At 61.3% G+C, this 56,202-nt stretch carries 54 protein-coding genes (1 of these 54 cut by a window edge); 26 read left to right on the forward strand and 28 right to left on the reverse strand.

All coding sequences use genetic code 11. The features are described 5' to 3' along the window. Positions 1–421, reverse strand: partial view of an alpha-ketoglutarate-dependent dioxygenase AlkB family protein gene (locus ACCQ16_RS17060; protein ID WP_277573449.1) — the 5' portion only. The gene continues 179 nt to the left of window position 1, outside the view; the window shows 421 of its 600 coding nt (coding positions 1–421); its start codon is at positions 419–421; its stop codon lies off the left edge, out of view. A 115-nt stretch (positions 422–536) separates the two neighbouring features. Between ACCQ16_RS17060 and ACCQ16_RS17065 the strand changes: the two genes are divergently transcribed. Next, entirely contained in the window at positions 537–2,186 is a 1,650-nt protein-coding gene (locus ACCQ16_RS17065; protein WP_277573450.1) for an electron transfer flavoprotein-ubiquinone oxidoreductase, read from the forward strand. Beyond that, positions 2,183–4,270 carry a glycoside hydrolase family 99-like domain-containing protein gene (locus ACCQ16_RS17070; protein WP_029820286.1) on the forward strand — a complete coding sequence of 696 codons (2,088 nt, stop codon included), beginning with the start codon at positions 2,183–2,185 and terminating at the stop codon, positions 4,268–4,270. Before ACCQ16_RS17065 ends, ACCQ16_RS17070 begins: the two co-directional genes overlap by 4 nt. A 56-nt stretch (positions 4,271–4,326) precedes the next feature. Here the strand turns inward: ACCQ16_RS17070 and ACCQ16_RS17075 are convergent, their stop codons facing one another. Further along, entirely contained in the window at positions 4,327–4,956 is a 630-nt protein-coding gene (locus ACCQ16_RS17075; RefSeq protein ID WP_218539903.1) for a CoA transferase subunit B, read from the reverse strand. Beyond that, positions 4,956–5,687, reverse strand: a complete 732-nt coding sequence (locus ACCQ16_RS17080) for a CoA transferase subunit A (protein WP_008576961.1) — start codon at positions 5,685–5,687, stop codon at positions 4,956–4,958. Before ACCQ16_RS17080 ends, ACCQ16_RS17075 begins: the two co-directional genes overlap by 1 nt. Positions 5,688–5,821: 134 nt before the next feature. Here ACCQ16_RS17080 and ACCQ16_RS17085 point away from each other — a divergent pair, with 134 nt between their 5' ends. Beyond that, on the forward strand, positions 5,822–7,168 hold the full coding sequence (locus tag ACCQ16_RS17085) for a phosphohexomutase domain-containing protein (RefSeq protein WP_277573451.1): 1,347 nt from the start codon (positions 5,822–5,824) through the stop codon (positions 7,166–7,168). A gap of 47 nt (positions 7,169–7,215) precedes the next feature. Beyond that, a complete protein-coding gene (locus tag ACCQ16_RS17090) occupies positions 7,216–8,619 on the forward strand; it encodes a mannose-1-phosphate guanylyltransferase/mannose-6-phosphate isomerase (protein WP_031424428.1) in 1,404 nt (467 codons plus the stop codon). Positions 8,620–8,908: 289 nt separating this feature from the next. On the opposite strand, the gene ACCQ16_RS17095 is transcribed toward ACCQ16_RS17090, so the two are convergent. The 5 genes from ACCQ16_RS17095 to rfbB form a co-directional block, all read right to left on the reverse strand. Further along, positions 8,909–10,075: a nucleotide sugar dehydrogenase gene (locus tag ACCQ16_RS17095; protein ID WP_008576953.1), complete on the reverse strand. Its 1,167-nt coding sequence runs from the start codon at positions 10,073–10,075 to the stop codon at positions 8,909–8,911. A gap of 340 nt (positions 10,076–10,415) precedes the next feature. Beyond that, positions 10,416–11,315 (reverse strand): dTDP-4-dehydrorhamnose reductase, encoded by a 900-nt coding sequence (rfbD, locus tag ACCQ16_RS17100; RefSeq protein WP_008576951.1) that lies wholly within the window; start codon positions 11,313–11,315, stop codon positions 10,416–10,418. Further along, on the reverse strand, positions 11,312–11,869 hold the full coding sequence (rfbC, locus tag ACCQ16_RS17105; RefSeq protein WP_011052372.1) for a dTDP-4-dehydrorhamnose 3,5-epimerase: 558 nt from the start codon (positions 11,867–11,869) through the stop codon (positions 11,312–11,314). The genes rfbD and rfbC overlap by 4 nt, the downstream gene beginning before the upstream one ends. Beyond that, positions 11,866–12,753: a glucose-1-phosphate thymidylyltransferase RfbA gene (gene rfbA, locus ACCQ16_RS17110; RefSeq protein WP_055026741.1), complete on the reverse strand. Its 888-nt coding sequence runs from the start codon at positions 12,751–12,753 to the stop codon at positions 11,866–11,868. The genes rfbC and rfbA overlap by 4 nt, the downstream gene beginning before the upstream one ends. Before the next feature lie 54 nt (positions 12,754–12,807). After that, positions 12,808–13,863, reverse strand: coding sequence for a dTDP-glucose 4,6-dehydratase (gene rfbB, locus ACCQ16_RS17115; RefSeq protein WP_031424434.1), 1,056 nt, complete (start codon positions 13,861–13,863; stop codon positions 12,808–12,810). 227 nt (positions 13,864–14,090) lie between these two features. Between rfbB and ACCQ16_RS17120 the strand changes: the two genes are divergently transcribed. From ACCQ16_RS17120 to ACCQ16_RS17175, 12 genes are all read left to right on the forward strand, one after another. Beyond that, the gene (locus ACCQ16_RS17120; protein WP_218533137.1) at positions 14,091–14,837 is read left to right on the forward strand and encodes an electron transfer flavoprotein subunit beta/FixA family protein; all 747 of its coding nucleotides are present in this window, start codon (positions 14,091–14,093) and stop codon (positions 14,835–14,837) included. Beyond that, positions 14,837–15,781, forward strand: a complete 945-nt coding sequence (locus ACCQ16_RS17125; RefSeq protein ID WP_029820294.1) for an electron transfer flavoprotein subunit alpha/FixB family protein — start codon at positions 14,837–14,839, stop codon at positions 15,779–15,781. The genes ACCQ16_RS17120 and ACCQ16_RS17125 overlap by 1 nt, the downstream gene beginning before the upstream one ends. Positions 15,782–15,796: 15 nt before the next feature. Next, entirely contained in the window at positions 15,797–16,783 is a 987-nt protein-coding gene (locus ACCQ16_RS17130) for a lysylphosphatidylglycerol synthase transmembrane domain-containing protein (protein ID WP_008576936.1), read from the forward strand. A 102-nt stretch (positions 16,784–16,885) separates the two neighbouring features. Further along, positions 16,886–18,274 carry a UbiA family prenyltransferase gene (locus ACCQ16_RS17135; protein WP_127166869.1) on the forward strand — a complete coding sequence of 463 codons (1,389 nt, stop codon included), beginning with the start codon at positions 16,886–16,888 and terminating at the stop codon, positions 18,272–18,274. Beyond that, a complete protein-coding gene (locus ACCQ16_RS17140; protein WP_031424938.1) occupies positions 18,274–19,575 on the forward strand; it encodes an FAD-binding oxidoreductase in 1,302 nt (433 codons plus the stop codon). Before ACCQ16_RS17135 ends, ACCQ16_RS17140 begins: the two co-directional genes overlap by 1 nt. Positions 19,576–19,577: 2 nt before the next feature. Continuing rightward, positions 19,578–20,306: an SDR family oxidoreductase gene (locus ACCQ16_RS17145; protein ID WP_277573452.1), complete on the forward strand. Its 729-nt coding sequence runs from the start codon at positions 19,578–19,580 to the stop codon at positions 20,304–20,306. A 28-nt stretch (positions 20,307–20,334) separates the two neighbouring features. Next, positions 20,335–21,006 carry a class I SAM-dependent methyltransferase gene (locus tag ACCQ16_RS17150; protein ID WP_218503234.1) on the forward strand — a complete coding sequence of 224 codons (672 nt, stop codon included), beginning with the start codon at positions 20,335–20,337 and terminating at the stop codon, positions 21,004–21,006. Between the two features lie 31 nt (positions 21,007–21,037). Then, on the forward strand, positions 21,038–21,982 hold the full coding sequence (locus ACCQ16_RS17155; RefSeq protein ID WP_277573453.1) for an NAD-dependent epimerase/dehydratase family protein: 945 nt from the start codon (positions 21,038–21,040) through the stop codon (positions 21,980–21,982). Positions 21,983–22,022: 40 nt separating this feature from the next. Further along, the gene (locus tag ACCQ16_RS17160) at positions 22,023–23,321 is read left to right on the forward strand and encodes an NAD(P)/FAD-dependent oxidoreductase (RefSeq protein WP_218503232.1); all 1,299 of its coding nucleotides are present in this window, start codon (positions 22,023–22,025) and stop codon (positions 23,319–23,321) included. Next, positions 23,318–23,710 carry a GtrA family protein gene (locus tag ACCQ16_RS17165; protein WP_218503231.1) on the forward strand — a complete coding sequence of 131 codons (393 nt, stop codon included), beginning with the start codon at positions 23,318–23,320 and terminating at the stop codon, positions 23,708–23,710. Before ACCQ16_RS17160 ends, ACCQ16_RS17165 begins: the two co-directional genes overlap by 4 nt. A gap of 48 nt (positions 23,711–23,758) precedes the next feature. Next, positions 23,759–24,124 (forward strand): hypothetical protein, encoded by a 366-nt coding sequence (locus ACCQ16_RS17170; RefSeq protein ID WP_372380036.1) that lies wholly within the window; start codon positions 23,759–23,761, stop codon positions 24,122–24,124. Positions 24,125–24,172: 48 nt separating this feature from the next. Next, a protein-coding gene (locus ACCQ16_RS17175; RefSeq protein WP_094030629.1) for an IS3 family transposase occupies positions 24,173–25,275 on the forward strand; the annotation gives its coding sequence in 2 pieces (ribosomal slippage) (positions 24,173–24,431 and positions 24,431–25,275; 1,104 coding nt in all). A gap of 110 nt (positions 25,276–25,385) precedes the next feature. On the opposite strand, the gene ACCQ16_RS17180 is transcribed toward ACCQ16_RS17175, so the two are convergent. From ACCQ16_RS17180 to ACCQ16_RS17190, 3 genes are all read right to left on the reverse strand, one after another. Next, on the reverse strand, positions 25,386–25,907 hold the full coding sequence (locus ACCQ16_RS17180) for a hypothetical protein (protein ID WP_277573455.1): 522 nt from the start codon (positions 25,905–25,907) through the stop codon (positions 25,386–25,388). 20 nt (positions 25,908–25,927) lie between these two features. Beyond that, positions 25,928–27,532, reverse strand: a complete 1,605-nt coding sequence (locus ACCQ16_RS17185; protein WP_277573456.1) for a glycosyltransferase family protein — start codon at positions 27,530–27,532, stop codon at positions 25,928–25,930. A 211-nt stretch (positions 27,533–27,743) separates the two neighbouring features. Further along, a protein-coding gene (locus tag ACCQ16_RS17190) for an IS3 family transposase (protein ID WP_094030629.1) occupies positions 27,744–28,846 on the reverse strand; the annotation gives its coding sequence in 2 pieces (ribosomal slippage) (positions 27,744–28,588 and positions 28,588–28,846; 1,104 coding nt in all). A gap of 24 nt (positions 28,847–28,870) precedes the next feature. Here ACCQ16_RS17190 and ACCQ16_RS17195 point away from each other — a divergent pair. Both ACCQ16_RS17195 and ACCQ16_RS17200 read left to right on the forward strand, forming a co-directional pair. Next, positions 28,871–30,247: a hypothetical protein gene (locus tag ACCQ16_RS17195; RefSeq protein ID WP_372380038.1), complete on the forward strand. Its 1,377-nt coding sequence runs from the start codon at positions 28,871–28,873 to the stop codon at positions 30,245–30,247. Then, complete coding sequence (locus tag ACCQ16_RS17200; RefSeq protein ID WP_132718166.1) at positions 30,244–30,855, forward strand: hypothetical protein; 612 nt, start codon at positions 30,244–30,246, stop codon at positions 30,853–30,855. The genes ACCQ16_RS17195 and ACCQ16_RS17200 overlap by 4 nt, the downstream gene beginning before the upstream one ends. Positions 30,856–30,902: 47 nt before the next feature. On the opposite strand, the gene ACCQ16_RS17205 is transcribed toward ACCQ16_RS17200, so the two are convergent. From ACCQ16_RS17205 to ACCQ16_RS17255, 11 genes are all read right to left on the reverse strand, one after another. Further along, positions 30,903–31,880 carry a CgeB family protein gene (locus ACCQ16_RS17205; RefSeq protein WP_218502229.1) on the reverse strand — a complete coding sequence of 326 codons (978 nt, stop codon included), beginning with the start codon at positions 31,878–31,880 and terminating at the stop codon, positions 30,903–30,905. Beyond that, complete coding sequence (locus tag ACCQ16_RS17210) at positions 31,877–34,384, reverse strand: glycosyltransferase family protein (RefSeq protein ID WP_506175231.1); 2,508 nt, start codon at positions 34,382–34,384, stop codon at positions 31,877–31,879. Before ACCQ16_RS17210 ends, ACCQ16_RS17205 begins: the two co-directional genes overlap by 4 nt. A gap of 46 nt (positions 34,385–34,430) precedes the next feature. Then, entirely contained in the window at positions 34,431–35,567 is a 1,137-nt protein-coding gene (locus tag ACCQ16_RS17215; protein WP_277573192.1) for a class I SAM-dependent methyltransferase, read from the reverse strand. Then, on the reverse strand, positions 35,506–36,063 hold the full coding sequence (locus tag ACCQ16_RS17220; RefSeq protein WP_218502232.1) for a CatB-related O-acetyltransferase: 558 nt from the start codon (positions 36,061–36,063) through the stop codon (positions 35,506–35,508). Before ACCQ16_RS17220 ends, ACCQ16_RS17215 begins: the two co-directional genes overlap by 62 nt. Beyond that, positions 36,060–37,406, reverse strand: coding sequence for an ABC transporter ATP-binding protein (locus ACCQ16_RS17225; RefSeq protein ID WP_218502233.1), 1,347 nt, complete (start codon positions 37,404–37,406; stop codon positions 36,060–36,062). Before ACCQ16_RS17225 ends, ACCQ16_RS17220 begins: the two co-directional genes overlap by 4 nt. A gap of 42 nt (positions 37,407–37,448) precedes the next feature. Beyond that, complete coding sequence (locus ACCQ16_RS17230; protein WP_218502234.1) at positions 37,449–38,267, reverse strand: ABC transporter permease; 819 nt, start codon at positions 38,265–38,267, stop codon at positions 37,449–37,451. After that, a complete protein-coding gene (locus tag ACCQ16_RS17235) occupies positions 38,260–39,474 on the reverse strand; it encodes a cystathionine gamma-synthase (protein WP_277573193.1) in 1,215 nt (404 codons plus the stop codon). Before ACCQ16_RS17235 ends, ACCQ16_RS17230 begins: the two co-directional genes overlap by 8 nt. Before the next feature lie 99 nt (positions 39,475–39,573). Further along, complete coding sequence (locus tag ACCQ16_RS17240) at positions 39,574–40,944, reverse strand: pyridoxal-phosphate dependent enzyme (protein ID WP_029820309.1); 1,371 nt, start codon at positions 40,942–40,944, stop codon at positions 39,574–39,576. A 236-nt stretch (positions 40,945–41,180) separates the two neighbouring features. After that, positions 41,181–41,399 (reverse strand): HP1242/YdcH family protein, encoded by a 219-nt coding sequence (locus ACCQ16_RS17245; RefSeq protein ID WP_003484103.1) that lies wholly within the window; start codon positions 41,397–41,399, stop codon positions 41,181–41,183. 351 nt (positions 41,400–41,750) lie between these two features. Beyond that, positions 41,751–42,641 carry an OmpA family protein gene (locus ACCQ16_RS17250; protein ID WP_277573194.1) on the reverse strand — a complete coding sequence of 297 codons (891 nt, stop codon included), beginning with the start codon at positions 42,639–42,641 and terminating at the stop codon, positions 41,751–41,753. Further along, entirely contained in the window at positions 42,638–43,021 is a 384-nt protein-coding gene (locus tag ACCQ16_RS17255; protein ID WP_005914753.1) for a DUF4398 domain-containing protein, read from the reverse strand. Before ACCQ16_RS17255 ends, ACCQ16_RS17250 begins: the two co-directional genes overlap by 4 nt. Before the next feature lie 98 nt (positions 43,022–43,119). Between ACCQ16_RS17255 and ACCQ16_RS17260 the strand changes: the two genes are divergently transcribed. Then, a complete protein-coding gene (locus ACCQ16_RS17260) occupies positions 43,120–44,253 on the forward strand; it encodes a PilT/PilU family type 4a pilus ATPase (RefSeq protein ID WP_008576907.1) in 1,134 nt (377 codons plus the stop codon). 332 nt (positions 44,254–44,585) lie between these two features. On the opposite strand, the gene maiA is transcribed toward ACCQ16_RS17260, so the two are convergent. After that, the gene (gene maiA / locus ACCQ16_RS17265; protein ID WP_277573195.1) at positions 44,586–45,248 is read right to left on the reverse strand and encodes a maleylacetoacetate isomerase; all 663 of its coding nucleotides are present in this window, start codon (positions 45,246–45,248) and stop codon (positions 44,586–44,588) included. A 31-nt stretch (positions 45,249–45,279) separates the two neighbouring features. Further along, entirely contained in the window at positions 45,280–46,338 is a 1,059-nt protein-coding gene (locus ACCQ16_RS17270) for a fumarylacetoacetate hydrolase family protein (RefSeq protein WP_029820312.1), read from the reverse strand. A gap of 308 nt (positions 46,339–46,646) precedes the next feature. Between ACCQ16_RS17270 and ACCQ16_RS17275 the strand changes: the two genes are divergently transcribed. From ACCQ16_RS17275 to ACCQ16_RS17285, 3 genes are all read left to right on the forward strand, one after another. Further along, the gene (locus tag ACCQ16_RS17275) at positions 46,647–48,035 is read left to right on the forward strand and encodes a DEAD/DEAH box helicase (RefSeq protein WP_008576904.1); all 1,389 of its coding nucleotides are present in this window, start codon (positions 46,647–46,649) and stop codon (positions 48,033–48,035) included. Between the two features lie 135 nt (positions 48,036–48,170). After that, positions 48,171–48,524 carry a 6-carboxytetrahydropterin synthase QueD gene (queD, locus tag ACCQ16_RS17280; protein WP_008576903.1) on the forward strand — a complete coding sequence of 118 codons (354 nt, stop codon included), beginning with the start codon at positions 48,171–48,173 and terminating at the stop codon, positions 48,522–48,524. A gap of 191 nt (positions 48,525–48,715) precedes the next feature. Next, complete coding sequence (locus ACCQ16_RS17285; RefSeq protein WP_008576902.1) at positions 48,716–49,051, forward strand: phasin family protein; 336 nt, start codon at positions 48,716–48,718, stop codon at positions 49,049–49,051. 112 nt (positions 49,052–49,163) lie between these two features. Here the strand turns inward: ACCQ16_RS17285 and bioD are convergent, their stop codons facing one another. Then, on the reverse strand, positions 49,164–49,838 hold the full coding sequence (gene bioD / locus ACCQ16_RS17290) for a dethiobiotin synthase (protein WP_127166848.1): 675 nt from the start codon (positions 49,836–49,838) through the stop codon (positions 49,164–49,166). 230 nt (positions 49,839–50,068) lie between these two features. Between bioD and msrC the strand changes: the two genes are divergently transcribed. Then, positions 50,069–50,551, forward strand: a complete 483-nt coding sequence (gene msrC, locus ACCQ16_RS17295; protein ID WP_005920832.1) for a free L-methionine (R)-S-oxide reductase MsrC — start codon at positions 50,069–50,071, stop codon at positions 50,549–50,551. Continuing rightward, positions 50,548–50,946, forward strand: a complete 399-nt coding sequence (locus tag ACCQ16_RS17300) for a TfoX/Sxy family protein (RefSeq protein ID WP_031424957.1) — start codon at positions 50,548–50,550, stop codon at positions 50,944–50,946. The genes msrC and ACCQ16_RS17300 overlap by 4 nt, the downstream gene beginning before the upstream one ends. Before the next feature lie 294 nt (positions 50,947–51,240). Here the strand turns inward: ACCQ16_RS17300 and gph are convergent, their stop codons facing one another. Both gph and dinB read right to left on the reverse strand, forming a co-directional pair. Next, positions 51,241–51,891, reverse strand: a complete 651-nt coding sequence (gph, locus tag ACCQ16_RS17305; RefSeq protein ID WP_277573196.1) for a phosphoglycolate phosphatase — start codon at positions 51,889–51,891, stop codon at positions 51,241–51,243. 142 nt (positions 51,892–52,033) lie between these two features. Further along, a complete protein-coding gene (gene dinB / locus ACCQ16_RS17310) occupies positions 52,034–53,113 on the reverse strand; it encodes a DNA polymerase IV (RefSeq protein WP_008571016.1) in 1,080 nt (359 codons plus the stop codon). A 347-nt stretch (positions 53,114–53,460) separates the two neighbouring features. Here dinB and fabA point away from each other — a divergent pair, with 347 nt between their 5' ends. Both fabA and fabB read left to right on the forward strand, forming a co-directional pair. Then, positions 53,461–53,976, forward strand: coding sequence for a 3-hydroxyacyl-[acyl-carrier-protein] dehydratase FabA (fabA, locus tag ACCQ16_RS17315; protein WP_033478375.1), 516 nt, complete (start codon positions 53,461–53,463; stop codon positions 53,974–53,976). Further along, on the forward strand, positions 53,976–55,184 hold the full coding sequence (gene fabB, locus ACCQ16_RS17320) for a beta-ketoacyl-ACP synthase I (protein WP_031424959.1): 1,209 nt from the start codon (positions 53,976–53,978) through the stop codon (positions 55,182–55,184). Before fabA ends, fabB begins: the two co-directional genes overlap by 1 nt. A gap of 276 nt (positions 55,185–55,460) precedes the next feature. Here the strand turns inward: fabB and ACCQ16_RS17325 are convergent, their stop codons facing one another. Continuing rightward, on the reverse strand, positions 55,461–56,168 hold the full coding sequence (locus tag ACCQ16_RS17325) for an SH3 domain-containing protein (RefSeq protein ID WP_277573197.1): 708 nt from the start codon (positions 56,166–56,168) through the stop codon (positions 55,461–55,463). Between the last annotated feature and the right edge of the window lie 34 nt (positions 56,169–56,202).

A 56,202-nucleotide genomic window follows, 5' to 3' on the forward strand; every position in this document is an offset into this window, starting at 1 on the left:
TGAACGCAAAGCGCCGCGTCGCACCCAGGCTCACCGAGGCAATCAATGGCTGCGCGCCCAGCTCAGGCTCGTCGTCGCTGTGCCAGCCCATCGCATCGCTGCCACTTCGGTAGCGATTGACCAGCACGCTGTTGAACCGGTGACCGGTTTCGTCCTCCAGCCGCATGCGCACGGGCTGCAGCACCTCCAGCCAGGGCTGTGGCGAGAACCGTGTGCCCGAGTAGCGATAGCTCGCCTCCGGATCGCCGATCCAGCTGCTCAGGCGCGGCGAATCCACCATGCGTCCGAACATCCGGATGCGGTGCACCTCCCAGTGCGTCTGCGCCAGCAGCGCCTGCATCAGCGCATCGGCCTGCGCGGGCGGCAGCCAACCACGCCACCAGTTGATCTCCGCCCCCGGCAATGCCACCCGAATCTTCATTCCGGAAACGCTAGCACGCAGCCCCGCATGGCGCGGATGAATCGACCCGATTTGCCGCCGTCACATGCAATCCCGGAAAATGCGCAACAGCCATCGAGCCAACGGGAGCGGAGCAATGTCGGAAGCGGGAGTGGGCGCACACGCGTCAGAGGCGGTCGAGCGCGACGTCATGGAATACGACGTCGTCACCGTCGGTGCCGGTCCGGCCGGGCTGTCGTTCGCGATCCGGCTCAAGCAGCTCGATCCGAACATCAGCGTCTGCGTGATCGAAAAATCCAGCACCATCGGCGCGCATATCCTGTCCGGTGCGGTGATCGAGCCCGGCCCGCTGGATGCATTGCTGCCAGGCTGGCGCGACAATCCGCCGCCGATCTGCGTGGCGGCCACCGACGACGAATTCTGGTTCCTCGGCAAGGACAGCGCACGCAAGTTCCCGGTGGTGCCGCCGGGCATGCGCAACCATGGCAACTTCATCGTCAGCCTGGGCGCGATGTGCGCCTGGCTGGCGCCGCAGGCCGAAGCGCTGGGCGTGGAAATCTATCCAGGGTTCGCCGCCGCCGAAACGCTGCACGACGACAGCGGCCAGGTGGTGGGCGTGCGCATTGGCGACATGGGTATTGCAAAAGACGGCACGCACAAGCCCGGCTACACCGCCGGCATCGACATCCGCGCCAAGGTCACCGTGCTGGCCGAAGGCGCGCGTGGCCACCTGACCAAGCGGCTGCTCAAGCGCTTCGACCTCACCGCCGACAGCGACCCGCAAGGCTATTCGATCGGCATCAAGGAGCTGTGGCAGGTGCCCGAAGGCCGCGTCACGCCCGGCAAGATCGTGCACACCATTGGCTGGCCAGCCGACAACCGCACCTACGGCGGCAGCTTCGTCTATCACCTGGACAACAACCAGATCGCGCTCGGTTATGTGAGCGGGCTGGACTACAGCGACCCGGCCTACCAACCGTGGGAAGCCTTCCAGCAATGGAAGAACCACCCCATGATCAAGCCGCTGCTGGAAGGTGGCAGCATTGTGTCTGCCGGCGCCCGCGCACTGGTCAGCGGCGGTTGGCAATCGCTGCCGAGAGTGGACATGCCCGGCGCCTTGCTCATCGGCGACACCGCCGGCCTGCTCAACGTACCCAAGATCAAGGGCACCCACCAGGCGATCCGCAGCGGCATGCTGGCCGCCGAACACCTGGTGCAATCGCAGCTGGCGCCGCAGGGCTTCGATGCCAAATTGCGCGCCTCCGAGGTCATGGCCGAGCTGAAGCAAGTCCGCAACATCAAGCCCGGTTTCAAGAAGGGGCTGTGGTTCGGCCTGCTCAACGCGGCCTGGGAAACCGCGCTCAAGGGCGCTTCGCCGTGGACGCTGAAGAACAAACCCGACTGGTCGGCGCTGCACAAGCTCGGCGAGTACGAACAGCCCAAGCGCGACTACGTCACCCGCGACCTCGCCCCGCGCGATCGCCTGCAAGCCGTGTATTTCGCCGCCACCGAGCACGATGAAGACCAGCCGGTACATCTGAAGGTGCTGGACACCGATGTATGCGCCACCCGCTGCGTCACCGAATACGACAACCCCTGCACCCGTTTCTGCCCGGCCAACGTCTACGAAATGGTCGCAGACACCGCCAGCCCCTCCGGCAAGCGTCTGCAGATCAACGCGGCCAACTGCGTGCACTGCAAGACCTGCGACATCAAGGACCCGTACGAAATCATCACCTGGGTCACGCCGGAGGGTGGTTCTGGTCCGAACTACCAGAATCTGTGAGTGCGCCCGGTCGCTCGCTGCAGTCGCGCCTGCGCACATCGGTGTTCGGTCTGTTGCGCGCAGGATTTCGTGCGATACCGCTGAGCGACGCAACGCGCGACCGCTGGCGCGGTTGGTTTCTGGATCGACATGCGGACTGGGTCCCGGAACCGGCACGCGGCCGGGTGCGCCATGGCAGCTCGCGACGGCCAACAGTCCGCAGCGACGAAGCAGCGATTGGATATGTCCCATACAGTGCGACCACGCTGCCCGAAACGCTTCCCGCCCAGCTGATCGCGTTTTATCTGCCGCAATTTCATCCGATCCCCGAAAACGATGCATGGTGGGGCAAGGGATTCACCGAATGGCGCAATGTCAGCCGTGCGCTTCCCCAGTTCGAAGGCCATCAGCACCCCAGACTCCCGGCGGATCTGGGCTTCTACGACCTTCGCAATCCCCTTGTCATGCGCGAGCAGGCGCGCCTTGCGCAAGAGTATGGCCTTGGCGCCTTCTGTTTTTATTTCTATTGGTTTGCCGGCAAGACCTTGCTGGAAATGCCGATCACCCAATGGCATCAGGATGACACGATCACCCTGCCGTTCTGTCTTTGCTGGGCCAATGAAAAATGGGCACGCCGCTGGGATGGCCGCGGCGACGATATCCTGATCGATCAGGCGCATGATGTGGATGACGACCTGGCCTTTATCGCGCATGTCGCAACTTACATGCGAAATCCCAAGTACCTGCGCGTCGAAGGGCGGCCGGTGCTGTTGGTGTATCGACCACATTTGATGCCTGAACCCGCACAGACAGCCGATCGCTGGCGGAGCTGGTGCCGCGACCACGGAATCGGCGAGATTCACCTTGCGTATGTGCAGGGTTTCGAACGGCCCGACCCGCGCGATATCGGATTCGATGCTGCTGTCGAATTCCCGCCAAATATGAGCACACCGCCTTCGGTGGCTGCCCGACAGCGCTTGATCAATCCAGAATTCAATGGCGACGTACTCGACTGGCGAGAACTTGCCCGCGACATGGAACAGCGCCCCCTGCGCGAGTACACCTTGTACCCGGGCGTAAACCCTGGCTGGGACAATGAGCCGCGGCGCTCGGGAAAGGGCCGCATTTATCTGCATGCATCACCTCGCCGCTATCGCGATTGGCTGATGCGTACCGTACGGGATCGTCTAAGGAATACGCCGCCCGCGCATCGCTTGGTGTTCATCAACGCCTGGAACGAGTGGGCCGAGGGCGCTGTGCTCGAACCCGATACCCGCCTTGGGTACGCATGGCTGCACGCGACACGGCAAGCGCTGTTGCACACGGCAGGAGCCGCCACCGGCTCTGATCAGCGCGATGTCTGCGTGGTGTTGCACGCCTGGTACCTCGACGTACTGGACGAAGCGCTAGAGGCAATTGCTCACTGCGGACTGTCGCTGCGGCTCGTCATCACTACCGATATCACGATGGTCGAGCAGGTTCGCCAGCGCCTGCAGCAGCGCGGCGTCCAGGCGCAGGTGGAAGGCTTCGAAAATCGTGGGCGCGATATTCTTCCTTTCCTGCGGGTTGCCAATCGATTGCTCGACGAAGGCGAGCAGGTGGTTTTGAAGCTGCACACGAAAAAATCGACCCACCGCGAGGATGGGGACACGTGGCGGCGCGAAATGTTCTCCGCATTGCTCGCGCCGCAGCACGTCGATGCAATCATGCGCGGATTCGCCGACGACCCCCTGCTCGGCCTCGCGGCGCCCGCGCAGCACTTGTTACCCGTCACCGACTTTATCGGCGGCAATGCCGATGCACTCGATTACCTCGCTGTCCGCACAGGCACGGACGCAATAAACGAACACAGCATGTTCGCGTCCGGCAGTATGTTCTGGGTCAAGCTGGAAGCGCTACGTCCGTTATTGGATGCGCACTTGCATCCCAGTGAATTTGAAGACGAGCAAGGTCAGATCGATGGGACATTGGCCCATGCGATCGAGCGCTTCCTGGCTGTTGCGGTAGGCCACTGCGGACATCATGTCGCAACAGTCGAACAGCTGTTGGGAATCGCTCAACCTACCGCAACCGGACCTTACCGCTACGCACGCAAGGCGCCTTGAGGCGCCTTGCGTGTCGCTAGTTGCTCATGCGCTCGCCGTTGCGTAGATCGCCTCGGTCAGGTCGCAAATTCAACGCCCGTCTTGTGGCGCAACTCGTCCAACTCCACTCCGTCTGCCGCCTCCACCAGCACCAATCCATCTGCAGTGACATCGAACACCGCCAGATCGGTAATGATGCGGGCCACCACCCCGACGCCGGTCAGTGGCAGGTCGCATTCGCGCAAGATCTTGTGGCCTCCGTCCTTGGCGACGTGCTCCATCAACACCACCACGCGCTTGACGCCGGCCACCAGATCCATTGCACCGCCCATGCCCTTGACCATCTTGCCGGGCACCATCCAGTTGGCCAGATCGCCACGGTCGGTGACCTGCATTGCGCCGAGAATCGCCAGGTCGATGTGGCCGCCACGGATCATCGCGAATGAATCGTGGCTGCCGAAATAGCTGGCACCGGCGCGGGCGGTCACGGTCTGCTTGCCTGCATTGATCAGGTCTGCATCCACTTCGTCTTCGCTTGGAAACGGGCCGATGCCAAGCAGGCCGTTCTCCGACTGCAGCCACACATCCACACCGTCGGGGATGTGGTTGGCGACCAGCGTCGGCAGGCCGATGCCCAGGTTGACGTAGGCACCATCGGTCAGTTCGCGTGCCGCGCGTGCGGCCATCTGGTCTCTGGTCCAGGCCATCACTGCTGTCCTTCGCGCACGGTGCGCTGTTCGATGCGTTTTTCCGGCGTGGCGTTGAGCACCAGGCGGTCCACGTAAATGCCGGGCAGATGCACCTGATCCGGATCGATATCGCCCAGCTCCACGATGTCCTCGACCTCGGCGATGCACACGCGTCCAGCCATGGCGCAGGCGGGATTGAAATTGCGCGCGGTCTTACGGAATACCAGGTTGCCGGCGGTATCGGCGCGCCATGCCTTGACCAGCGCCACGTCGGCCTGCAACGCGGTTTCAAGCACGTAATGCTTGCCGTCGAATTCGCGCGTTTCCTTGCCCTGGGCCACGATCGTGCCGTAGCCGGTGGCAGTGTAAAACGCAGGAATGCCCGCGCCACCGGCGCGCAAACGCTCGGCCAGGGTGCCTTGCGGATTGAACTCCAGCTCGAGCTCGCCCGCCAGGTATTGGCGTTCGAATTCCTTGTTTTCGCCCACGTAGGACGAAATCATCTTGCGGATCTGCCGGGTGGCCAATAATTGACCAAGCCCGAATCCGTCGACGCCGGCGTTGTTCGAGATCACGGTCAACCCGCCGATCCCACTGTCGCGCACGGCTGCAATCAATGCCTCCGGGATTCCACACAACCCAAAGCCGCCCACCGCCAGGGTCTGACCATTGGCCAGTACCCCGTCCAGTGCTGCCTTGGCATCGGCATAGCGTTTGCCGCTTGCCGCACCACGTCCGTCACTGCGCATCACCGCCCTCACCTCGCTGATGTGAAGCGCCCATTCTATCCGCTGACTGTTCCCTGTCCCCGGTCGCAATTCCGCCACACCCAAGACACGGCGCAGCCGCTAAACTCGGGCGTCCCCCACTTCAGGATTTGCCCATGACGCTACCCGCCTTCAAGGCCTACGACATTCGCGGCCGTGTGCCGGATGAACTCAACGAGGACTTGGCCCGCCGCATCGGCGTGGCGCTGGCGGCGCAGCTGGATCAAGGGCCGGTGGTCCTGGGCCACGACGTGCGCCTGGCCAGCCCGGCGCTGCAGGAAGCGCTTTCGGCGGGCCTGCGCGCCAGTGGCCGTGAAGTGATCGACATCGGCCTGTGCGGCACCGAGGAAGTCTATTTCCAGACCGATTACCTCAAGGCTGCCGGCGGCGTGATGGTGACCGCCAGTCACAACCCGATGGACTACAACGGGATGAAGCTGGTCCGCGAGCAAGCGCGACCGATCAGCTCGGACACCGGTCTGTTCGCCATCCGCGACACGGTCGCGGCCGATACCGCAGCGCCGGGCGAGCCCACCGCCAGTGAGCAGAGCCGCACCGACAAGACCGAGTACCTGGAGCACCTGCTCAGCTACGTGGACCGCAGTACGCTCAAGCCGCTCAAGCTGGTGGTCAATGCCGGCAATGGCGGCGCCGGTCTGATCGTCGACCTGCTTGCGCCGCATCTGCCGTTCGAGTTCGTGCGCGTGTTCCATGAGCCCGATGGCAACTTCCCCAACGGCATTCCGAACCCGCTGCTGCCGGAAAACCGTGACGCCACCGCCAAGGCGGTCAAGGACAACGGCGCCGATTTCGGTATCGCGTGGGACGGCGACTTCGACCGTTGTTTCTTCTTCGATCACACCGGCCGCTTCATCGAAGGCTATTACCTGGTCGGCCTGCTGGCACAGGCCATCCTTGCCAAGCAGCCGGGCGGCAAGGTCGTGCACGACCCGCGCCTGACCTGGAACACGGTCGAGCAGGTCGAAGAAGCCGGCGGCATTCCGGTGCTGTGCAAGAGCGGCCACGCCTTCATCAAGGAAAAGATGCGCAGCGAAAATGCCGTCTACGGCGGCGAGATGAGCGCGCACCACTATTTCCGCGAGTTCGCCTACGCAGACTCCGGCATGATTCCGTGGCTGCTGATCGCCGAACTGGTGTCGCAGTCGGGCCGTTCGCTGGCCGATCTGGTCGAAGCGCGCATGCAGAAATTCCCCTGCAGCGGCGAGATCAACTTCAAGGTGGCCGATGCCAAGGCCTCCGTTGCCCGCGTGATGGAGCATTACGCGTCGTTGTCGCCGGAGCTGGATTACACCGACGGCATCAGCGCCGACTTTGGCCAATGGCGTTTCAACCTGCGGAGCTCCAATACCGAGCCGCTGCTGCGCCTGAACGTGGAAACGCGCGGCGATGCCGCACTGCTGGAAACGCGTACGCAGGAAATTTCTAACCTGTTGCGCGGCTGATTGACCCCTCTCCCACCCATAGACGCACTTTGGAGTTTCCCCCGCCCATGAGCGACGTCCTACCCATTATCTTGTCCGGCGGCTCCGGCACGCGCCTGTGGCCGCTGTCGCGCGAGTCCTATCCCAAGCAGTTCCTGCCGCTGGTCGGCGACAAGAGCATGCTGCAGTCGACCTGGCTGCGCGCGGCTCCCGTCGCAGGTCACGCCCCCATCGTGGTCGCCAATGAAGAACACCGCTTCATGGCCGCCGAGCAGTTGCAGCAGTTGGGCGTGAAGCCTTCGGCCATCCTGCTGGAGCCCAAGGGACGCAACACGGCGCCGGCAATTGCCGTTGCAGCGCTGGAAGCGACCCGCGACGGTGCCGACCCGCTATTGCTGGTGCTGCCTTCCGACCACGTCATTCAGAACGAAGCTGCGTTCCAGGCGGCAGTGACCTTGGCGGCGACTGCTGCCGAGCAAGGCAAGCTGGTGACCTTCGGCATCAAGCCGACTGCGCCCGAAACCGGCTATGGCTATATCAAGGCCGGCGCCGGTACCGGTGCAAGCGCAGTCGAGCGCTTCGTCGAGAAGCCCGACCTCGCCACCGCACAAAGCTACCTGGCAAGCGGCGAGTACTACTGGAACAGCGGCATGTTCCTGTTCCGTGCGTCGCGTTACCTCGAAGAGCTGCGCAAGTTCCATCCCGCCATTGCCGATGCGTGCCAGAAGGCGTGGGAAAACGGCAAGCGCGACGCCGATTTCACCCGTCTGGACAAGGACGCCTTCGCCGCCAGCCCGTCGGATTCAATCGATTATGCCGTGATGGAAAAGACCGCCGATGCGGTCGTGGTGCCCTTGGACGCGGGCTGGAACGACGTCGGTTCGTGGTCTTCGCTGCGGGATGTTTCCAGCCAGGATGCGCAAGGCAACGCGCACCATGGCGACGTGATCCAGCTCGATTGCCAGAACACGTATGCGTACGGCTCGCGCCTGATCGCCATGGTTGGGCTTGAGGATGTGGTGGTCGTTGAAACGCCGGACGCCGTGCTGGTCGGCCACCGCGACCGCATCCAGGAGGTCAAGGACATCGTCAGCCAGATCAAGACCGCTGGCCGTTCCGAGGCCACCTGGCATCGCAAGGTCTATCGTCCATGGGGCGCTTACGATTCCATCGACATGGGCCAACGCCACCAGGTCAAGCGCATCACCGTGAAACCCGGTGCGGTGCTGAGCCTGCAGATGCATCATCACCGCGCCGAACACTGGATCGTGGTGAGCGGCACGGCCGAAGTGACGCGTGGCGAAGAAGTGCTGCTGCTGACCGAAAACCAGAGCACCTACATCCCGCTGGGCGTCACCCATCGCTTGCGCAATCCGGGCAAGCTGCCGCTGGAATTGATCGAGGTGCAGTCCGGCAGCTATCTGGGCGAAGACGATATCGTGCGCTTCGAAGACACCTACGGCCGCGCTTGATCGCGCGTCTCACCGTAGACGGCAATATCGACGGCGGCCTTCGGCCGCCGTCCTGCGTTATCCGTGGCCACGTTTATCGCGATACGACGCGCCCGCGGATCAGAGGCCACACGCCTCATTGGCTGTGTCGCACACCTGTGAATGCGGGCAACGCAGCTGCATCGCCCACGGCTCGCCACCGCGGGTACCTGCCTGCGAGGCGGTAAATAGCACCGCATCGCCGTGAATCCCATGGGCGGCCTGGCGGGTGGCATCGCCACCGCCAGGACTTAATAAGCGCCTGTCTGGCTCAGTTGTCGCCGAACAGGTCGCGCGTATACACCTTGTCCTGCACATCCTGCAGCGCGTCGGCCATGCGGTTGCTGATGATGACATCGGCCTCGCGCTTGAAGGCCTCCAGGTCGTTGACCACGCGCGAGCGGAAGAACTCAGGATCGCTCAGCGTCGGCTCGTACACGATGACGTCCACGCCCTTGGCCTTGAGGCGCTTCATCACCCCCTGGATGCTGGACGACCGGAAATTGTCCGACCCGGCCTTCATGATCAGCCGATAGATGCCGACCACCTTGGGATTGCGCCGTAGCACGTCGGCGGCAATGAAGTCCTTGCGGGTCGTGTTGGAATCGACGATCGCCCGGATGATGTTCTGCGGCACGCTCTGGTAGTTGGCCAGCAACTGCTTGGTGTCCTTGGGCAGGCAGTAACCGCCATAGCCGAAGGAAGGATTGTTGTAGTGGCTGCCGATACGCGGATCCAGGCAGATGCCCTCGATGATCTGGCGGCTATCCAACCCATGGGTAAGCGCGTAGGTGTCCAGTTCGTTGAAGTAGGACACGCGCATCGCCAGGTAGGTATTGGCGAACAGCTTGATCGCCTCGGCCTCGGTCGGCTCGGTGAACAACACCGGCACGTCGGGCTTGAGCGCGCCTTCCTGCAACAGCCGCGCGAAGGTTTCCGCACGCGCCGAACGCTCGCCGACGATGATCCGGGACGGGTACAGGTTGTCGTACAACGCCCGGCCTTCGCGCAGGAATTCGGGCGAGAAGATGATGTTGTCGGTGCCGAACTGCGCGCGCAGCTTGGCGACGTAGCCGACCGGAATGGTCGACTTGATCACCATGGTCGCCTGCGGATTGATCTCCAGCACCTTGGCGATCACGACCTCGATCGACCCAGTGTTGAAATAGTTGGTGTCCGGATCGTAGTCGGTGGGCGTAGCGATGATCACGAACTCTGCGCCGGCAAACGCCTCCTTGGCGTCCAGGGTAGCCTTGAAGTTCAAGCCCCCCTGGGCCAGCGCGGCCTCGAGTTCCTTGTCGACGATCGGCGAGCGGCCTTCGTTGAGCAGCTTCACCTTGGACTCGACGATGTCCAGCGCCACCACCTCATGGTGCTTGGCGAGCAATACGCCATTGGACAGACCGACATAGCCGGTACCCGCGACAGCGATCTTCATTGGAATTCCTTGCGACATTGGATGGGGGAGGATGTAGCGCGCTGCATGCAGGTCACGGCGTAATGACGGGACGGCCGAGCCCGCAATGGGGCTGGCGCGCCCGCTGGGGGATACGCGAGAACCTGCACAGTGCCGGCTGATGCGATACAGCGCACACCTGCATGCATCCAACGTATGCATCGTGCGTGGCATCCGCTTCAGCGGCACATCCACGTCGGCCGCGACCTGCGTGGAGCAGATCGCCGGTCCGGCGCGGATCAACCCTGATGGTAGCCGAAGCGAAGTGCAAGCTATGAGTCGGTGCTGAAGCCGCACCGATCGGTGGCACCACCGACGACGCTCATCGTTGGGCGAGCGTGTCCAGCACCTGGCTCAGTCCATCCTGCCAGTCCGGCAGGCGGACGCCGAAGGTGTCCTGCAGGCTGTGGATATCCAGTCGCGAATAGGCCGGGCGCGTGGCCGGCGTGGGATAGTCGGCGGTGCTGATCGCCTCCACGCGCGGCGCATGGGCGAGCAGGCCGCGCGCGCGCGCCTGCGCGAAGATGGCTTCGGCGAAGCCGTGCCAGGTGGTCTGCCCGGCGGCGGTCAGATGCCACAAGCCGGAGGGTTCGCCCGGCTGGCGCAGCGCGTGCGCCGTGATGTCGGCGATTAACGCCGCTGGCGTTGGCGTGCCGATCTGGTCGGCGACCACGCGCAGCACGTCGCGCTCGGCGCCCACGCGCAGCATCGTGCGCAGGAAATTGTGTCCATGCGCCGCGTAGACCCAGGCAGTGCGGAAGATCAGATGACGGCCGCCGGCCGCCTGCACTGCCTGCTCGCCGGCCAGTTTGCTTTGCCCGTACACGCCGAGCGGCGCGGTGGCATCGTCCGGCCGATAGGGGCGCGTGCCCTGTCCATCGAAGACATAGTCGGTCGAGTAATGGACCAGGGGCACACTGGCGCGCGCGCACCATTGCGCGATGACCGACGGCGCCTCGGCATTGGCACGGAAGGCGGCATCACGCTCCTGCTCGGCACGATCGACGGCCGTATAGGCGGCTGCGTTGACGACGCAACTTGGCTGCAAGCGGTCCAGCAATTCGCTCAGGCGTTGCGGTGCGTCGAAGTCTGCCACCTCGCACGCTGCCCCATCCGGCAACCGACCACTGCGGGTGCTACTTAGGATCGGGCCATTGGCCGCCAATGCCCGCAGCAATTCCGTGCCGACCTGTCCATTGGCTCCCAGTACCAGCGTGGTCACGGCGTATACACCGGCAGGCGTTCGGCCGGCACATCGCCCAGAAACGGCGCGGCGGAGTCCTTTGCAGACAACAATGGGTTGCTGATCGGCCAGTCGATGCCAATTGCCGCATCATCCCAGCGCACGCCGGCATCGGCCTCCTTCACGTAGACGTCGGTGCATAGGTAGCTGAACACTGCTCGCTCCGACAGCACTGCAAAGCCGTGCGCGAATCCCTCTGGAATCCAGAATTGCTTTTTGTTTTCCGCGCTCAACACCACGGCTGCCCACTGCCCGAAGTTGGGCGATCCATGGCGGACATCGACAGCCACATCGTAGACCTCACCCTCAAGCACGCTGACCAGCTTGCCCTGGGGACGCGGCCACTGGTAGTGCAAACCGCGCAGCACGCCCTTGGCCGAGGTGGACACGTTGCTTTGCACGAATTTCGTCGGCAGACCATGCTGGCCGAAGCGCTCCGCATTCCATGTTTCAAAAAAATATCCGCGTTCATCGCCGAACACTGCCGGCTCGATGACCACACACCCTGGTAAACGGGTTTCGACGATTTTCACGGTACTACTCCTCGCACAGCCAATTCGTGCAGATACTTGCCATAGTCGTTTTTCAGCAATGGGGCGGCCAGCCGCTCCAGCTGTTCCGCATCGATCCAGCCCTGACCGAATGCAATTTCTTCAGGGCAGCACACCTGCAGACCCTGACGCATCTGGATGGTCTCGATGAAATTGGCCGCTTCATGCAGCGACTGGTGCGTTCCGGTATCCAGCCATGCATACCCGCGTCCCAGCGGCTCAAGATGCAGGTCACCAGCATCGAGATAGCAGCGATTGAGATCGGTAATCTCCAGCTCGCCACGCGGGGAAGGTTTCAAGGCAGCCGCATAATCGCTGGCTTTTCCATCATAGAAGTACAGACCGGTGACCGCATAGTTGGAGCGGGGCTTTTCAGGCTTTTCGGCAATATCGATGACCTTTCCCTGATGATCGAATTCGGCCACGCCATAGCGCTCGGGATCGTTGACCCAATAACCGAACACCGTCGCACCCTGCTCGCGCGCGTCTGCGCGGCATAGCGTTTCGGTCAAACCGTGGCCATGGAAGATATTATCGCCCAACACCAGGCAACTCGGCTTGCCATCGACAAAATCGCGGCCGATCAGATACGCCTGCGCCAGCCCGTCCGGACTGGGCTGCACGGCGTACTGAATATTGATTCCCCATTGCGCGCCATCGCCGAGCAGAGACTGAAACAGCGCCTGCTCATGCGGTGTGTTGATGATCAAAATATCGCGAATACCTGCCAGCATCAGGACGCTCAGCGGGTAATAAATCATCGGCTTGTCATAGACTGGCAGCAGCTGCTTGCTGACGCCCTTGGTGATCGGATACAGGCGCGTGCCCGACCCACCCGCCAAAATAATGCCTCTACGTTGTGTCATGAGATAGTTCCTTGTGAGGCCCGCACACGACTGCGCGGGCTCTTGCGGGGGGCGTTACGCCGAGGCGCCGATCCGTTCCAACCGGTAACTGCCATCCAGCACGCCCTGCACCCAGGCCTGGTTGGTCAAATACCAATGCACCGTCTGCGCGATGCCCTGCTCGAAGGTGTAGGCGGGCTCCCAGCCCAGTTCGTTCTTCAGCTTGGAAGCGTCGATCGCGTAGCGGCGATCATGGCCCGGGCGATCCGTCACATAGGTGATCTGGCTCGCACGCGGCTTGCCATCGTCACGCGGACGGTGCTGATCCAACAGTGCGCAGATCGCCTGTACGACCTCGATGTTTTGCCGCTCTGAATTGCCACCGACGTTGTAGGTCTCGCCGACCTTGCCCTTCGCCAGCACGGTACGAATCGCTTCGCAGTGGTCGCTGACGAACAACCAGTCGCGCACCTGCTTGCCGTCGCCGTAGACCGGCAGTGGTTCGCCAGCCAGCGCTTTGGCGATTACCAGCGGAATGAGCTTCTCGGGGAAGTGGTACGGACCGTAATTGTTCGAACAATTGGTGGTCAGCACCGGCAGACCGTAGGTGTGGTGGAACGCGCGCACCAGGTGATCGGAAGCAGCCTTCGATGCGGAGTACGGCGAGTTGGGCGCGTAAGGCGTGGTTTCGGTGAACTTGCCGGTCTCACCCAACGTGCCGTAGACCTCATCGGTGGACACATGCAAAAACCGGAACGCATCCTGACGCTCCTTCGGAAGCGCCTTCCAGTGGTCACGGACCGCTTCAAGCAGGGCCAGGGTCCCAACCACATTGGTCTGGATGAACGCGCCCGGACCTTCGATCGAGCGATCCACATGGCTCTCGGCCGCGAAATTCAGCACCGCATCGGGCTGGTGTTCGTGCAGCAGACTGGCGACCAACGCGCCGTCGCCAATGTCGCCCTTGACGAAAACATGGTGCGGGTTGCCCTCCAGGGGAGCCAATGTGTTCAGATTTCCCGCATAGGTCAGCGCGTCAAGATTGACCACGCGCACCCCGCGAGCCACTGCTTCAAGAACAAAGTTCCCACCGATGAAGCCGGCGCCGCCGGTTACTAGCCAAGTTGCCACTGCCTATCTCCTTATCGCGCGCGAACCGCGCTGCGTATTCAAACGACACAGGATATACGGTTAGCGCAATACCGGGCCTAAGCACTGACCAATTTGGGAGACAACGTGCCGCACCGCACCATCCATACGCCATCGCATGGTTCGCTTCACCCGGTTAGAATGCCCCCACTCCCGTGCCTGCCGCCGCGGCCGGGCCTTCCCGCAATAGCTGAAGGATCTCGTACACGATGAAAATCCTCGTCGCCTACAAGCGCGTGGTGGACTACAACGTCCGCATTCAGGTCAAGCCGGATGGCTCCGGCGTGGTGACCGAGGGCGTCAAGCTCTCGCCCAACCCGTTCGACGAAATCGCCCTGGAAGAAGCATTGCGCCTGCGCGATGCCGGCATCGCCACGGAAGTCGTGGTCGCCACCCTGGCGCCGGCCGATGCGGCTGCGCACCTGCGCAACGGCCTGGCCATGGGCGCCAATCGCGCAATCCATGTGGTGACCGATGCGGCTGTTCAGCCGCTGACCGCCGCGCGCGCGCTGCTCAAATTGGTCGAGAAGGAACAGCCGGATCTGGTCATCCTCGGCAAGCAGGCGATCGACGACGATGCCAATCAGACCGGCCAGATGCTCGCCACACTCTGGGGCCGCCCGCAGGCCACCTTTGCCGGCAAGCTCGTGGTTGCCGATGGCAAGGCGACGGTCACGCGCGAGGTCGATGCCGGCCTGGAGACGCTGGAAGTGGACCTGCCGGCGGTGGTCACCACCGATCTGCGCCTGAACGAGCCGCGCTTCATCAAGCTGCCGGACATCATGAAGGCCAAGAGCAAGCCGCTGGAAACGCTGGCGTTTGCCGACCTGGGCGTCGACGCGCATGACAGCCTGACCACCACGCACTACGCCGCGCCGTCCAAGCGCAGCCGCGGTGTGATGGTCAAGGACGCCGCCGAGCTGGTGGCCGCACTCAAGCAGAAGGGGTTGCTGTAATGGCCAAGGTTCTCGTTGTTGCCGAACATCTCAACGGTCAGCTCAATGCGGCCACCGCCAAGACCCTCAGCGCTGCGCTGGCGATCTCGGCCGACTCAATTGATGTGGTTGTGCTGGCTGCCGACCCGGCCGCGGTTGCAGCGCAAGCCGCGCAGTTAGCCGGTGTTGCCCGAGTGCTGACGGTGGCGAACGCCGCAAACGAACACGCCATCGCGCAGGTGCTGGGGCCGCAGATCGCCCAGCTTGCCGGCCAGGGCTACACGCATGTCTTTGGACCCTCCACCACCTTCGGCAAGGACCTGATGCCGGTCGTGGCTGCGCTGCTGGGCGTCAACCAGATCTCCGATCTGATGTCGGTCGAAGACGCTTACACCTTCAAGCGTCCGATCTATGCAGGCAACGCCATCATCACCGTCAAGGCCCCGGCCGAGCATATCGTGGTCGCGACTGTGCGCAGTGCCTCCTGGCCGGAAGCGGCCGGCGGTGGAAGCGCGACGGTCGAGGCGGCCACGGTGGAGGCCGCGTTGCCGACCCATACCCGTTTTGTCGGTCTGGCAGCAGGCAGCTCCGACCGCCCCGACCTGCAGAGCGCAAAGCGCGTGGTCTCTGGTGGCCGCGGCGTCGGCTCGGCCGAGAACTTCCAGCATATCTACAGCCTGGCCGACAAACTCGGCGCCGCCGTGGGCGCCTCGCGCGCGGCAGTGGATGCCGGCTACGTACCCAACGAGCTACAGGTCGGCCAGACCGGCAAGATCATCGCTCCGGAACTGTATGTGGCCATCGGCATCAGCGGCGCCATCCAGCACCTGACCGGCATCAAGGACGCCGGCACGATTGTGGCGATCAACAAGGACCCGGAATCGCCGATCTTCGAGATTGCCGATATCGGGCTGGTGGGAGATTTGTTTACGCTGCTGCCGGAGTTGGAGGCTGCGTTGGGCTGAGGCCCTTCTGCTGCAATGGATGCGCCTTCGTCTTCCCGCATCAACGGTGCCGCAACATCGCGGCACCGTCTGGATTATCTGGTCGGCTTCGTCGTGCTGCTATGCGGCGGCTATATCGCCGCATTGGTCTGGGTAGACCACGGGAACGGGACGTTCTCGCGGCTGAGTGACGTCTGGCACCTGATGTTGCTCGCAATCGTGCCCGTATCGCTGACGTACCTGTTTCGGTACTGGCGCTGGCAATGGCTGCTCCGTCGCAAAGGGCATCGCGTCCCAATGGGGCTTGGCCTGGCTGGCTATCTGGCGGGCTTCGCCCTGACCGCTACGCCAGGCAAGGCAGGCGAATTGATGCGGATTCGCTACTTCGCGCGGATGGGCATTCCCGCCGAGCGCACATTGGGTGTCTTCGTCTTCGAGCGCGCATCCGACCTTTTGGTCATCCTGTCGCTGTCCCTGCTGGCCGCATCCGTATTCCCCACCTTGGGCGCGCTAGCTGCAGTCGTGCTGGGATTTGTCTGCGCGCTGTTCGGCGCAGCCGCCTGGCCCGCGTTGTTGGACAACCTGAAAGGCGTGACCGCGCGACTTCCCGGCCGCTGGCTGCGGCAACTGGCGCATTTTTTCCTTGCGGCAGCCCTGGAATTGCGTAGCTGCCTGGATCTGCCTGCGTTCGGGCAAAGCATGCTTGCCGGGTTCATCGCCTGGGGACTGACATCGGCGGTGTTCGTGAGCCTTTGCGTCGGCATGGGCCTGCAACTGGAGCCTACTGTCGCGCTCGGTATTTACCCACTTGCGATGCTGATCGGCGCACTGTCGTTTGTTCCCGGTGGCGTCGGCTCGACCGAACTGGCCATCGTCTTGATGCTCAACCGGCTCGGAATTTCTACTGCAGACGCCATTGCGGTCGCTGTCGCGGCACGCCTGGTGACGCTTTGGTACGCCATTCTCGTCGGTGCAATGTCCATGCTTGCTGCAGAATTCGCCGTCCGCAAGAGCGCGCGGTGAACGACAGGTATAATCGGCGCCCCGCAATGGATCGCCAGGCAGTCGATGTCCGCCCCTACCAGCAGCACCACTCGTCCGGTTGTTTCGGGACGCGCCTTGTGCGTGGATCTGGATGGCACGCTTTTGAATTCGGACATTCTCTATGAGTCGGTGCTGGCGTTGCTGGCGCGAAACCCGCTCTACGTGTTCTTGCTGCCGCTGTGGCTGTTGCGTGGCAAGGCCGCGCTGAAGCGCGAACTTGCGTCCCGCGTCGTCCTGCCTGCAGAGACCCTGCCCTACAACCACCAGGTGCTAGAGCTGTTGCGCACCACAGCGCAACGCCCGCGCGTGTTGTGCACCGCCTCCGACGCACTCCTGGTGCAGCCCATTGCAGAGCATCTGGGCCTCTTCGAGCAGGTCATTGCCAGTGATGGAAAGCGCAATCTGTCTGGTCGCAACAAGGCAGAGGTGCTGGTCGACGCGTTTGGTCAGGGCAACTTCGATTACGCGGGCAACGGCAGCGTGGATCTGCACGTCTGGGACAAGGCCGGGGGCGCCTGGGTCGTCAACAACGGCACCGCACTGGCAAGGGCAGCGGCGCAAAGGACGACCGTGCATGCGCATTGGCCTGCCCCGTCGCGGGCCCGTGCGTGGCTGAAAGCGTTGCGCCTGCACCAATGGCTGAAGAATCTGCTCGTGTTCGTTCCGCTGCTGACCGCGCACCGATTCCTGGATCTGGAATCGGTGCTGCAATCCACGATTGCGCTGGTCGCATTCGGCTTATGCGCTTCCGGCGTCTATGTGCTCAATGATCTGCTGGACTTGACGCCTGACCGTCAGCATCCGCGTAAGCGCAAGCGCCCGTTTGCGGCAGGCCGACTCCCGCTTCTGCATGGCCTGCTGGTTGCCCCTGCACTGACAGTGGCAGGCCTCCTGCTGTCGCTGGCATGCAATATTGAATTCACCCTGGTCTTGCTTGCTTACTACGTCATGACCTTGGCGTATTCGCTACGTTTGAAGCGCATTGTGATGATCGACGTGGTGCTGCTCGCAGCGCTCTACACCGTGCGCATCATCGGCGGCGCCGTGGCGATCGGTATCGAATTGTCGTTCTGGCTGTTGGCATTTTCAATGTTCATGTTCCTGTCGCTCGCGCTGCTCAAGCGCTACACGGAACTGCATGCCATGTTGAGCAGCGGCAAGACCAAGGCCAGTGGCCGGGCCTATTCGGTGGAGGATCTCTCGCTGCTGCAATCCATGGGCGCGGCGGCCGGCTACATCGCGGTGATGGTGATGGCGCTGTACATCAACAGTCCCGAGAGTGTGGAGCTGTACCGCAATCCCAAGCTGCTCTGGCTGGTGTGCCCGGTGTTGCTGTATTGGGTGAGCAGGGTCTGGATCATTGCTCATCGTGGAGAGATGCATGACGACCCGATCGTATTCGCTGCCACCGATCGTGTCAGTCAGATCGTTGTGGTGCTGTGCGGGTTATTCGCCCTGAGTGCCATCTGATGGCGCCGGGGCAATCCTGGGGGCGGTATCCCAGAGCGCAGCAGACGCTGCTACCGATCAATGATCGAGCGGCGAATCTGCCCGCATTCGACGGCTTTGCGCTGCCTCGTGGTAACGGACGCAGTTATGGCGATAGTTGCCTGAATCCGGATGGCGCACTGCTGTGCGCACGCGGGCTTGATCGATTCATTGCCTTTGATCCCGGCAATGGCGTCCTTCGCTGCGAGGCGGGGGTCACCCTTGCCGAGATCATCGAGCTGGTATTGCCGCAAGGTTGGTTTCTGCCGGTGACGCCCGGCACGCGCTACGTCACCGTTGCCGGCGCCATTGCCAACGATGTGCATGGCAAGAACCATCATCGCACCGGCAATTTTGGCCACCATGTGCGCGCATTCGAGCTGCTGCGTAGCGACGGCGAGCGCAGATTGTGTACGCCGGATGAGGCCGATCGCTGGTTCGCAGCTACAGTGGGAGGACTTGGGCTGACCGGCCTGATCACCTGGGCGGAAATTCAGCTGCGTCGGGTCGGCGGCCCCATGCTGGAAGCAGAAAACATTCGCTTCGGCTCGCTTGATGAGTTTTTTGCGTTGTCGGCGGCCGCAGCCGAAAGCCACGAGTACAGTGTGGCGTGGATCGATTGTCTGGCAAGCGGCAAGGCGCGTGGTCGCGGGCACTTTACCCGCGCAGATCACTGTACCGGGCTTGCGCAAGAGCGACCGAAACCGCCAGGTGCAGGTCTATCCATGCCTTTCACTCCGCCGATATCGCTGGTGAATACGTTCTCCCTGCGGCCTTTCAACACGCTCTACTACTGGCGCCAGCCCGCGCCGCGCAAACGCTTCGTCAGCCACCTCTTACCGTTCTTTTACCCGCTTGATGGAATCCGTGACTGGAACCGCATGTACGGTCCTTCTGGCTTTCTGCAGTATCAATGTGTCTTGCCGCCCGCAACCGCGCGGGACGGAGTGGACGCGCTGCTTGCAGAGATCGCGCGCAGCGGCAGCGGCTCGTTCCTGGCCGTGTTGAAGGAATTCGGCAACACACCTTCCCTTGGCATGCTGTCTTTCCCAAGGCCAGGCACGACCTTGGCATTGGACTTTCCCAATACCGGTCCTGGCGTCTTCCGCCTGCTTGAGCGACTGGACCGCATTGTCGACGACGCAGGCGGTGCTCTGTACCCTGCCAAGGACGCACGTATGACAGCGCAGTCGTTTCAGCGTGCCTATGGCCGCTGGCGCGAGTTCGGCAGCTATCTCGATCCACGTTTTTCTTCCGGCTTCTGGCGCCGGGTCACGGAGTAGACATGCAACGCGTCCTCATTATCGGGGCCACCTCGGCCATTGCCGAAGCAACCGCCCGACGCTACGCCGCACGCGGTGCGGCCATCCACCTGCTCGGCCGCCAAGTCCCGCGCCTGGAAACGATTGCCGCCGACCTCACGACCCGCGGCGCGCGAACCAGCATCGGCGTGCTGGATGTCAACGACGATGCGCATCATGGCCAGGTTCTGGATGCAGCCTGGGCAGCATTGGGCGGTGTCGATGTCGTATTGGTCGCACATGGCACGTTGCCGGATCAGGCTGCGTGTAACGCATCGGTCGAACTGTCGCTGCGCGAATTCGCCACCAACGGCACCTCCACGATTGCCCTGTGCGCAGCGATTGTGCCGCGACTGACGTCGGGCGCTACGCTAGCAGTCATTTCCTCAGTGGCCGGAGATCGCGGCCGAGCCAGTAATTACCTCTATGGAAGCGCCAAGGCCGCAGTGACCGCCTACCTGAGCGGCCTGGGACAACACCTGCGCCCGCAAGGCATCAACGTGCTCACGATCAAGCCGGGCTTCGTCGACACCCCCATGACCGCTGCCTTCAAAAAGGGCGCACTGTGGGCAAAGCCGGACCAGATTGCCAAGGGGATCCTCAGTGCAGTGGACAAGCGTCGCGCTGTGGCCTACCTGCCTAGTTTCTGGTGGGCAATTATGCTGGTGATCAAGAACATCCCGGAATTCATTTTCCGTCGCATCTCGCTATAAATCACCCATCCACAGAGGAAGTGCTGAGATGCCGGATATCGATCACGATCTCGACGTGCTCTATCAACACCGTTTCCCGAAGGAAGAACTCGCTAACAAAAACCGAATCTGGCAGGTGCTATGCACGCAGTATTTCAGCCGGTTTGTCAAACCCAGTGAGACTGTGGTCGACATTGGAGCGGGATATTGCGAGTTCATCAACAACATTCGAGCCGCGCACAAGATCGCCGTTGACCTCAATCCCGACGTACGCAAGTTCGCCGCTGATGGCATCCGCGTGATCAATGAGTCATGCATTGCGGTCAGCTCGATCCCTAGCGCCAGCGTGGATGCGGTATTCATGAGCAACTTTCTTGAGCACCTGCCAAGCAAAGATCTGGTATTGCAAACGCTGCGGGAAAGCGCACGCATGCTCAAGCCGGGCGGAAGAGTCATCATCTTGCAACCCAACATTCGCTTCCTGTATGGCGAGTATTGGGATTACTTCGACCACCACACGGCGCTAAGCGACCGTAGCCTCGTCGAGGGAGTACTGATGGCCGGATTGGAGCCGCAGGTGGTGATCCCCAAATTCCTGCCCTATACCACCAAGAGCCGACTACCTCAGGCGCCGTGGCTAGTATCGCTGTACCTGCGCATCCCGCTCGCCTGGCATTTCTTGGGCAAGCAAGCGCTGGTCGTTGCCTACAAGCGCGACTGATCCATTCCTCCATTCGTTTCAGAGTCCATCCATGGCACAGAAAAGTGACAAGATCGTGTTGACCGGTGCCGCAGGCCTGGTGGGACAGAACCTCATCGTCGAGATGAAACAGCAGGGTTACACGCAGCTGGTTGCTATCGACAAGCACGAGCATAACCTCGAGATCTTGCGCAAACTGCACCCGGACGTAAAGACGATATTGGCCGACCTCGCCGAACCTGGTGCTTGGAGCGAAGCGTTCGCAGGCGCTCGCCTGGTAGTACAGCTGCATGCACAGATCACCGGCAAGTTCCGCACGTTGTTCGACCGCAATAACCTGCAGGCCACCGAAAACGTACTGAAGGCTTGCGTGGATCATCAGATCCCCTACATGGTGCACATCAGTTCTTCGGTCGTGAACTCAGTTGCAACCGATGACTACACGGAGACCAAGAAGCTGCAGGAGGCGCTAGTGCGCAACAGCGGGATCCCTCACTGCGTGCTGCGCCCGACGTTGATGTTCGGCTGGTTCGACCCCAAGCACCTGGGGTGGTTGTCGCGCTTCATGGCTCGCACTCCGGTATTCCCAATTCCCGGCGACGGCAAGTTCATGCGCCAACCATTGTACGAGCGCGATTTCTGCCGCTGCATTGTGCAGTGCATAGAACGCGAACCTGCGGGCGACATTTACGATATCGTCGGTGCTACGCGTGTGGATTATGTCGATATCATTCGTACCATCAAGCGCGCAAAACAACTGCGTACCGTGATCGTGCATATCCCGATCGGCTTTTTTGCCTTCTTGCTCCGGATGTACAGCCTGTTCAGCAGCAAGCCGCCATTCACCGCCGATCAACTCAAGGCACTTTCGGCCGGCGATGACTTCAAAGGTGTGGATACGCAGGCTATTTTCGGGGTGACCCAGACTCCGTTCGAAGAGGCAATCCGCGAAAGCTACTGCGACCCGCGCTACAGTCACATCGTCCTTAAGCGTTGACGCCCTGCCCTGGCTGTCATCCATCATCTCCAAGGTAAACATGAGCAAGTATTCAATCATCGGTAGTGGCCCTATGGGCCTGATGGCCGCACTCGAACTTCTGGACCGTGGTCATGCGGTCGATATCTATGAACGCGACGACCGCATCGGCGGCATGTCGGCAGCATTTGACTTCGACGGCCTTTCCATCGAGCGCTATTACCATTTCATCTGCAAAACCGACTACCCGCTGTTCAAGTTGCTCGATCGTCTTGGCATGGCCGATAAACTGAAATGGACTGACACCAAGATGGGCTATTTCTACGATGGCCGACTGTATAAATGGGGATCACCGTTCGCCTTGCTTAGCTTCCCTCATTTGGGCCCGATCAGTAAGCTGCGCTATGCATTGCACGTGATGCACACCAAAAGCATCTCCGACTGGTCGGCGCTCGACAAGGAGAACGCACGCGACTGGATTACAGGCTGGATCGGCAAGAAAGCCTATAAGGTCATGTGGGAGAAAGCGTTCGGACTGAAGTTTTTCGAGTACGCCAACGACCTGTCGGCGTCTTGGATCGGCACGCGCATCAAACGCATTGCACTCTCTCGGCGCAATCTGTTCAACGAGAGCCTGGGTTATCTTGAAGGCGGCTCGGCCATTTTGCTGGATACGATGATGGCCGAGATCCAGCGCCGTGGCGGTCGTATCTTGCTCAGCCAGCCGATCGATGAAGTAGTTTCAGAAGCCGGCAAGGTCTCCGGCATTCGCGTTGGCAATCAATTCCATGCATACGATGCGGTGATCTCAACCGCACCGATTCAGTACGTGCCGGCGATGGTTCCGGGACTACCTACGGCATTCGCTGATTCCATATGCCGAATCGAGAACATTCCGGTCGCATGCGTCATTCTCAAGCTTAGCCAACCGATCAGCGAAAATTTCTGGATGAATATCAGCGATGACGGCATTGCTATTCCGGGCGTCATCGAATACAGCAATCTCAACCCGGGCAAGGATCCGACGCAAAAGATCTTGTACGCGCCCTACTACATGCCCAAAACACACCCGAAATGGCAATGGAGCAATCAGCAGCTGATCGATGAAGTCATCAGCTATCTACCTAGAATCAACCCCGCATTCAAATCAGAATGGGTCTTAGCAACGCACTGCCACCGTTATGAATTTGCGCAGACCATCTGTCCCCCAGGGTTTCAGGACATGCTGCCGGCGATGAAGACACCATTGACCGGCTTCTATATGGCCGATACAGCGTATTACTATCCTGAGGACCGCTCGATTTCCGAAAGCCTGGCGGTCGGCACCACGCTGGCCGAAACTGCAGCAGGCCAGCCGTGATCAGCAAACGCTTTTTCATGTTTATCGTATCCGGTGGCGTCGCCGCCGCTGCCAATTTCTGTTCGCGTATCCTCTTCAGCCAGTGGTTGCCATATTCACTTGCGATCGTTTTGGGCTTCATGGTTGGCCTTGTCGTGGCATTCGTGCTGATGCGAAAACTTGCCTTCAAGGACACCAGTAACGCGGCGCATTCGCAAGTGATGTGGTTTCTCGTGGTTAACGCTATTGCGCTCTTGCAAACCTTCTGCGTCAGCCTACTGCTGGCGCGTTGGCTCCTGCCCTTGCTGGGCATCACTCGGGGCGCGGAGACCATTGCGCACGCCATCGGCGTCGCCACTCCAGTGCTCACCAGTTACATCGGTCACAAACGACTATCGTTCCGCAGCTGATAACGCCGCACACCCCAAGCCAGCGTTCCAACCTTTCTGCTCCACTCAATGACAAGCACTCCATACGACATGATTCCCAGCGAGCATTTCAATGGCGCAAACAAAGCGGTCAACACCTGGCACGTTGTCATCGCGTTCATTGTCTCCTCCTTGCTCATTGCGGCATACAGCCACCTGGTCGGGCTCAACATAACGCCGTTTAAGGCTGAGTCGGGCTTGTTCATTGCGCAGGCCTGGGCGCATGGCGACCATTCCGATTTCATCAAGCCCTTATTGACGCATGCTCGCAACGGCCACTTCACACCTGTGTTCTTCATCTTGGAGTTCGTGCAGTCGGGTTGGTTTGGCGCTGATGAGCAGTACTGGTTCATTCGTCAGATGCTTGTGCTTGGACCGACGCCCCCCCGATTTTGAGTAGCACCTCAGTTTGGAGTCCAATTCCCTAACTCGAGGAGATTGGACGTGAAGAAGCGTTTTTCTGAAGAACAGATCATCGGCTTCCTGCGCGAAGCTGATGCCGGTGTGGCGATCAAGGACCTGTGCCGGCGGCATGGCTTCAGCGAGGCTTCCTATTATCTGTGGCGCAGCAAGTTCGGCGGGATGAGCGTGCCCGATGCCAAGCGGCTCAAGGACCTTGAGTCCGAGAACGCGCGGCTGAAGAAGTTGCTGGCCGAGCAGCTGTTCGAGAACGACCTGATCAAGGATGCACTGCGAAAAAAGTGGTGAGCGCACCGGCGCGTCGCATGCTGGTGCGCGAGTGGATCGGGCGTGGTGCCAGCGAGCGTCGTGCGTTGGCAGTGATCGGCATGAGCGCCAGTGCGCTGCGATATTGCCCGCGCGAAGATCGCAACGTCGAACTGCGCGAACGCATCTGTGCGTTGGCGCATCGCCATCGCCGTTATGGTGTGGGGATGATCTATCTCAAATTACGACAGGAAGGACGCATCGTGAACTACAAGCGTGTGGAGCGGTTGTACCGCGAGCAGCAGCTGCAGGTCCGGCGCCGCAAGCGCAAAAAGGTGCTGATAGGAGAGCGTCAGCCGCTGCTGCGGCCATCGCAGGCCAATCAGGTGTGGTCGATGGATTTCGTGTTCGACCGCAGCGCCGAAGGCCGAGTGATCAAGTGTCTGGTGATCGTGGACGATGCAACCCACGAAGCGATCGCCATCGAGGTGGAGCGCGCAATCTCGGGCCATGGCGTGACACGCGTGCTGGATCGGCTGGCGCACAGTCGCGGCTTGCCACAGGTGATCCGCACAGATAACGGCAAGGAGTTTTGCGGCAAAGCGATGGTGGCCTGGGCACATGCGCGTGGCGTGCAGTTACGGCTGATCCAGCCTGGCAAGCCAAACCAGAACGCCTACGTCGAATCGTTCAATGGCCGGCTGCGCGACGAATGCCTCAACGAGCACTGGTTCCCAACCCTGCTGCATGCGCGTACCGAGATCGAACGCTGGCGACGCGAATACAACGAGGAGCGACCCAAGAAGGCCATTGGCGGCATGACGCCATCTGCGTATGCCCAACAGCTGGCCAACACCGATATCATCAACCCCGGACTCTAAACCCGGCCGCTACTCAGAGCGGGGGGACGTCGACGCGACTGCGTGAAATTCCAAAAAAAAGGTGAATGAAGACGGTGACGGGAGGGTCGGCACGCCTGTCGTGCTGAAGGCTAGTGCTGCCGAAGCATTAGGTTCAACGTTTCAGCGGTGCTACCTGCAGTCAACGTTAATCCAGTCTGACGCCCAATACCCGGATAGATCCAAGCCACCATTTCCTTAGTACCGGATAGCCTTTTGAACTCGAAGCTGATTATGCCTCCTTCGAACGTCACCCCAAGATTAGAACGTAATCCAATCTCCAGGTAATCGTTGTCCTTCGAACCCTGCAGCGGAGCTTTACCCTCGACACAGCGGCCATCCTGGCAGAGCCGGAATTCCACTTCGCCATCTGCAGCCCCTCCGCCATTTCCAATCTGCACCGCAATGGCATCAACACGCAATGCCCCGGCAGGAGAGAACGTTCCACGAATCGTCTCACCTGCAGAGAGCCGAATGGATCGATTGGAAGAATCGTCGAGTGGCGAGCGCACTTGCACCTGCACATTGCCGCCAAGCTGGCAGTCGCGGGGAGGATGTTGGTGACAAGCCGCCAACGAGAACAGCAAGAGGCTGACAATAAGGTGTTTACGCATGATTCCTCCGAAAAAACGGCTCAGCCGAACAACAACGCGTGACCGCGGTGCAGTAACAAGGCGATATTGATCACAATCTGCCCCGTGACGCAGGCCAGTATCAATGAAGAAAGATTTCTCTGCTGCATCCAGCGCAAAGAGAGCATCAACAGCGCTACGGATACCGCCTGAAGGCCATGAACTGCCGGAATGCTCAGTACGCTGAATATACCGATCAGCAGTGCCGAAGGCAGTGCCAGCAACAATACAAACTCTTTGGAACGTTGGCGAATGCATTGCACAGACGCAAATGCGGCTTGAGGCAATAGCAATATCCCAACCGCGCCGGCAATACCATGCAGCGACGCCTGCACCAGATCGTCAGCTGATGGCAGGACGCGGAAGCTGATGGGTGCGATCGCGTTGAGTAAGTTGATGAAGCGCGCTTCCGCATGTGATGCCAAGCTGGCACCTACGCTAAGATTTTGCTCGACCAAATCCGATGACAATTGCAAGTACCAGTTCGCCCACAGCCACCATAACGCAAGGCCTCCAACAGCAACTACTGCAAATGGCAACAGTCCACGGCTAGGATTCGTGTCGTTGCGCTCCCGGATCAAGAGATACAAACCAAACGCACCGAGAAATACCACGGCATACGGATGCGACCAGTAAGCCAAGGCCCCCAACGTACCTGCCACCCAGGTACGTTCGCGCACCAGCAGGGTAAAAGCGCTCAGCACTAAGAAAAAAGCGGCGAGCGATTTTGGCCAGGCGAATAGCGTCTGTGCGACAAAATAAGGACTACTGCCGAAGACTAGCAAACCCGCAACCCAGTAACCCCGCCGCAGCCCGAAATACTGGAAGAGCAATGCAGCGCCGACAAAAAGCGATGCATTCAGAACCAAGGATACCGCCAGAAATCGGCGGTAGCTACGATCGTCGCCGAAACGGCCCACGTCAGGCCATTGCCTGCCGACATAACGAAACGTCGGCAATGGTCCATCTATTTTTTGTGGCGCATCCAGTGCCGCTCGCAGCGGCACGGCCACTAGCGACATCAAGATCGGCCGGTTGGCAAGTTCCTGCCCCGGCATCAACGGTCGCTCCTCCGCAAAGGAAATATCGCGCAGTAGATACTCGGTTGCGGCAAAGGGAATGAAATTGTCGGCTGGGAATGCCCCAAGCATCACCTGCACTTTGACATGCAGATGATCGTTCTTGATCACGTAAGCGCCATCGGGGAGTTCTGAAGGCATCTTGATCGGCAGAAATGTCATCAACATCGGGATGACTGCCATCAGTAACCAGCCAAGCGCAGCGAGCCTGGATTGAAACGCCCCTTCACCAGCACCGGATCCGAATAGACGGGAGAAGATTCGTGATCGGCGCCACTGCATAAGGGACACCGCCACAGTGGCAGACAGCAGCAACCACGCATTGAGCTCATAGTCCCAAGACACGGACACAGTGCCAATGCCCAGAATGGCTAGCCCCAGGATTCCGAACCCAATGGAGTAGGCAAGGAGCTCCAGCCCCTTGAGCGAGCGCCCACTTGCCGAGCAAGAGAGCAGCGCACCGCCGAGTAAGATCACTAACACGGCGGTCAGTACAACAAGCCCCAATGCAACCAGCACTGCCATCATCATCTGTACCCCATTCGCAGCGACTCCACAGCACCCGCGGCTGCTCCTCAGGTTAAGGATAAAACAATTTCGAGGATTTCATTGCGAATTTGATTGACTGGTAGATGATGAAGCGAATTCCACGCACCTGACGTACTGTCCTCTATAATTGAGTAGCAACTTGCTTTGTAGGCGGCTACCGACGTCCCCCCGCTCTGAGTAGCGGCCGGGTTTAGAGTCCGGGGTTGATGATATCGGTGTTGGCCAGCTGTTGGGCATACGCAGATGGCGTCATGCCGCCAATGGCCTTCTTGGGTCGCTCCTCGTTGTATTCGCGTCGCCAGCGTTCGATCTCGGTACGCGCATGCAGCAGGGTTGGGAACCAGTGCTCGTTGAGGCATTCGTCGCGCAGCCGGCCATTGAACGATTCGACGTAGGCGTTCTGGTTTGGCTTGCCAGGCTGGATCAGCCGTAACTGCACGCCACGCGCATGTGCCCAGGCCACCATCGCTTTGCCGCAAAACTCCTTGCCGTTATCTGTGCGGATCACCTGTGGCAAGCCGCGACTGTGCGCCAGCCGATCCAGCACGCGTGTCACGCCATGGCCCGAGATTGCGCGCTCCACCTCGATGGCGATCGCTTCGTGGGTTGCATCGTCCACGATCACCAGACACTTGATCACTCGGCCTTCGGCGCTGCGGTCGAACACGAAATCCATCGACCACACCTGATTGGCCTGCGATGGCCGCAGCAGCGGCTGACGCTCTCCTATCAGCACCTTTTTGCGCTTGCGGCGCCGGACCTGCAGCTGCTGCTCGCGGTACAACCGCTCCACACGCTTGTAGTTCACGATGCGTCCTTCCTGTCGTAATTTGAGATAGATCATCCCCACACCATAACGGCGATGGCGATGCGCCAACGCACAGATGCGTTCGCGCAGTTCGACGTTGCGATCTTCGCGCGGGCAATATCGCAGCGCACTGGCGCTCATGCCGATCACTGCCAACGCACGACGCTCGCTGGCACCACGCCCGATCCACTCGCGCACCAGCATGCGACGCGCCGGTGCGCTCACCACTTTTTTCGCAGTGCATCCTTGATCAGGTCGTTCTCGAACAGCTGCTCGGCCAGCAACTTCTTCAGCCGCGCGTTCTCGGACTCAAGGTCCTTGAGCCGCTTGGCATCGGGCACGCTCATCCCGCCGAACTTGCTGCGCCACAGATAATAGGAAGCCTCGCTGAAGCCATGCCGCCGGCACAGGTCCTTGATCGCCACACCGGCATCAGCTTCGCGCAGGAAGCCGATGATCTGTTCTTCAGAAAAACGCTTCTTCACGTCCAATCTCCTCGAGTTAGGGAATTGGACTCCAAACTGAGGTGCTACTCAAAATCGGGGGGGCGTCGCATCTTTTCGCTCACCAACGTTACTCCGGGCGATTCGCCACAATCGGCATTTCAGGCTCAGTATTTGCTGTTTGGTCATCAACTCATAAGTGCTGGGCAGTTTGCTCTCTTTGACAGGCCATTCTTGGGCGGCATCGTTACTGCTGGAACGCTGCCTGCATTCGGCATCCATTTCCAGCCCAAGTTCTATGACTATAGCGAGTTAACAGCATTCGCCTATACAAATCTGTGGATAGCGATCAACTCGATTGCTGCACTGAGCCTCCTAAACGTGGTGGAGCGCTTTAGCAATGGACGCAGCACGTTGATCATCAGCATGCTGCTTCTGGCATCTCCCTTCCTGGTTTTCAACACGATCGGGTTGTGGCCGAAATTGCTGGCACTCTCGCTCGTACACCTGGCCTGCAGCCAAGCATTGCGGCAAAACTGGATCATTGCGATATTACTTAGCGGGGCATCCTTCCTTGCGCATGGATCATTCCTTTGGGCGCACCTTTCATTTGGCGGCGCACTCATCCTCATTCTTTTGGTCCAAAGAGACAAATTTGGGATCACTTGGCCACGCCTAGCTGCCCTCCCGTTCGCCTGCGCGGCCGTGCCGATCGCCTGGTTCGCCGCAGAGCACATTGTCGGAGGAGCTACGCCCCTGCGCATGTATTATCTATACAACGTACAAGTTGCCTATGGGCTGGACCACACCGCTGAGCAGATCGCGCAAGAGTTCTACTCTTCGACAAATGCAGCAAATATTGCGGTCCTGCCATGGATGAACATGATCAAGGGCATTCTGCCGATCGAGACGCTCGACATGATTCTCAACTATCGCCTATCTAATGAGGCGATCAGCTGGCGCACTCTTGGTGAGACACTTTTCTATACGCAGCACATGCGTACATGGTTTGCTTTGGGACTGATTGGAGGCGTCGTCACACTGCGCGGCCTGCTCCATGGCCACTCAGAACGGTGGCTTCCACGCTTGGCGCTAATTGTCTTGTTCCTGCTACCATTAATTCCGGGACTTGGTCTTTACAGGCGCGATGACCTTTTCCTCCTTATTATCATGATGTTTTCAGCCATCCCGGTACTCATCTCATTCAGCATAGGGTTAAGCTCGCTGGGAGAGCGCACGATGACGACCATTGCATTGGGCATGATTGCCGAGTACTTGATGATTTATTTCTGGCGTTATCCTCCTGGACGCTACGCCGGGGAATTTCATGCTTATTACCTTGCCGTGATAGTGCCAAGCTTGTTGATCGTCGCGACCATTATTGCTTGGCCCATGAGATGGCGACCGTCCAAGCCAGGCAAATTTTCGGGCGCTATTCGATGAGTAAGCAGCACTTGTGGCTAACCCCTAACTCTTGCACGGCCGCTGCATTGGGCTTCCTTGCAGCGTGCGCATTAGTAGCGCCAAGATTGGTCTATCATGTTAGCCGCGACGGCGGCTTCATAGAAAATGGCGAAAAAATCGATCTAAGCCGCTGGACCCGTATTTCGGCTTATCGAAATGGCGGCGCTATCCTTGGAATAAATCGACCAGACAAAGAGATAATTGGCATTAATCGCCCGGATAGAGAGCCGCCATCTCATTACGAATCCTGGATTAATACAGGACAATGGTTGCGTTTCGATCATGTACCAGTCACGCGGCGCAGCCGTTTTATCGCCGAAGTACGTGTTCACCCGGAATGGCCTCGTGATCGAGCAACCGAGGTGAAATTCCGCATATTTGCCAGGGTAGAGGGGCAACCGCCTCTTCAGGCTGTCTTCGTTCCCAGTCTGGATAAACAGACCGAATGGACACGCGTCGAACTGAATCTTGCGCCGCTGGCCGGGCATGATGTTGGCATCCAACTGGCGCCGAGCGCCAACCAAGAAGTCTGGACACTGATGCGCGATCCGAAAATCGGAGTCATTGAGGATCGCGTACCGAAGTAGCTGAAGCACACCGAGAGCCGTAATCTCGCTCCATTTAATGCTTCGAATTAATGGCCAGACGCTCGCCACTCGTGGATGGTGTCCAGAATACTCTGCGCACGAGCCCTATAAGTGTGCTCGGCAATCGTACGCTGTTGTGCTGCCTCGGCGATACGCATACACCCGGGCTTGTCGGTCAGCACTTGCTCCATTAGGTGTGCAAACTCAACAGCCGAGTTGTAGAGCAAAATCTCGCTGTTCGGCTGATAATAATCGGTAATCTCCAGGCTCTCGACGAAGAATGCCTGGGTGGTTCCGGCCATGGCAGCCTCGAAGGTCCGCGGCCCGGGCGTGGAAGGCTCGAGCTTGAAGCGATCATTGGCGTAATTGAAATCACGGCCCATGTTGAGCGTCACCCAGGACCGCGCATAGTGGTCGGATAGCTGATCATTGGGCAGTCGACGATTACTGCAGAACGCAAGCTCGTTCGGCCAGCCATCCCCAAGAATCATCGCGTCGTGCGACTGCAGAGTCTTGCGCAGGTCGCCCAAGAGGCGCTTGCGGTTAGCGAAGGCGACGCCGCAGAAAAAAATGTTGATGTCCTTATCAGTGCTGACGGGACGCCAATGTGCTTGCTGGCTTGCGGCCAGAGGCAGGTGCCTTGCAAACGGGTGTGCGTAGTGCTCTGCGCACCAGCGGTCATTGCTGAAGACTATATCTGCAACGTCACGGATCTTGTAGTTGTAATCAAATTCATAGGGGTCGTCGTGCAGCCAGAACACCATAGGCGCGCCAGCCTGGGTGCAATAGCGGCGGAGATGGGCATACTCGGCATCGTCAGGCATGCACGAACCAAAACAGACAACCACGTCTGGCTGTAATTCAATCGCGCGCTCGGCGGCAAACTCAAGCGGGGTAGCTAACGCTTGCGCTACCTGCGGCAACTGCGCGAACCCCTCTGTCACATAGTCGCGCAGAACGACATTGCGATTCTGGTTATCAGGAGACGCCCCGCTGACCAAGATCTTTTGCGCAGAAACACTCATGCTCGCACTCCTCCGAGGCGTCGCGCGATTCCCTGCAGAACTCTCGCGATCGTATGGCCAAGTCCATTTTTCTTATAGAAGCGGTACACCTTTCCTACGAGGCCTAGAGGAAGAACTGGGACCGGGCCACTGCCTCCATCGGCGACGCTAGCTGCACGCGGCGGGATCACCCAATTCGGCTTAACCAGCAAAATTCCCAGATCTCGAATGGTATTGCCGCGCTGATAATTTTGCGTACGCTGCACGAAGGGCTGCAGCGGCAGTAGTTCGGTATACACATCCCGCAGCCACCGCATATGTTCATCATGATGTTGCGTGGTCATTGCCAACACGCGAGTACGTATGGCTTCTAAACCGGAGCGGTCGGTAATCAGTTGGCGGATTAGGAACACCATACTACCGGCTTCGCTGACCGGAATGACGTAGCCATTTTCCCCGTGGACCACCCGCTCTCCCAAGGCACCAATATCAGAAACTATCGGCACCACTCCAGCAGACCACGCTTCGGACAGGCTGATGCAGTAGGTTTCGGGCCAAATCGAGAAATGGATCGATAGGTCATGGCCTGCCAGGATCTGCTTCAGAGTCCCCGGCTTGTAGGCACCATGCAGCTTCAGATTGGGAATCTTCAAAAGTTCCAGAATCGTCTGGTATTCGGCAGGAACCGGCCCCACGATGCTAATTTCCACGTCGTCGTAGCGCAGTTGATTGAGCACATGAATCAGCTCGTTGCCGCCTTTATTGCGAGTGAAGTTGCCGGGTATAGCAATCCGAAGCCTGCCCTGACGCAATTGCGGCAATGGCACAGCGGCGATTTCGTCATTTTTGGGCATGGGCACCGCGTTGACGCGAAGACGCCCGGAATCCGATAGTCCCGGATACATGCGCCGGTAGAGCGCAGCCACTCCAAGCGTATTTACGTGCAGCACGTCCATGTGCTCCAACACGCGACTGAAGAAGGCGCGGCGGCGTGCTTGGCTGCCGCTGTCGGCACCTCGCGAAGCGTTTAGGCAGACATCGCAGGTTTCGATCGGCAGCGAGGGAATATTGCAATACACCTCACGATAATCGAGCAGATTGAACCGAGAACATACGGCATGGTAATCGTGGAGACTGAAGATACAACGTAACCCTAGAGCAGCGGGCAACAGACCGATCGAAGGCGGATGTCCGATCAAGTGTTGGAAGTGCACCAGTTCAATTCCGTACTTGTACAGTAGTCCGGAGAAAGCTTCCTCTCGTAGCGGGCAGGTCAACGCGGCCTCGTCCAGTCCCGCATCAAAGTCGAAGGTTTCGATGACTTCCAGTGCCTCGTTGCGCAATGTATAGCGGCGGCCGCTAGGCTGGACGCTACGTTCGGGCGTGTAGAACAGGAACTCAATATCATCGGCCAATGCCTGGCGCACTGACTCTTGATAGACCTCCACGCCTCCGTAAGGCGCTACTCCAAGGATGTTATGCGACACCACCAGTATTTTGCGGCGAGCCAGTGGAGAAGCCCCTTCAGTCTTCGCGATCGACTCCGGCTCACGCTGCAAAGCGTCCACGCAAGATAGCAGATACTCCACCCGGTGAAAGTATAAATGTTGCTTCAACGTCTTCGCCTGCGCCGATCGGGCGACCGCTAGGCGCTGCTCAGGATGGGCTAGGTAGTGCCTGAGTTTCTCAATACAATCTACAGGACTGTCGAAACCAACGTAGTCTAGGCCTTCTTGATAATAGTCCTGAACCCGAATCTCGGGAATAGAGATATCGACCAGCTGGAATCCACCCGCCAGCGCGACCTCAAAGAAGCGCGGACCAGGCGTATGCGCGACCGGATCGTTGCCAGAGGAGGAGAAGGCACGATGTAACGTAAGAACAGAACGGCTCCGGTTGGCGAATCGGGCAAACTCAGTATTTGGCGTGCGCCAGTCGTAGGCACTGGGATCCATGCCGAGCTTAGGCGCCGGAATATACGGATTCGCAGGCAACGCTAACTTCAGATTAATCTCTGGAATCGCTGACTGCAGGCCCGCCAGGAATTCGGAGCGATTGGGCCATGCCGTACCCGCGAAAAACAGATCGTACAGATAGTGGGCATCGTCATGGTCATCGGGAATGGAATGAAAATGGAAGCGTGGATCAGCTGCCAACGGCAGCGACACACCCTTACTGCCATATCCAGATACACTTCCGGAGTCATTGGTGAATATCAGATCGAAAAGATCCGCATTAGCGATGTTGATACTGCGTTCGTAAGGATCCTCAGTAACCCAAAGTACGCTGCGTCCGCATACTTGGGCGATGCGTTCGACGATTGGACGGTCCAGCTCTTCGCCGTCGAAGGCGATGAAGAGATTGCAAGCGCTACGCTGTGCCGCCAGGACTGCCTCGGCGTAGTCTGCACGCACCACGCACTGAACGGCGTCCACTTCGGCCAAGGCTCTGGCCATGGCCAAGCAGATGTAGTGATTCGGGTTGCTCCGTTTGGTATCGAGGATCAAAACGCGCCATTGCTTCATCGGAACATACCAATTCGCCGTGTGGTGGTGGGTAATCAGATTCAAATCAACCGAATAATCTACGTACCCGCCGGAATGGCCCCATCAACCGCCAGTTCAATGATCCTCGCATCCGCTCCAGTTCTCTTGCCATGGACAGCAACGATGCATTCAATTCTTGGTTATCCTTTTCACGCGAGGCAAGGATCTCCTGAGTTTGACTTAGTTGCTCGCCAAGCAAAGCTGCCTTGTGCAGGGCATCTGTCCGCTGTTCAAGATTCGCCTTAAGATCGACTATCTCTTGATTAAGTATCTGGCGTGCAGCTTGATGCTCATTAATCAAGCCGATGAGACGCCCTTGCTCTCGAGCCAAAGTTCCTATATCGATATTGGCCCCGATCAACTTACCGAGTTGATCGAACAACCTATTACCAAGCACTGCATCTCCGTTAGCAGCATCCAGACGACACAGGTCTAACAACGGCTGGGGCTGCTCGGGACCAACGAGCAACACTCCCAAGCCATGCGTGTGGGTGAAAGCGAATGAAGGATATTGGGCTTGCATCTCGTCCCAATACTTCCAGACGCCAAAGCCACGTTCCCGCACATTGATGTCATGAAACAAGACGACTGCGCGCTTGGAAAGCTTGGCCTGCCATGTCTCGAAATCGTTTCGAACCGCTTCATATGTGTGCAGGCCATCGATATGCAATACGTCGACAGTACCGTCGTCGAAATATTCCACAGCTTCCTCAAAGCGCATGCGCATGAGGCGGGAGAAATCTGCATAGTTGCGTTGGTGGTAATCCAACAACGGCAGGAAGACTTCATCGCCGTATTCGCCAGCGTGCTCATCACCTTGCCACGTGTCGACCGCATAGCATCGTGTCGGAGCCGCGCAAGCCTGGACAGCCTGACAGAACGCCAAGTAGGAGGCGCCACGGTGCGTTCCCAACTCCACAAGAATATCTGGGCGCACGAGTTCAACCAGCCAGGCTGCAAACGGGATATGCCCCAACCACGCGCTTTCAGGCGTGTTGCGCGGCTGCATGAACATCGAGTTGTTGATGGTAACGCTAATCATCATGGCCTCATAAATCTTGTCTGGAGCAACAAGGCCGGTGGCCCAGGTGCCGTCTGATTCAACGAAATTGCTGGACGAACGCTTCCACGCTGCCGCCACAAAGATCGGACTGCCGCGCATGGATCTCCTCGATCGGCCAATCCCACCAGCGGATACGCATCAACGTCTCGACCTGTGAGGGCGTAAAACGCATTTTCACCTGGCGTGCGGGATTGCCGGTCACTACCGCATACGGCGCCACGTCGCGCGTCACCACCGCGCGCGCACCAACGATGGCGCCGTCCCCCACAGTCACGCCGGAAAGAATGGTCGCGCCATAGCCGATCCATACATCGTTGCCAATCCGCGTCGGCCCCTTGGTCGCCGGATGACCGTCACGCCCGGCGAGAGGATCACCGAACGCAATGCGCAAGGGAAATGTCGTCACCCATTCGCTGCGATGTTCCCCACCACCGAAGATGACAACTTCTTCCGCAATCGAGCAAAACGCCCCAATACTCACCGACTCGTTATCGCTCCACACCTTGAACTGCGGGTTCCCGTAGGTAAAGCGGCCGACCTGTATGCGCGGATCCTCGCTCAGCAACGGAGCAATCTGGCTTGCGTATTCACTCACGGGTTGTCCACCACCTGCATCTGCACACGGTCAAACGGAATGCCGACCAATCCATAACGCAAGGTCGGCGAGGACACCTTCAAGATCACTGCATCGTGCAGCCAGTGATGCTGGGTGTTTGTCACCGGGTCGCCCTCTGCGATGGATACCGTCATTGAGTAGTCGCCATTCGGCAGTAATGGCAGATAAAACTCGAACTCGGCCTCCACTGCTTGCCCGGCTTTCAAATCCATCGGTGGCTGCACATGGGTATAGGTATGCTCACCAAACAAGGACTGTCCGAGATTGTCCTTGACGAAAAATCCAATAATCGGGCTAGTCATGTCTCGGTGGACCTGTGCGGAAATCCGCAGCAGAACATGCTCGCCACCATAGAAGAAGGGCCGGGAGGGATCGTCGATGTTGGTCAACGAGACACCTTCAATACTGGCCTCGCCTGACTTCCATCCATCCGAATGGGCAATGTTGTCAAACATCTCCAGCGTGACTTCTTCCACGGTTTTGATCGGTGCTCGTCCGCTGGGAGATGTGTTGCCTTTGATTTCCCGACGATCCAGCGCCTGCAGCTTTACCTCATCGCCATAACTTTCCTGGGCACAATACTCGATGTAAGCCTGAGTGGTTTCCTGCGCACTGGAGTGCATGCGCATCACGCCTTTGTCCAGCCAAATCGCGGACTGGCAAAAGCTTAGCACCGAGTTGGTGTCATGACTGACGAACAACAACGTGCCGCGCTCGCGAAAAGAGCGCAGAAAGCGCATGCATTTCTGCACGAACACCGCATCGCCGACGGCGAGCGCCTCGTCGACCACTAGGATATCGGCATCGACGTGCGCGATCACCGCAAACGCCAGACGCACGTACATACCACTGGAATACACCTTGACAGGTTGATCGATGAAATCGCCGATGTCGGCGAACGCTACGATCCGATCAAAGCGCTCGACCACCTGCTCGTGGCTTAGCCCAAGGATGGCAGCACTCATGAACACGTTTTCGCGCCCAGTGAACTCGGGATTGAAACCTGCGCCGAGTTCTAACAGCGCAGCCACGCGTCCTTTTACCTTGATGTCGCCAGTAGTGGGCGTGAGTGTGCCGCAGATCATCTGTAACAGGGTCGACTTGCCTGAGCCATTCCGCCCGATGATGCCGACCGTGTCGCCCCTGCGGACCTCGAAAGAAAGATCGTGCAGCGCCCAGAACTCCTTGAAATATCGATTGGCGTCTAGGCCAACCGCGCGACGCATGCGCGGCACGACAGCCTGCTTGATCCGGTCGTGCGGCTTATCGTAGACCTGGTAGCACTTGGAAACGCCAGAAACCTGGATCGCCAATTCCGGCATGGGGGAGCCCTTAGTTCAATGTCAAAATACGGATACAACTGTTCAAACAACGTCCGCGAATCCGCGACGGACCAGCTGGAACCAGTAGTAACCAAGGTAGGCGAGTACCACGCTTCCGATGAAGTACTTCAACAGCCCGGACCAATCAGGCGGCAAGCCCCACATCAGCACATTGCGCGATTGTTCGATAATGAAAGTAAGCGGATTGAGATAAATCAGCTTCTGCATGCTGGGCGGCAACGAAGAGACCGGATATAACGCGGGGCTCATGAACAACAACACGGTGGCCAATAGCCCGGTGATCTGGCCGATATCACGGTAATACACGCCTAGTGCCGCAAAGAACCAAGTGACACCAGCTGAGACCAACACTAGTGGGAAAATAACCAATGGGAAATAGAACACGGTCAGCGGCAATCGTCCGAGCAGCAAATATTGCGCAATAAGCAGGACTGCCAAGGTAATCAGCATGTGGAAGAATGCCGATGCCACTGCAGACCAAGTCAGAATTTCAAGTGGAAACACCACCTTCTTTACGTAACTCGCGTTCCCCAGCACCAAGTTGGGCGCTTTACTGATGCACTCGGTAAGGAAAGCGTGGACCATGATGCCGGCAAACAAGACTATCGCGAACTCGGAGCGACTACCTTGCGCCGCCCCAGCCCAGCGTGCATTGAACACGTAGGAAAAGACGAAGGTGTACACAGCGAGCATCAGCAACGGATTAAAAAATGACCAAGCGAGGCCGACGATGGAGCCACGGTAGCGCCCGAGCACTTCACGCTTGGCCAATTGGTAGATGAGCTTTCGGTGCTGCCGCAGACTGTGAACAGCCGACAGCACGGACAAGGGATTACGCATTTTGATCCGTTCCCTTTACAGCTGCACCAAGCGCCCACTCCAAATCCCCACGCAAATCCCCCACATCTTCAATCCCCACGCTCAACCGCACCAGCGCATCGCTGATACCAAGCTGGTCACGGCGGGCAACCGGAATGGAGGCGTGGGTCATGACGGCGGGATGGTTGAGCAGGCTTTCCACGCCGCCGAGCGATTCGGCCAGGGTGAACAATTCGGTCTTTTCGCAGAAACGCTTGGCTGCGTCGAAGCCGCCCTTGAGGACGATGGAGACGATGCCGCCGAAGCCGGACATCTGGCTTTTGGCGAGCGCGTGCTGCGGGTGCGAGGCCAGGCCGGGGTAAATCACCTTTTCAATGGCGGGGTGCGTTTCCAGCCATTGCGCGAGCGCCAGGGCATTCTCGCAATGCGCGCGCATGCGCAGCGGCAGGGTCTTGAGGCCGCGCAGGGCGAGGAAGCTGTCGAACGGGCCCTGGACGCCGCCGATGGAGTTCTGCAGGAACGCCATCTGCTCGGCGAGCTCGGCGTTGTCGCCAACCACCGCGATGCCGCCGACCATGTCCGAGTGACCGTTGAGATACTTGGTGGCCGAGTGCACGACGATATCCGCACCCAGGCTGAGCGGGCGCTGCAGCATCGGGGAAGCGAACGTGTTGTCGACCACGATCAACAGGCCGTGCTTGCGCGCAATCGCTGCAATGGCAGCGATATCGACCAGCTTGAGCATCGGGTTGGTCGGGGTTTCGATCCACACCATCTTGGTGTCGGGGCGGATTGCAGCTTCGAAAGCGGCCGGGTCGGTCAGGTCGACGAAGCTGAAATCCAGGCCGGCGGTGCGACGGCGCACGCGCTCGAACAGGCGAAAGGTGCCGCCGTACAGGTCGTCCATCGCCACCACGTGGCTGCCGGCATCCAGCAACTCCATCACCGTCGAGGTGGCAGCCATGCCGGAAGCGAACGCAAATGCGCGCGTACCGCCTTCCAGCGCGGCAACGCAACGCTCGTAGGCGAAGCGCGTGGGGTTGTGGGTGCGCGAATATTCGAAGCCCTGGTGCTCGCCGGGGCTGGACTGCGCATAGGTGGACGTCGCATAGATCGGCGGCATCACCGCGCCGGTGCTCGGATCTGGCGACTGCCCTCCATGGATCGCCAGCGTTGCAAGCGACAGCGCGCGCTCGCCGTCATGGCTATGAGTGGTGCGATTGGACATGGAGGTTCCCGAAAAAGTGGGCGATTGTAACAAGCAGGTCTGAATGGCCCGTGCCGCGCGTCTCATCCGAGCGCGCGGCAGTGCCGGATTACTGCACGATCACTGCACGCGACGGCGCAGGTAGTTGAGCAGGTCGATGCGGGTGATCAAGCCAAGAAATTGCGTGCCGTCCATGACGATGGCGACCTGGCCACGGTCGAACACCGGCAGCAGCGCTTCGATCGGCGACGCGACGTCCAGACGATCCAGCTTGCTGACCATGGCAGTGGAAATCGGGTCGCGGAAACGGGATTCGTCGCCATAGACATGCAGCAGCACGTCGCTTTCGTCCACGATGCCCACCAGCTCGCCTTCATCGATCACCGGCAACTGCGAGACGTCGTACAGCTTCATGCGCTGGTAGGCGGTGGTCAGCAGATCCTTCGGGCCCACCACCACGGTGTCGCGCTTGTTGTAAGGGCGCAGGATCAGGTCGCGCAGATCGCCATGTTGCGGGCGCTCCAAAAAGCCGTTGTCGAGCATCCAGTAGTCGTTGTACATCTTCGACAGATACTTGTTGCCGGTATCGCAGACGAACACCAGCACGCGCTTGGGCGTGGTCTGCTCGCGGCAATACTTCAGCGCCGCGGCCAGCAGGGTGCCGGTGGACGAGCCGCCGAGGATGCCCTCCTTGGCCAGCAGCTCGCGCGCGGTATGGAAGCTTTCCGCGTCGCTGATGGAATAGGCCTTCTTGACCCGCGAAAAGTCGGAGATATCCGGCAGGAAATCCTCGCCGATGCCTTCGACCAACCAGCTGCCGGACTTTTCGCTGACCGTGCCCTCTTCGATGTACTGGGTCAGGATCGAGCCGACCGGGTCGGCCAATACCAGTTCGGTGTGCGGCGAGGCGCTGGCGAAGGCGCGCGACAGGCCGGTCATGGTGCCGGAGCTGCCGCAACCGAACACGATGGCGTCCAGTTGGCCGCCCATCTGCGCCAGGATTTCCGGGCCGGTGCCGAATTCGTGCGCGGCCGGGTTGTCCGGGTTGCCGAACTGGTTGATGAAGTAGGCGCCGGGAGTCTCGGCTGCGATCCTGGCAGCCAGGTCCTGGTAGTACTCGGGGTGGCCCTTGGCCACATCCGAGCGGGTCAGCACCACGTTGGCGCCCATGGCCTTGAGATTGAAGATCTTCTCGCGGCTCATCTTGTCCGGCACCACCAGGATCAACTGGTAGCCCTTCTGCTGCGCCACCAGGGCCAAGCCCAGACCGGTGTTGCCGGCGGTACCCTCCACCAGGGTAGCGCCGGGCTTGAGATCGCCGCGCTGCTCGGCCGCTTCGATCATCGACAGACCGATGCGGTCCTTGATCGATCCGCCAGGATTATTCGCCTCCAGCTTGAGGAACAGCTCGCAGACGCCGGTGTCCAGGCGCTGGGCCTTGACGATCGGCGTGTTGCCAATCAGTTCGAGTACGGAGGAATGAATCGCCATCGGGATATCGTCGCTGCGCCACGCGGGCTAGACCGGTCATTATCCGACGAACCGCCGGGGAATGCTCATTCAGCATTGAACCGATTGCACAGGCCGATGAACGAACAGGCTCAACCGTTCGCCGATGTGCCCTCCGCCAGCAAACGCCGCTCCAACTAAAGACGCGGACGGTGGCAAGCCGACGAGGAGGCCGCCACCGCCCGCGACGGTGAACTTGTTCTAACGGTGGGGAAGGATCAGTGGGTGAGCTGGTCGTACATCCGGGTGAGCTTTTCTTTTGCCTGCAACTTCTCGCGCTTCATCTGGCCCAAGGTCACGTCGTCGATCGGGAGCACCCCGAGTTCGGCATCCATGCATTTCTTGTTCAATAGCTTGTGGCGTTGGTAGAGCTGCTTGAACTGGGGATCGGACTTCATCAATGCGTCGATTTCGGTCTGCGGTTGCCCTTCGAACATGGCGTTACCTCCTTCACTTAAAACAAGAACGCCCCGGCCAGCGAAGGCACGGGGCGCAGCTTGGGGATGGAAGACCAACGCGTTGCAAAGGCCGACACACCGGCGGAACCACCAACAACTGCTCCACCATGTTGTCTCGTTGCGTGCCTCTGCATCACTGGCCCGGCCCTCCGTACTTCCCGGGCCGCGGAGTTGCTGCCCGGAGGTACGACCCTACGCCGGTCGCCCAGGGGGTTCAAGACCGAAACGGCCGCATTTGCCGTTCCCTGCCTCAATCAGTGACCGCGGTTCAACCAGGCGTCATGCACGGGTTAAAAGACCTTAACTTCCAATCACTTGCAACAAATGACATCAGGGCGCGACAACGACCTCGGCCGCGCGGGTCTTGCTGGCCGCGCCTTTGGTGCCGGTGACCTGCAGCCGCGAGGCCGACACGCCGCCTGCCACCAACGCATCGCGCAGTGCTTCGGCACGCTTCTTGGCAATGGCTGCATCGGTGTCGAAGCCGACGATGCTGACCCGGCCCTTCTTGCCGATGTTCAGATATTCGGCCAATGCCTTGGCCTGCCCGGCGGCATCCCCGGACAACGCCGCCTTGCCACCGAAGGCGCCACTGCCCAGGGAAAACACTTCGCCGCGGCTGTCGAACTTGGCGGCCGGCAGCTTGGCCCCGGCGACCAGCTCGGCCTCCTCATGCGCCAGTTGCACCGCCTTCTGCTGGGCCGCGTTGAGCTTGGCGGTCTGCTTGCCGGCCACGCTGGTCAACGCCAGCTCGGCGTCCTGGCGGGCGAGCGCTTCCTGTTCGGCGGCCTGGCGTGCCTGCTCGGCGGCCTCGGCCTGGATCTGCGCCTGCACGCGCAGGCGTTCGGCTTCCTGGCGCGCCCGTGCGGCATCGCGGCGACTGGCTTCGATCAGCAAGTCGTTGCGCGTGCCTTCCAGGCGGTCCAATTCGCGCCGCGCCAGCGCGGTACGGGCGGTGAGTTCGGCGATTTCGACCCGCCGGTCGGCCAGAAACACCAGCTCGTCGCGGTCGCGGCGTTTGGCCTCGGCCAGCGCAGCCACGCTTTGCTGCGCCTGCAGCCGCTCAAAGCGCGCCAGATCATTGGTCTGCGGGTCGTTCTGTAGTGCGGCCAGGCGCCGGTTGAGCGCGTCGGCCTGCGGGTCGTCCTTGGCCGCCATCGCCAGCGGCGGCAACGTGACCAGGCTCAACACACCGAGATAAAGCACGGGGCGCAGTTTCATCGGCCGCCCTCCCCGGTATTGAGGGTGTTCTGCAACTGCGCCACTTCCTTCCTGCGCTGTTCCAGTTGAGCGGTGACCACCGCTTCTTCGCTGCGGGCCTTGGCCAGGTCGGCGTCGGCGGCGGCGCGCAAGGCGATCTGGGGCACTTGCTTGCGCTGGCGCTTGTCCAGTTGCGCCTGCTGGGCCTGCATCAATTCCTGGCGGGCCAGGTTGACCAGATCCGGGGCGTATTGGTCGGCATCGGCCTGGGTGGCGCGTTGCACGGCCTGTTCGGCGGCGGTGAGCTCCGGTGCCACCTGGGCGGCAGCCGGAGAGGAAAGGACCATGAAACAGGCGATGCCATACAGGGATCGCCGCAAGTATGCGAAGCTAGCCGTCATTAGGGGAGCCGTAGCGAGAAGTCTCGAGCACGGCCATTGTCGGAAGCCTGCGGCGGACTTGCAACGAGACGCTGCTGTTTGTTGGGGAACCATTGCGCATGGATATCGGCTACTTCCTGAAGCTGATGACCGAAAAGAATGCCTCGGACATGTTCTTGACCACCGGCGCGCCGGTGTACATCAAGATCGAGGGCAAGCTTTACCCGCTCGGCAATACGGGGTTGCCGCCGGGAATGGTCAAGAAAATCGCCTACTCGTTGATGGACGAAGGCCAGGTGCCGCAGTTCGAACGCGAGCTCGAGCTCAACATGGCCATCGCCCTGCCCGATGCCGGCCGTTTCCGCGTGAACGTTTTCAAGCAGCGCGGCGAGGTGGGCATGGTGATTCGCGCCATTCGCAGCCGGATTCCCAGCATCGAAGAGCTCAACCTGCCGCAGGTGCTCAAGGACGTCATCATGACCCCGCGCGGGCTGGTGCTGGTGGTGGGTTCGACCGGTTCGGGCAAGTCGACCTCGCTGGCGTCGATGATCGACCACCGCAACAGCACCACCACCGGGCACATCCTCACCATCGAGGACCCGATCGAATACCTGCACAAGCACAAGATGTCGATCGTGAACCAGCGCGAGGTGGGCCTGGACACGCACGCCTTCCAGAGCGCGCTGAAGAACGCCATGCGCGAGGCGCCGGACGTGATCCTGATCGGCGAGATCCTGGACGCCGAAACCATGGAGGCGGCGATCGCCTTCGCCGAAACCGGCCACCTGTGCCTGGCCACGCTGCACTCCAACAACGCCGACCAGACCATCGAGCGCATCCTCAATTTCTTCCCGGAAAGCGCGCACAAGAACGTGCTGATGAACCTGGCGCTGAATCTGCGCGCAGTGGTCTCCCAGCGCCTGGTCAAGGGCGTGGACGGGCGCCGCCGCCCCGCCACCGAGGTGTTGCTCAATACCCCGATGATCCGCGACCTGCTACGGCGCGGCCAGGTGCACGAGGTCAAGGCAGCGATGGAAGAGTCGCTGGAAGAAGGCATGCAGACCTTCGACCAATGCCTGTTCCGGATGGTGAAGTCGGGCGAAATCGAGCAGGAAGAAGCACTGCGCGCGGCCGACTCGCGCGACGGCCTGGCGCTGAAGTTCCGTCTCTCCGAGGGCGGCTCCGGCGAGCACGACCCGTATGCGGATTACGAAGCGGCCGCGGCACCGAAGATCAGTCACGGGTTCATCTAATCGGTTTGGCGGCGACGATCGGTGATCTTGCGGCACCGGGGGGCCGCTGGATCCTGGTGGTTAAGAGCGAACTCTGCGACGTGCTCCGCATTCGCGATGCCGATGCAACCGGCGCCCTCATCCGGCGCTGCGCGCCACCTTCTCCCGCTTGCGGGAGAAGGACGAGATCGGCGCTCGCACGGTGCTTTCAGGTGCCGGTGCCGAAGCTCTCAAACTTGCATTCCTATTCGCCTGGCGTGACGCCGACTGCCCGAACCGGGTGATTGCCTGCCCTTCTCCCGTGGCACGGAAGAAGGTCCCGAAGGGCGGATGAGGGCTGTAACAGCCTGCCCTCAGCCCACCGCGTCGGCCTGCATCTCCGGGCGCGCCGCGTCGAAGGCCGGTAACTGCAGGCAGGCCTGCTCGATGCGCCGCAGGGTCGGATACGGCGCCAGATCGACCTCGAACCGGTGCGCGTTGTAGAGCTGCGGGATCAGCACGCAATCGGCCAGGCCCGGTGCATCGCCGTGGCAGAAGCGCCCGGTCTGCGCATCGCGCGCCAGCTGCGTTTCCAGTGCCGCAAAGCCCCGCTCCATCCAGCGCCGTGTCCACTGCTGGCGTTGTGCGCCCTCCAGCGCAAACTCGCGCTCCAGCACCTGCATGACGCGCAGGTTGTTGAGCGGGTGCACATCGCAGGCGATGAGCTGCGCAAGTGCGCGCACCCGTGCGCGTTCGGCAGGCGCGCCCGGCAGCAACGCCGTGGTGTCCGCGAATGTCTCTTCCAGATACTCCAGAATCGCCAGCGACTGTGCGATCACCACATCGCCATGCCGCAACGTCGGCACCAGTTCCTGCGGATTGAGTTGCGCATAGGCCGGCGCGTGCTGCTCGCCCCCATCGCGCACCAGATGCACCGGGCGGGCGATGTAATCCAGCACCTTCAGCCCAAGACCGATGCGCACGCGATACGCCGCGCTGGAGCGCCAGTACGAAAACAGCTCCAGGGCCGCGCTCATACGCGACCGCCTGTCGTCGCTGCGCCGCAGGTCATGGCAGCGGCTGCCGCTCGACGCGCTGTTCGATCGCACCGAAGATGCTGGCGCCACTGGCATCGAACATCTCGATCCGCACCATGTCCCCGAACGCCATGAACGGCGTGCTGGGCTTGCCGTCGCGCAGCGTCTCGACCACGCGTTGCTCGGCAAAACACGAGGCGCCCAAGGCGGTGTCCTGGTTGGCGATGGTGCCCGAGCCCACGATGGTGCCGGCCGACAGCGGACGGGTCTTGGCGGCGTGGGCGATCAGTTGGGCGAAGTCGAACTGCATGTCGTTGCCGGCTTCGGGCGCGCCGAACCAGGCGCCGTTGACGTGCGTGACCAGCGGAAGATGCACCTTGTTGTCGCGCCAGGCATCGTCCAGCTCGTCGGGGGTGACGAACACCGGCGACAGCGCCGAACGCGGCTTGGATTGCACGAAACCAAAGCCCTTGGCGAGCTCGGCCGGAATCAGGTTGCGCAGCGAGACATCGTTGACCAGGCCCACCAACTGGATATGCGCGGCCGCCTGCTCGGGCGAGGCGCCCATCGGCACGTCGTCGGTGATGACCACAATCTCCGCCTCCAGGTCGATGCCGTAGTCCTCGCTGATCACCTTGATGGCATCGCGCGGGCCATAGAAGCCGGCGCTGGTGGCCTGGTACATCAGCGGGTCGGTGTAGAAGCTTTCCGGCACTTCGGCATTGCGTGCGCGGCGCACCCGCTCCACATGCGGCAGGTAGGCACTGCCGTCGACGAACTCGTAGGCGCGCGGCAAGGGGGCGGCCAAGGCCTGCACATCCAGATCGAACACGCCGTCGGCGCTGCCATCGTTGAGCGAGGCCGACAAGGCATTCAGGCGCGGCGCCACATTGCTCCAGTCCTCCAGCGCGCGCTGCAGCGTGGGCGCGATGCCGGTGGCGCGCACGGCGGTGCGCAGGTCGCGTGAAACCACGATCAGGCTGCCGTCGCGACCGCCTTCTTTCAGGGAACCTAGCTTCATGACCATCCTGTGCTGTGGCTGATCGGACGATTGTACGGCCTGCCGCACTACTGGTTGCACCTGAAACAACTGACCGTGACCACAACCGCGAAACCGCGATTTTGTGCAGCGCGCCAAACGCGAGTACACTTGCCGGGTCTGCATGCGGCCGTCCGTTTCCCTTAGGGACAGCCGGCGAGGCCAGGATCGATCGATCCGCTCGCCCGCCCCACCCGACGCCTTTCGTGGTGCCGACAAACCCATCGCTCCTTGATCGGGTTGATCCACCATCTCGCAGCGCGGTTCACGGGAACGCTCCGAGCCTCACCTTCTTGCATCTGCAATGCGTTTGCGCTCCGGGCTTGGCTTGGCGGCGACGCTTTACTTGGAGCTTCCTGATGTCTTTTGAATCCCTGGGCCTTGCGCCCTTCCTGCTGCGCGCGTTGGCCGAGCAGGGCTACGAAACCCCCACCCCGATCCAGCAGCAGGCGATCCCCTTGGTGCTGGCCGGTCACGACCTGCTGGCCGGCGCGCAGACCGGCACCGGCAAGACCGCTGCCTTCGGCCTGCCGCTGCTGCAGCACCTGGGCACCGCGCCGCAGACCGTCAACGGCCCGCGCAAGCCGCGCGCGCTGATTCTGACCCCCACCCGCGAACTGGCCACCCAGGTGCACGACAGCCTGCGCGGCTACAGCAAGTACCTGCGCATCCCCAGCGCGGTGATCTATGGCGGCGTGGGCATGGGCAACCAGCTCGATGCGCTGCGTCGTGGCGTGGACCTGCTGATCGCCTGCCCGGGCCGCCTGATCGACCATATCGAACGTCGCAGCGTGGACCTGTCCGGTATCGAAGTACTGATCCTGGACGAAGCCGATCGCATGCTCGACATGGGCTTCCTGCCGTCGATCAAGCGCATCCTGACCAAGCTGCCGCGCCAGGACCGTCAGACGCTGCTGTTCTCGGCCACCTTCGAAGAGAACATCAAGCAGTTGGCGCTGGAGTTCATGCGCAACCCGATGCAGATCCAGGTCACCCCGAGCAACACCGTGGCCGAGAGCATCACCCACCGCGTGCACCCGGTCGATGGCGCCCGCAAGCGCGATCTGTTGCTGCACCTGCTGGCGCAGGACAGCCGCGAGCAGACCCTGGTGTTCGCGCGCACCAAGCACGGCAGCGACAAGCTGGCGCTGTTCCTGGAGAAGTCCGGCATCAAGACCGCGGCGATCCATGGCAACAAGAGCCAGGGTCAGCGCATGCGCGCGCTGAGCGACTTCAAGGCAGGCCGGGTGACCGTGCTGGTGGCCACCGATATCGCCGCGCGCGGGATCGATATCGACCAGCTGCCGAAGGTCATCAACTACGACCTGCCGATGGTGGCCGAGGACTACGTGCACCGCATCGGCCGCACCGGCCGTAACGGCTCCACCGGCGAGGCGATTTCGCTGGTGGCGCAGGACGAAGCCAAGCTGCTGCGCCAGATCGTGCGCATGCTGGGCCGCGACGTGGAAATCCGCGACGTGCCGGGCTACGAGCCGCAGACCCCGATCCGTTGGGGCAACAGCGCGCCGGGTCGCGCCGAGCAGCCGGGTGGCGAGCGCGCGCCGCGCAAGAGCCACGCCCGTCGTCCACATGGCGATGCACCGCGTCAGGCGCATGCGCATGCCGGCCCGAAGAAGCCGGGTGGCCAGCGCAGCGGCGGGCCGCGTCAGGCCAACGCTGGCGCGGGCGCAGGCCGTCGCGATGGTGGACGTGGCGGCAATGGCCGTCCGGCCAACCGCGGCGCCTGAGCGCTGGGCATGCGCTAAGAACAAGGGCCGCGATGCGGCCCTTGTTCTGTCCGTCCCGGCCTGCCCGGTCTCTTGCGGGATCCTGCCCTGTGCAGTCACGCATCCCTCCCTCTTCCTGCTTGCCGAACCACCATCATGGACATCTTCAAGGTCTTCACCCTGGAAGCCGCGCACCGGCTTCCCAACGTGCCGCCTGGGCATAAATGCGCGCGCCTGCACGGCCATTCGTTTCGCGTCGAGCTGCATGTCAGCGGCGAACCCGGCGCCGAGACCGGCTGGATCATGGATTTCGGTGACATCAAGGCGGCCTTCCAGCCGATCTACGACCGCCTGGACCACCATTACCTCAACGACATCGAAGGGTTGGAAAACCCCACCAGCGAACGCCTGGCGATCTGGATCTGGCAGCAGCTCAAGCCGGCGCTGCCGCAGCTGAGCGAGATCGTGGTGCACGAGACCTGCACCTCCGGCTGTCGCTATCGCGGCTAAGCGGCAGCGCAGTGGGGTGACCTGAAGCCGCCAGCTGGCGGCTTTTCTCATTTGAGCGGCCGCCTAAGCTGTTGATCTTAAAGCGCTTCTACGCACGTTTGGAAAATCTTCAGGAAACGTGTTGCGTTGCAGCAACATCGGCGTATGTTGCAACGCAACAAACGGTCACGGCTTTCCCCAAGGGGTTCGCAATGTCGGCGCAGTTCGAAAACAGCTTCACCAGTCAGTTCGCGTCTGTCGCAGCACGTGCCAACCAGTTGGCCTTGGAGACGTTGGAACGCAACGTCAACGCGACCAGCAGCTTCTTCGGCGAGTTCGCGCAGGCGCGCGATCTGGGCGCCTACCAGACGCTCTGGCCGAAAGGCTTGCAGGTTGCGCGCGACAACCTGGAACGCCTGGCCTCGGTCAATCAGGAAGTGGTCGGGCTGGGATTGAAGATGTCCAGCGAGCTTGGGCAGTTTGCCAAGCAGCAGTTCGAAAACGGCAGCGACCAGGCCGGCGCATCAGGCAAGACCCGGCGTAAGTAAGCGCCAATAAATTCAGCGTCTTTGCATGGGTCCCTCCCCCCGTGCAATCCGGCCCGACAGATCCCTCCCTCTGTCGGGCTTTTTTATTGCCCGCGCGAGCGCGCCGTGCCAGCTAGCGCGGCAATTGCAGCCCGTGTGCCTGGGCGGCAGCGTCGGCGCCCGGTCGCCACGGGATCCGGCCCCAGCACGGCATCGCCAGGCGCTGGCGCAGCATGCCGATGTTCTCTTCGATGCGCTCCATCTGCGGATCGATTTCATTGGCGATCCACCCGATGCACTGCAGCCCATCGGCGGCGATGGCCGCAGCAGTGAGCCGCGCGTGGTTGATGCAGCCCAGCCGCACGCCGACCACCAGCACCACCGGCAGCTGCAAGGCGCGCACCAGATCGGCTTGGTCCAGGGTCGCGCTCAGCGGCGCGGCCCACCCGCCCACCCCTTCCACCACCACCACCTCGGCCTGCGTGCGCAATTGCGCGAACGCGTGTGCGATGGGCTCCAGCGCCAGCGTTACGCCGACATCGGCCGCCGCCAGTTCCGGTGCCAGCGGCGCCGGCAAGGCGTAGGGATTGAGCGTGGCGTAGTCCGGCTGCGGATCGCTGGCCGCCTGCAGCGCCAGCGCGTCTTCGTTACGCCAACCCTGCGGCGTGTGCTCGCAGCCGCTGGCCACCGGCTTCATGCCGACGGCGCGATGGCCGCGTGCGCGCAAGGCGTGCAACAGCGCGGTGCTGCCCATGGTCTTGCCGATGCCGGTATCGGTGCCGGTGACATAAAAAGCTGGATGCTGCATACGCCTGATCCTGCGGCCGCGCCGCCATTGCCGTGAGGGCGCGCAGCATAGCGTGCGCACTGCACGTGCGGCTGAGGACGGTTGGTGTCGTTTGCCTGCGAGGCCACGTTGCCCCTGTGCGCGCCGCTGGCTGCCTCGGCCAATGATCGCGATTCAGTGCTGGAAAGCTCCTGCGCGTTCCTTGCCCGATCGCAACCACGCTGCAAGACGGCCACTGCTAAACTTTGCCGATGTTCGCCACCTCTTCGCTGACCGGCAGCAAGCCGGAACAATATGCCCAGCTCACCGCCCAGGCCCAGGCACTGGTGCACGGCGAGCCGGACCGGATCGCCAATGCCGCCAATCTGGCCGCGCTGATCTTCCATTCGTTGCCGTCGCTCAACTGGGCCGGCTTCTACTTCTACGACGGCCGCGAGCTGGTGGTGGGGCCGTTCCAGGGCCTGCCGGCGTGCGTGCGCATCCCGCTGGACAAAGGCGTGTGCGGTGCGGCTGCCAGTACCCGGCAGAGCCAGCGCATTGCCGATGTGGACGCGTTCCCCGGGCATATTGCCTGCGATTCGGCATCGCGCTCGGAGCTGGTGATTCCACTGGTCAAAGGCGATGCGCTGATCGGCGTGCTGGACCTGGATAGCCCGGAGCTGGACCGCTTCGATGCCGACGATCAACGTGGCCTGGAAGCCATTGCGCAACTCTTCGTAGACGCGCTGGCGTGACCACCGAGCGGATGCGCAACATCGGGCCCAAAAGCGCGGCATGGCTGCGCCAGGTCGGGCTGCGCACGCAGCAGGACCTGCAAGCGGTGGGTGCGGTGGGCGCATTCGTCAAGGTGCGCCGCGCGGGCTTCAAGCCCAGCCTCAACCTGCTGTATTCGTTGGAAGGCGCGTTGGCCGATTGCCATTGGCAGGACGTGCCCGAAGCGCGCCGGCATGCCTTGCTCGCCGAATACGAAGCGGCCAGCGCGCTGCTGCCGGTGCGCGGGCGTGCCGTCGGCGGGCCGGTGGAAACCGTGCACTATGCGCGCGCCGACAACGACGATACGCACGGCGACGCGGCTACGGCAACCGACCTTTACGACGCTGCGGATGCAGAGCGAGCAGGCGAGGATTGAATCGGCCGGCAGCGCCCCGGCAATCGGCTGATCGATGCAGCTGGCCCATGCGCGCGCTCATGCATGCAGCCTCGCGTCGCACTACGCATGGCTCGTTTCAGAGCCTGAAGCGCAAGGTCCTGCGACGACACGCACCGGTCGGCATGCATGGCTCACCACCGTGTCTTGGGTGCTGGCTGCTCAGCGGCACAGGTAGCTGTTGCACAATCTCCCGCTTCAGCGCAGACGCCCGAGCTTGCGCCTGCGGCCGTAACGCACGCTGCCGCATCGGTCGATCCGTGGTGCGCGCGTAGGTCAGCGCAACGCGAGCAGTTCACGCATGTCGTCGACGATGGTCACGGCACCGGCGCGTTGCACATCGAAACCGCGCAGGTAGCCGTAACGCACCATCGCCAGCGGCATGTTCGCGGCGTTTGCGGCGGCGGCATCGGTGGCCGAATCGCCAACCATCAAACACTGTTGCGGGCTGCGTTGAAAGTGACTGGCAAGCTGCAGCAGCGGTGCCGGGTCAGGCTTGCGCTGCGGCAACGAATCGCCCCCGAGCACACGGCTGAAATGCGCGGCGATACCCAGATGCTCCAGCAACGGCGCGATAAAACGCGCAGGTTTGTTGGTGCACAATGCCAGCGTGGCGCCCGCATCGCGCAGGCCGGCCAGCGCCTCGGCAACGCCCGGGTACAACTGCGGGTCGTGCAGCAGGCTCGCCTCGTAATGGCGCATCATCACCGGCATTTCGGCATCGGCATCGCGCGTGCTGCCGGCTTCGCGCAATGCGGTGGCAAGCAATACCTTGACGCCTTCGCCGATCCAGCTGCGGATCGTGGCTTGGCTGAACTGCTGTAGCCCCAACTCCTGCAAGGTACTGTTGAGAGCCTCGGCGATATTGGGTGCGCTGTCCACCAGCGTGCCATCCAGGTCGAAGATCACCAGCGGATACGGAAACATTCGGACGGCCTCGTGCGTGGGAGAGCCGCAGTGTACGCAGTGCAAGATTCAGCGCGTGTCACTGCCAAGCACCGTGGATTGCTCGCCACCTGCGTTAGATGCAGTCATCGCCGCATGCGAGACGCGATGCAGCACGGGCCGCTCACTCCAACGGCGGCATCTGGCCGAACAACTGCCCCTGCACGGCGCCATCTTCGACATCGCTGAAACCGCTCAAGCCCACACCGACCAGGCGATAGCGCGTCTGCGTGGGCAGCTCCACGCGGCGGGTCAATGCCAGGGCAATCTGCGCCAATGCCTCCTGCGAGGTAGGCGGCTGCTCGGGCGTGTAGGAGCGCGTCAGGATGCGAAAATTCGAGGTCTTCAATTTCAGCACGACCGTGCGCCCGATGCGTTCGGTGCGGCGCGTGGCGAGCCAGGTCTTTTCGGCCAGCCGCAGGATGTGCGGGTCCAGTGCATCAAGCGCCAGATCTTCGCTGAAGGTGTCTTCCGAGGAGACCGATTGCACTTCCTGATCCGGCTCGACCGGGCGCTCGTCGATGCCGCGCGCGCGGCGATACAGGCTCTGACCGAAACTGCCGAAATGCGCCTGCAGTTCTTCCAATGGCCGCTGGCGCAGATCGGCCACGGTGACGATGCCCAGCGCCGCCAACTTGCCATCCATTACCTTGCCTACGCCGGGAATGCGATTGACCTTGAGCGGCAGCAAAAATGCATCCACGCGGCTGGGCGCAATCACGAACTGGCCATCGGGCTTGCGCCAATCCGACGCAATCTTGGCCAGGAACTTGTTCGGCGCGATGCCGGCCGATGCGGTGAGCTGGGTTTCCTCGCGGATCTGCGTACGGATCAACTGCGCAACCTCGGTGGCCAACTGCATGCCGGTTTTGGCGTGCGTGACGTCCAGATAGGCCTCGTCCAGCGACAACGGCTCCACCAAGTCGGTATGACGATGGAAAATCTCGCGTACTTGCCGCGACACCGCCTTGTAGCGCGCAAAATCCGGCGGCACGAAGATCGCGTCCGGGCACAGGCGCTCGGCACGCACGGCCGGCATCGCCGAGCGAATACCGAAGGTCCGCGCTTCGTAGGAGGCCGCGCACACCACCGAGCGCGCGCCGCGCCAGGCCACCACTACCGGCTTGCCGCGCAGGCCCGGGTCGTCACGCTGCTCCACGGACGCGTAGAACGCATCCATGTCCACGTGCACGATCTTGCGCATCAAGCGGGGTTCTCTGTCGCAGGTCTGCGCCCATGATAAGCCAGCGCCGTCTCACCCCTTGCGTCGAGAGACATCGCCACGGATTGGCAAAGCGAACACGAGCGCGTCCTCAATAGCAAAGGTAACGCATCCGACGACAGCGCCTGCACGGCCAACCATGCAGGCCTGCCACGCATGTGCCGACGGCGGTCCCGAGCACCGTGACTTCGCCTGCAACAGTGCATCTGCGCACTGGGCACTCAGCGGAAAACAGCACGCATGCGTACGGATAAAACGTTTGATTGAACCGCGCGACCTCATGCACCCTTCCCCGCCTCGCCTCTCGCTCCTTGCAGGACACGTTCGTCATGACTCGTCAAAGTACGTACTCGCGCGACCAATTGCTGGCCAGCGCGCGTGGGGAATTGTTTGCGCCCGACAGCGGCCGTCTGCCCAACGATCCGATGCTGATGTTCGACCGCATCACCGAGATCAGCGACGCCGGCGGTGCACATGGCAAGGGGCTGATTCGTGCCGAACTGGATATCCGCCCGGACCTGTGGTTCTTCGGCTGCCACTTCATCGGCGACCCGGTGATGCCAGGCTGCCTGGGCCTGGATGCGATGTGGCAACTGACCGGCTTTTTCCTCACCTGGATCGGCGCGCCGGGCCGTGGCCGCGCGTTGGGCTGCGGCGAGGTCAAGTTCACCGGCCAGGTGCTGCCCAGCGCCAAGCTGGTGCGCTACGAGGTCGATGTCAGCCGCGTCATCAACCGCAAGCTGGTGATGGCGCAGACCGATGCACGCATGCTGGTGGATGGGCGCGAGATCTACACCGCCAAGGATCTGCGTGTGGGCATGTTCACTTCAACGGAGAATTTCTGATGCGTCGCGTCGTCATTACCGGAATGGGCATCACCTCATGCCTGGGCAACGATCTGGACACCGTCTCCAGCGCACTGCGCGAGAGCCGCTCCGGTATCACCGCGCTGCCCGATCACGCCGAAGCAGGCCTGCGGAGCCAGGTCGGCGGTGCGGTGGCGCTGGATTTGGACAGCCTGATCGACCGCAAGCTCAAACGCTTCATGGGCGATGCCTCGGCCTACGCATACCTGGCAATGCGCGATGCGATCGCCGATGCGGGCCTGGATGCCGAGCAGGTCAGCGGCCTGCGCACCGGTGTGATTGCCGGCTCCGGTGGCGGCTCCAGCCAATGGCAGGTGGAAACCGCCGACCTGCTGCGCAACCGTGGCGTGCGCAAAGTAGGCCCATACATGGTGCCGCGCACGATGTGTTCGTCGGTGTCCGCATCGCTGGCCACCGCGTTCAAAATACGCGGGCTGAGCTACTCGCTGTCGGCCGCGTGCGCGACGTCTGCGCATTGCATCGGTGCGGCGGCAGATCTGATCCGGCATGGCGCGCAGGACGTGATGTTCGCCGGTGGCGGCGAAGAACTGCACTGGACCATGAGCGTCATGTTCGATGCGATGGGCGCGCTGTCCACCGGCTTCAACGATCGCCCTGCCGTGGCCTCGCGCCCATACGATGCGCAGCGCGATGGCTTCGTCATCGGCAGCGGCGGCGGCATGCTGGTGCTGGAAGACTACGACCACGCCATCGCGCGTGGCGCACGCATCCATGCCGAACTGCTCGGATATGGCGTGACCTCCGACGGTGCCGACATGGTCGCGCCCAGCGGCGAAGGCGCCGTGCGCTGCATGCACATGGCCATGCAGGGCTTGCAGCGCCCGATCGATTACCTCAACACGCATGGCACGTCCACGCCGTTGGGCGATGTCACCGAACTGGGCGCGGTGCGCGAGGTATTCGGCGACAACGTGCCGCCGCTGTCTTCGACCAAGGGGCTCTCCGGGCACTCGCTGGGCGCGGCCAGCGTGCACGAGGCGATCTACAGCCTGCTGATGCTGCGCGATGGCTTCATGGCCGGCTCGGCGCATATCGACGAACTCGACCCGCGTGCCGAAGGCTTTCCTATCCTGCGGCAGACACAGGACGCGACCTTGAACACGGTGATGTCCAACAGTTTCGGCTTCGGTGGCACCAACGCGGCACTGGTCTTCGGCCGGGTGTAACCACTGGCGCCACCGCCGCGATCACGCTGCGGTGGCTCGCCTGCGATGCGGCAACGCGCGCCTAGATCACGCAATGCTGCCAGGGTCTTGCAGGCACTCAGCCGAAGCGTCAGGCCTGCCGTAGCAAGCGCACGCTTGCGCCGCTGGTGCCGGCCCGGGGACCAGCCGCGCGTATCCCCTAGTACACGCCGGGCTCGGTTCGACGAGCGGTCGGCTGGCAATCGTGACGGCCACCAATTTCCATTGCCGAGGCGATTTGTCGCACTCGATGCGTGCCTAATCGATGCAACGCGGTAGCGCGTCATCCTGGTTGCGTGAATTTTCGCACCGTTGCCGAACCGATTGCTCGTAATCGCTGCGTGCCTGGGAGATACAGCTCTGCACGGTACTGTCCTGACTTCCCGAGCGTTCGCATCGATGTATCTTGTCGTCCCGCCTGTCGGCATCTATCCGATTCAGCGCAGCCCGGTCGATCACGGCCCGCTCGCGCTGGGTGCGCTCGGTTTCTGCGCGTGTTTCGGCCTTGGCGCGCCTTGCCAGGGACTGTACTCCGTCCGCCGTCACGCCCTCGCCAGGTGCCAGCAGCTCTAGTGGCAGCGAGTCCCCTGGAGTGTGATCGCGCCAGTAGGCGCGCTCGCTCTCGACGGTCCATTCGCGGCCGCGATAATGCGTGTCCCAGTAGGCATCCAGCGAAAACGTCAGCTTCGGCACCACCTGATTCAAGGCGCCGTGAGCGAGCACGATCGAGGCCGCAGGAAGCCAGCCACGTGCCTCCGGTGAACGCACATCGCACCAAGCGCCGCTGTCGAGACAGCCATAGACCTGCAGCGTACCGCCGGGCTGAACTTCGCCCACGCGCCGGTACTCTTCGGAAGGTCCGGCGCGCAGGCCAACCAGACTGTTGGCGTGGCCGGTGTGCTGCGCCCAAACCGGCAGGGCCGCGGCCATCAGCCATAGCGCACTCCATGAAAAACGTCGCTGCATTGCGCTCTCCTTGTGCCCTATCCCGCCGCATGCT

The organism is Xanthomonas sp. NCPPB 1062 (assembly GCF_041481705.2).
Taxonomy (GTDB): Bacteria; Pseudomonadota; Gammaproteobacteria; order Xanthomonadales; family Xanthomonadaceae; genus Xanthomonas; species Xanthomonas euvesicatoria.

What these genes read in the sequence shown, in the direction of transcription:
- ACCQ16_RS17255 (WP_005914753.1), bottom strand. Translation starts at nt 43,021, where the DNA reads ATGACGGCTAGCTTCGCATACTTGCGGCGATCCCTGTATGGCATCGCC.
- ACCQ16_RS17215 (WP_277573192.1), bottom strand. Translation starts at nt 35,567, where the DNA reads ATGCGCGGCAGTCCGATCTTTGTGGCGGCAGCGTGGAAGCGTTCGTCC.
- ACCQ16_RS17250 (WP_277573194.1), bottom strand. Translation starts at nt 42,641, where the DNA reads ATGAAACTGCGCCCCGTGCTTTATCTCGGTGTGTTGAGCCTGGTCACG.
- ACCQ16_RS17095 (WP_008576953.1), bottom strand. Translation starts at nt 10,075, where the DNA reads ATGAAGATCGCTGTCGCGGGTACCGGCTATGTCGGTCTGTCCAATGGC.
- queD (WP_008576903.1), top strand. Translation starts at nt 48,171, where the DNA reads ATGGACATCTTCAAGGTCTTCACCCTGGAAGCCGCGCACCGGCTTCCC.
- ACCQ16_RS17150 (WP_218503234.1), top strand. Translation starts at nt 20,335, where the DNA reads ATGCCGGATATCGATCACGATCTCGACGTGCTCTATCAACACCGTTTC.
- gph (WP_277573196.1), bottom strand. Translation starts at nt 51,891, where the DNA reads ATGTTTCCGTATCCGCTGGTGATCTTCGACCTGGATGGCACGCTGGTG.
- ACCQ16_RS17080 (WP_008576961.1), bottom strand. Translation starts at nt 5,687, where the DNA reads ATGCGCAGTGACGGACGTGGTGCGGCAAGCGGCAAACGCTATGCCGAT.
- dinB (WP_008571016.1), bottom strand. Translation starts at nt 53,113, where the DNA reads ATGCGCAAGATCGTGCACGTGGACATGGATGCGTTCTACGCGTCCGTG.
- ACCQ16_RS17180 (WP_277573455.1), bottom strand. Translation starts at nt 25,907, where the DNA reads ATGCGTAAACACCTTATTGTCAGCCTCTTGCTGTTCTCGTTGGCGGCT.
- msrC (WP_005920832.1), top strand. Translation starts at nt 50,069, where the DNA reads ATGTTCGCCACCTCTTCGCTGACCGGCAGCAAGCCGGAACAATATGCC.
- ACCQ16_RS17235 (WP_277573193.1), bottom strand. Translation starts at nt 39,474, where the DNA reads ATGTCCAATCGCACCACTCATAGCCATGACGGCGAGCGCGCGCTGTCG.
- ACCQ16_RS17200 (WP_132718166.1), top strand. Translation starts at nt 30,244, where the DNA reads ATGAGTAAGCAGCACTTGTGGCTAACCCCTAACTCTTGCACGGCCGCT.
- ACCQ16_RS17145 (WP_277573452.1), top strand. Translation starts at nt 19,578, where the DNA reads ATGCAACGCGTCCTCATTATCGGGGCCACCTCGGCCATTGCCGAAGCA.
- bioD (WP_127166848.1), bottom strand. Translation starts at nt 49,838, where the DNA reads ATGCAGCATCCAGCTTTTTATGTCACCGGCACCGATACCGGCATCGGC.
- ACCQ16_RS17155 (WP_277573453.1), top strand. Translation starts at nt 21,038, where the DNA reads ATGGCACAGAAAAGTGACAAGATCGTGTTGACCGGTGCCGCAGGCCTG.
- ACCQ16_RS17325 (WP_277573197.1), bottom strand. Translation starts at nt 56,168, where the DNA reads ATGCAGCGACGTTTTTCATGGAGTGCGCTATGGCTGATGGCCGCGGCC.
- ACCQ16_RS17075 (WP_218539903.1), bottom strand. Translation starts at nt 4,956, where the DNA reads ATGGCCTGGACCAGAGACCAGATGGCCGCACGCGCGGCACGCGAACTG.
- ACCQ16_RS17090 (WP_031424428.1), top strand. Translation starts at nt 7,216, where the DNA reads ATGAGCGACGTCCTACCCATTATCTTGTCCGGCGGCTCCGGCACGCGC.
- ACCQ16_RS17085 (WP_277573451.1), top strand. Translation starts at nt 5,822, where the DNA reads ATGACGCTACCCGCCTTCAAGGCCTACGACATTCGCGGCCGTGTGCCG.
- fabA (WP_033478375.1), top strand. Translation starts at nt 53,461, where the DNA reads ATGACTCGTCAAAGTACGTACTCGCGCGACCAATTGCTGGCCAGCGCG.
- ACCQ16_RS17260 (WP_008576907.1), top strand. Translation starts at nt 43,120, where the DNA reads ATGGATATCGGCTACTTCCTGAAGCTGATGACCGAAAAGAATGCCTCG.
- ACCQ16_RS17225 (WP_218502233.1), bottom strand. Translation starts at nt 37,406, where the DNA reads ATGCCGGAATTGGCGATCCAGGTTTCTGGCGTTTCCAAGTGCTACCAG.
- ACCQ16_RS17170 (WP_372380036.1), top strand. Translation starts at nt 23,759, where the DNA reads ATGACAAGCACTCCATACGACATGATTCCCAGCGAGCATTTCAATGGC.
- rfbA (WP_055026741.1), bottom strand. Translation starts at nt 12,753, where the DNA reads ATGACACAACGTAGAGGCATTATTTTGGCGGGTGGGTCGGGCACGCGC.
- ACCQ16_RS17130 (WP_008576936.1), top strand. Translation starts at nt 15,797, where the DNA reads ATGGATGCGCCTTCGTCTTCCCGCATCAACGGTGCCGCAACATCGCGG.
- ACCQ16_RS17210 (WP_506175231.1), bottom strand. Translation starts at nt 34,384, where the DNA reads ATGAAGCAATGGCGCGTTTTGATCCTCGATACCAAACGGAGCAACCCG.
- ACCQ16_RS17125 (WP_029820294.1), top strand. Translation starts at nt 14,837, where the DNA reads ATGGCCAAGGTTCTCGTTGTTGCCGAACATCTCAACGGTCAGCTCAAT.
- ACCQ16_RS17245 (WP_003484103.1), bottom strand. Translation starts at nt 41,399, where the DNA reads ATGTTCGAAGGGCAACCGCAGACCGAAATCGACGCATTGATGAAGTCC.
- ACCQ16_RS17160 (WP_218503232.1), top strand. Translation starts at nt 22,023, where the DNA reads ATGAGCAAGTATTCAATCATCGGTAGTGGCCCTATGGGCCTGATGGCC.
- ACCQ16_RS17285 (WP_008576902.1), top strand. Translation starts at nt 48,716, where the DNA reads ATGTCGGCGCAGTTCGAAAACAGCTTCACCAGTCAGTTCGCGTCTGTC.
- fabB (WP_031424959.1), top strand. Translation starts at nt 53,976, where the DNA reads ATGCGTCGCGTCGTCATTACCGGAATGGGCATCACCTCATGCCTGGGC.
- ACCQ16_RS17065 (WP_277573450.1), top strand. Translation starts at nt 537, where the DNA reads ATGTCGGAAGCGGGAGTGGGCGCACACGCGTCAGAGGCGGTCGAGCGC.
- ACCQ16_RS17185 (WP_277573456.1), bottom strand. Translation starts at nt 27,532, where the DNA reads ATGATGGCAGTGCTGGTTGCATTGGGGCTTGTTGTACTGACCGCCGTG.
- ACCQ16_RS17140 (WP_031424938.1), top strand. Translation starts at nt 18,274, where the DNA reads ATGGCGCCGGGGCAATCCTGGGGGCGGTATCCCAGAGCGCAGCAGACG.
- ACCQ16_RS17120 (WP_218533137.1), top strand. Translation starts at nt 14,091, where the DNA reads ATGAAAATCCTCGTCGCCTACAAGCGCGTGGTGGACTACAACGTCCGC.
- ACCQ16_RS17240 (WP_029820309.1), bottom strand. Translation starts at nt 40,944, where the DNA reads ATGGCGATTCATTCCTCCGTACTCGAACTGATTGGCAACACGCCGATC.
- ACCQ16_RS17275 (WP_008576904.1), top strand. Translation starts at nt 46,647, where the DNA reads ATGTCTTTTGAATCCCTGGGCCTTGCGCCCTTCCTGCTGCGCGCGTTG.
- maiA (WP_277573195.1), bottom strand. Translation starts at nt 45,248, where the DNA reads ATGAGCGCGGCCCTGGAGCTGTTTTCGTACTGGCGCTCCAGCGCGGCG.
- ACCQ16_RS17205 (WP_218502229.1), bottom strand. Translation starts at nt 31,880, where the DNA reads ATGAGTGTTTCTGCGCAAAAGATCTTGGTCAGCGGGGCGTCTCCTGAT.
- ACCQ16_RS17230 (WP_218502234.1), bottom strand. Translation starts at nt 38,267, where the DNA reads ATGCGTAATCCCTTGTCCGTGCTGTCGGCTGTTCACAGTCTGCGGCAG.